The organism is Sphaerisporangium sp. NPDC051017 (assembly GCF_040683095.1).
Lineage (GTDB): Bacteria > Actinomycetota > Actinomycetes > Streptosporangiales > Streptosporangiaceae > Sphaerisporangium.
The window spans coordinates 1-57016 of the sequence record NZ_JBFBCI010000049.1; the positions used below are offsets into that span (position 1 = coordinate 1).

At 70.4% G+C, this 57016-nt stretch carries 53 protein-coding genes and 2 pseudogenes (1 of these 55 cut by a window edge); 35 read left to right on the plus strand and 20 right to left on the minus strand.

Annotated features, from left to right (window positions below; genetic code table 11):
* Positions 1 to 616: 616 nt before the first annotated feature.
* Together AB0M95_RS30120 and AB0M95_RS30125 are read left to right on the plus strand one after the other, a co-directional pair.
* Positions 617 to 1018 carry a hypothetical protein gene (locus AB0M95_RS30120; RefSeq protein WP_363771679.1) on the plus strand — a complete coding sequence of 134 codons (402 nt, stop codon included), beginning with the start codon at positions 617 to 619 and terminating at the stop codon, positions 1016 to 1018.
* Between the two features lie 277 nt (positions 1019 to 1295).
* A pseudogene (locus AB0M95_RS30125) lies at positions 1296 to 1436 on the plus strand (prolyl oligopeptidase family serine peptidase); the annotation flags it as partial.
* A 392-nt stretch (positions 1437 to 1828) separates the two neighbouring features.
* Here the strand turns inward: AB0M95_RS30125 and AB0M95_RS30130 are convergent.
* Complete coding sequence (locus AB0M95_RS30130; protein ID WP_363771682.1) at positions 1829 to 2251, minus strand: ATP-binding protein; 423 nt, start codon at positions 2249 to 2251, stop codon at positions 1829 to 1831.
* Positions 2251 to 2433, minus strand: a complete 183-nt coding sequence (locus AB0M95_RS30135) for a hypothetical protein (protein WP_363771846.1) — start codon at positions 2431 to 2433, stop codon at positions 2251 to 2253. The genes AB0M95_RS30130 and AB0M95_RS30135 overlap by 1 nt, the downstream gene beginning before the upstream one ends.
* Before the next feature lie 53 nt (positions 2434 to 2486).
* On the opposite strand from AB0M95_RS30135, the gene AB0M95_RS30140 reads away from it, so the two are divergent.
* The 5 genes from AB0M95_RS30140 to AB0M95_RS30160 all read left to right on the plus strand — a co-directional run bounded on the left by AB0M95_RS30140 (position 2487) and on the right by AB0M95_RS30160 (position 4601).
* Positions 2487 to 3266: a DUF5753 domain-containing protein gene (locus tag AB0M95_RS30140; RefSeq protein ID WP_363771837.1), complete on the plus strand. Its 780-nt coding sequence runs from the start codon at positions 2487 to 2489 to the stop codon at positions 3264 to 3266.
* A 22-nt stretch (positions 3267 to 3288) separates the two neighbouring features.
* Positions 3289 to 3507, plus strand: a complete 219-nt coding sequence (locus tag AB0M95_RS30145) for a DUF397 domain-containing protein (protein WP_363771685.1) — start codon at positions 3289 to 3291, stop codon at positions 3505 to 3507.
* A 48-nt stretch (positions 3508 to 3555) separates the two neighbouring features.
* The gene (locus AB0M95_RS30150; protein WP_363771840.1) at positions 3556 to 3756 is read left to right on the plus strand and encodes a DUF397 domain-containing protein; all 201 of its coding nucleotides are present in this window, start codon (positions 3556 to 3558) and stop codon (positions 3754 to 3756) included.
* A gap of 297 nt (positions 3757 to 4053) precedes the next feature.
* Positions 4054 to 4359 (plus strand): DUF6247 family protein, encoded by a 306-nt coding sequence (locus AB0M95_RS30155; RefSeq protein ID WP_363771688.1) that lies wholly within the window; start codon positions 4054 to 4056, stop codon positions 4357 to 4359.
* Positions 4356 to 4601 carry a hypothetical protein gene (locus tag AB0M95_RS30160; RefSeq protein ID WP_363771691.1) on the plus strand — a complete coding sequence of 82 codons (246 nt, stop codon included), beginning with the start codon at positions 4356 to 4358 and terminating at the stop codon, positions 4599 to 4601. The genes AB0M95_RS30155 and AB0M95_RS30160 overlap by 4 nt, the downstream gene beginning before the upstream one ends.
* Positions 4602 to 4704: 103 nt before the next feature.
* Here the strand turns inward: AB0M95_RS30160 and AB0M95_RS30165 are convergent, their stop codons facing one another.
* Both AB0M95_RS30165 and AB0M95_RS30170 read right to left on the minus strand, forming a co-directional pair.
* The gene (locus tag AB0M95_RS30165) at positions 4705 to 5970 is read right to left on the minus strand and encodes an amidohydrolase family protein (protein WP_363771694.1); all 1266 of its coding nucleotides are present in this window, start codon (positions 5968 to 5970) and stop codon (positions 4705 to 4707) included.
* A 449-nt stretch (positions 5971 to 6419) separates the two neighbouring features.
* Complete coding sequence (locus tag AB0M95_RS30170; RefSeq protein ID WP_363771697.1) at positions 6420 to 7154, minus strand: hypothetical protein; 735 nt, start codon at positions 7152 to 7154, stop codon at positions 6420 to 6422.
* Between the two features lie 325 nt (positions 7155 to 7479).
* Here AB0M95_RS30170 and AB0M95_RS30175 point away from each other — a divergent pair, with 325 nt between their 5' ends.
* Positions 7480 to 8043 (plus strand): Pycsar system effector family protein, encoded by a 564-nt coding sequence (locus tag AB0M95_RS30175; protein WP_363771700.1) that lies wholly within the window; start codon positions 7480 to 7482, stop codon positions 8041 to 8043.
* A 782-nt stretch (positions 8044 to 8825) separates the two neighbouring features.
* Positions 8826 to 9212, plus strand: coding sequence for a hypothetical protein (locus tag AB0M95_RS30180; protein ID WP_363771703.1), 387 nt, complete (start codon positions 8826 to 8828; stop codon positions 9210 to 9212).
* 22 nt (positions 9213 to 9234) lie between these two features.
* Here AB0M95_RS30180 and AB0M95_RS30185 read toward each other — a convergent pair whose 3' ends face one another.
* Positions 9235 to 10338 (minus strand): glycosyltransferase family 4 protein, encoded by a 1104-nt coding sequence (locus tag AB0M95_RS30185; RefSeq protein WP_363771706.1) that lies wholly within the window; start codon positions 10336 to 10338, stop codon positions 9235 to 9237.
* Positions 10339 to 10572: 234 nt separating this feature from the next.
* On the opposite strand from AB0M95_RS30185, the gene AB0M95_RS30190 reads away from it, so the two are divergent.
* The 3 genes from AB0M95_RS30190 (at position 10573) to AB0M95_RS30200 (ending at position 16211) form a co-directional block, all read left to right on the plus strand.
* Entirely contained in the window at positions 10573 to 11409 is an 837-nt protein-coding gene (locus AB0M95_RS30190) for a PIG-L family deacetylase (protein WP_358512823.1), read from the plus strand.
* A 181-nt stretch (positions 11410 to 11590) separates the two neighbouring features.
* Complete coding sequence (locus AB0M95_RS30195; RefSeq protein WP_363771709.1) at positions 11591 to 12658, plus strand: lysylphosphatidylglycerol synthase transmembrane domain-containing protein; 1068 nt, start codon at positions 11591 to 11593, stop codon at positions 12656 to 12658.
* 187 nt (positions 12659 to 12845) lie between these two features.
* Positions 12846 to 16211, plus strand: a complete 3366-nt coding sequence (locus AB0M95_RS30200) for a BTAD domain-containing putative transcriptional regulator (RefSeq protein WP_363771712.1) — start codon at positions 12846 to 12848, stop codon at positions 16209 to 16211.
* A 20-nt stretch (positions 16212 to 16231) separates the two neighbouring features.
* On the opposite strand, the gene AB0M95_RS30205 is transcribed toward AB0M95_RS30200, so the two are convergent.
* Positions 16232 to 16795: a hypothetical protein gene (locus AB0M95_RS30205; RefSeq protein WP_363771714.1), complete on the minus strand. Its 564-nt coding sequence runs from the start codon at positions 16793 to 16795 to the stop codon at positions 16232 to 16234.
* A 108-nt stretch (positions 16796 to 16903) separates the two neighbouring features.
* Between AB0M95_RS30205 and AB0M95_RS30210 the strand changes: the two genes are divergently transcribed.
* Together AB0M95_RS30210 and AB0M95_RS30215 are read left to right on the plus strand one after the other, a co-directional pair.
* Positions 16904 to 17788 (plus strand): serine hydrolase, encoded by an 885-nt coding sequence (locus tag AB0M95_RS30210; RefSeq protein WP_363771717.1) that lies wholly within the window; start codon positions 16904 to 16906, stop codon positions 17786 to 17788.
* 57 nt (positions 17789 to 17845) lie between these two features.
* Positions 17846 to 18091: pseudogene (locus tag AB0M95_RS30215) on the plus strand (FCD domain-containing protein); the annotation flags it as partial.
* 63 nt (positions 18092 to 18154) lie between these two features.
* Here the strand turns inward: AB0M95_RS30215 and AB0M95_RS30220 are convergent.
* From AB0M95_RS30220 to AB0M95_RS30230, 3 genes are all read right to left on the minus strand, one after another.
* Positions 18155 to 19108, minus strand: a complete 954-nt coding sequence (locus AB0M95_RS30220; RefSeq protein ID WP_363771720.1) for a hypothetical protein — start codon at positions 19106 to 19108, stop codon at positions 18155 to 18157.
* A gap of 395 nt (positions 19109 to 19503) precedes the next feature.
* Positions 19504 to 20442: an RNA methyltransferase gene (locus AB0M95_RS30225; protein ID WP_363771723.1), complete on the minus strand. Its 939-nt coding sequence runs from the start codon at positions 20440 to 20442 to the stop codon at positions 19504 to 19506.
* 97 nt (positions 20443 to 20539) lie between these two features.
* The gene (locus tag AB0M95_RS30230) at positions 20540 to 20959 is read right to left on the minus strand and encodes an ATP-binding protein (protein WP_363771726.1); all 420 of its coding nucleotides are present in this window, start codon (positions 20957 to 20959) and stop codon (positions 20540 to 20542) included.
* A gap of 245 nt (positions 20960 to 21204) precedes the next feature.
* Between AB0M95_RS30230 and AB0M95_RS30235 the strand changes: the two genes are divergently transcribed.
* Together AB0M95_RS30235 and AB0M95_RS30240 are read left to right on the plus strand one after the other, a co-directional pair.
* Positions 21205 to 22008: a helix-turn-helix transcriptional regulator gene (locus AB0M95_RS30235; protein WP_363771728.1), complete on the plus strand. Its 804-nt coding sequence runs from the start codon at positions 21205 to 21207 to the stop codon at positions 22006 to 22008.
* The gene (locus AB0M95_RS30240) at positions 21992 to 22219 is read left to right on the plus strand and encodes a DUF397 domain-containing protein (RefSeq protein WP_363771731.1); all 228 of its coding nucleotides are present in this window, start codon (positions 21992 to 21994) and stop codon (positions 22217 to 22219) included. The genes AB0M95_RS30235 and AB0M95_RS30240 overlap by 17 nt, the downstream gene beginning before the upstream one ends.
* Positions 22220 to 22357: 138 nt before the next feature.
* On the opposite strand, the gene AB0M95_RS30245 is transcribed toward AB0M95_RS30240, so the two are convergent.
* The 9 genes from AB0M95_RS30245 to AB0M95_RS30285 all read right to left on the minus strand — a co-directional run bounded on the left by AB0M95_RS30245 (position 22358) and on the right by AB0M95_RS30285 (position 30454).
* Positions 22358 to 23446 carry a hypothetical protein gene (locus AB0M95_RS30245; RefSeq protein WP_363771734.1) on the minus strand — a complete coding sequence of 363 codons (1089 nt, stop codon included), beginning with the start codon at positions 23444 to 23446 and terminating at the stop codon, positions 22358 to 22360.
* Positions 23447 to 23699: 253 nt separating this feature from the next.
* A complete protein-coding gene (locus tag AB0M95_RS30250) occupies positions 23700 to 23855 on the minus strand; it encodes a hypothetical protein (RefSeq protein ID WP_363771849.1) in 156 nt (51 codons plus the stop codon).
* A gap of 693 nt (positions 23856 to 24548) precedes the next feature.
* Complete coding sequence (tgmC, locus tag AB0M95_RS30255) at positions 24549 to 25676, minus strand: ATP-grasp peptide maturase system methyltransferase (RefSeq protein ID WP_363771737.1); 1128 nt, start codon at positions 25674 to 25676, stop codon at positions 24549 to 24551.
* Positions 25673 to 26653, minus strand: a complete 981-nt coding sequence (tgmB, locus tag AB0M95_RS30260) for an ATP-grasp ribosomal peptide maturase (RefSeq protein ID WP_363771740.1) — start codon at positions 26651 to 26653, stop codon at positions 25673 to 25675. The genes tgmC and tgmB overlap by 4 nt, the downstream gene beginning before the upstream one ends.
* A 4-nt stretch (positions 26654 to 26657) precedes the next feature.
* Positions 26658 to 26927, minus strand: coding sequence for a putative ATP-grasp-modified RiPP (gene tgmA, locus AB0M95_RS30265; RefSeq protein ID WP_363771743.1), 270 nt, complete (start codon positions 26925 to 26927; stop codon positions 26658 to 26660).
* A gap of 132 nt (positions 26928 to 27059) precedes the next feature.
* Entirely contained in the window at positions 27060 to 27908 is an 849-nt protein-coding gene (locus AB0M95_RS30270; RefSeq protein ID WP_363771746.1) for a helix-turn-helix transcriptional regulator, read from the minus strand.
* Positions 27909 to 27922: 14 nt separating this feature from the next.
* On the minus strand, positions 27923 to 28429 hold the full coding sequence (locus tag AB0M95_RS30275) for a DUF6879 family protein (protein ID WP_363771749.1): 507 nt from the start codon (positions 28427 to 28429) through the stop codon (positions 27923 to 27925).
* Positions 28422 to 28898, minus strand: a complete 477-nt coding sequence (locus AB0M95_RS30280) for a hypothetical protein (RefSeq protein WP_363771752.1) — start codon at positions 28896 to 28898, stop codon at positions 28422 to 28424. The genes AB0M95_RS30275 and AB0M95_RS30280 overlap by 8 nt, the downstream gene beginning before the upstream one ends.
* Before the next feature lie 605 nt (positions 28899 to 29503).
* Positions 29504 to 30454, minus strand: coding sequence for a DUF4184 family protein (locus tag AB0M95_RS30285; RefSeq protein WP_363771755.1), 951 nt, complete (start codon positions 30452 to 30454; stop codon positions 29504 to 29506).
* A gap of 189 nt (positions 30455 to 30643) precedes the next feature.
* Between AB0M95_RS30285 and AB0M95_RS30290 the strand changes: the two genes are divergently transcribed.
* The 11 genes from AB0M95_RS30290 to AB0M95_RS30340 all read left to right on the plus strand — a co-directional run bounded on the left by AB0M95_RS30290 (position 30644) and on the right by AB0M95_RS30340 (position 44863).
* The gene (locus AB0M95_RS30290; RefSeq protein WP_363771758.1) at positions 30644 to 31231 is read left to right on the plus strand and encodes a cation transporter; all 588 of its coding nucleotides are present in this window, start codon (positions 30644 to 30646) and stop codon (positions 31229 to 31231) included.
* Positions 31232 to 31291: 60 nt separating this feature from the next.
* The gene (locus tag AB0M95_RS30295) at positions 31292 to 31549 is read left to right on the plus strand and encodes a hypothetical protein (RefSeq protein ID WP_363771761.1); all 258 of its coding nucleotides are present in this window, start codon (positions 31292 to 31294) and stop codon (positions 31547 to 31549) included.
* 335 nt (positions 31550 to 31884) lie between these two features.
* Positions 31885 to 33714 (plus strand): substrate-binding and VWA domain-containing protein, encoded by a 1830-nt coding sequence (locus AB0M95_RS30300; RefSeq protein ID WP_363771764.1) that lies wholly within the window; start codon positions 31885 to 31887, stop codon positions 33712 to 33714.
* Between the two features lie 432 nt (positions 33715 to 34146).
* Positions 34147 to 35988, plus strand: coding sequence for a hypothetical protein (locus AB0M95_RS30305; protein WP_363771767.1), 1842 nt, complete (start codon positions 34147 to 34149; stop codon positions 35986 to 35988).
* A 273-nt stretch (positions 35989 to 36261) separates the two neighbouring features.
* On the plus strand, positions 36262 to 36633 hold the full coding sequence (locus AB0M95_RS30310; protein ID WP_363771770.1) for a hypothetical protein: 372 nt from the start codon (positions 36262 to 36264) through the stop codon (positions 36631 to 36633).
* A gap of 2 nt (positions 36634 to 36635) precedes the next feature.
* Positions 36636 to 37748: a GNAT family N-acetyltransferase gene (locus tag AB0M95_RS30315; RefSeq protein WP_363771773.1), complete on the plus strand. Its 1113-nt coding sequence runs from the start codon at positions 36636 to 36638 to the stop codon at positions 37746 to 37748.
* Positions 37749 to 37879: 131 nt separating this feature from the next.
* The gene (locus tag AB0M95_RS30320; protein WP_358512777.1) at positions 37880 to 38713 is read left to right on the plus strand and encodes a glycosyltransferase family 2 protein; all 834 of its coding nucleotides are present in this window, start codon (positions 37880 to 37882) and stop codon (positions 38711 to 38713) included.
* A gap of 5 nt (positions 38714 to 38718) precedes the next feature.
* Positions 38719 to 39693, plus strand: coding sequence for a glycosyltransferase family 2 protein (locus AB0M95_RS30325; RefSeq protein ID WP_363771776.1), 975 nt, complete (start codon positions 38719 to 38721; stop codon positions 39691 to 39693).
* 7 nt (positions 39694 to 39700) lie between these two features.
* Positions 39701 to 40501, plus strand: a complete 801-nt coding sequence (locus tag AB0M95_RS30330) for a polysaccharide deacetylase family protein (RefSeq protein ID WP_358512773.1) — start codon at positions 39701 to 39703, stop codon at positions 40499 to 40501.
* The gene (locus AB0M95_RS30335) at positions 40494 to 41939 is read left to right on the plus strand and encodes a hypothetical protein (RefSeq protein WP_363771779.1); all 1446 of its coding nucleotides are present in this window, start codon (positions 40494 to 40496) and stop codon (positions 41937 to 41939) included. The genes AB0M95_RS30330 and AB0M95_RS30335 overlap by 8 nt, the downstream gene beginning before the upstream one ends.
* Entirely contained in the window at positions 41936 to 44863 is a 2928-nt protein-coding gene (locus AB0M95_RS30340; RefSeq protein WP_363771782.1) for a hypothetical protein, read from the plus strand. Before AB0M95_RS30335 ends, AB0M95_RS30340 begins: the two co-directional genes overlap by 4 nt.
* 73 nt (positions 44864 to 44936) lie before the next feature.
* Here the strand turns inward: AB0M95_RS30340 and AB0M95_RS30345 are convergent, their stop codons facing one another.
* On the minus strand, positions 44937 to 46325 hold the full coding sequence (locus tag AB0M95_RS30345; RefSeq protein WP_363771785.1) for a xylan 1,4-beta-xylosidase: 1389 nt from the start codon (positions 46323 to 46325) through the stop codon (positions 44937 to 44939).
* A gap of 234 nt (positions 46326 to 46559) precedes the next feature.
* On the opposite strand from AB0M95_RS30345, the gene AB0M95_RS30350 reads away from it, so the two are divergent.
* The 3 genes from AB0M95_RS30350 to AB0M95_RS30360 all read left to right on the plus strand — a co-directional run bounded on the left by AB0M95_RS30350 (position 46560) and on the right by AB0M95_RS30360 (position 49681).
* Positions 46560 to 47192 carry a hypothetical protein gene (locus AB0M95_RS30350; RefSeq protein ID WP_363771788.1) on the plus strand — a complete coding sequence of 211 codons (633 nt, stop codon included), beginning with the start codon at positions 46560 to 46562 and terminating at the stop codon, positions 47190 to 47192.
* Between the two features lie 121 nt (positions 47193 to 47313).
* Complete coding sequence (locus tag AB0M95_RS30355) at positions 47314 to 48396, plus strand: GNAT family N-acetyltransferase (RefSeq protein ID WP_363771791.1); 1083 nt, start codon at positions 47314 to 47316, stop codon at positions 48394 to 48396.
* A gap of 103 nt (positions 48397 to 48499) precedes the next feature.
* The gene (locus AB0M95_RS30360) at positions 48500 to 49681 is read left to right on the plus strand and encodes a DegT/DnrJ/EryC1/StrS family aminotransferase (protein ID WP_363771794.1); all 1182 of its coding nucleotides are present in this window, start codon (positions 48500 to 48502) and stop codon (positions 49679 to 49681) included.
* 9 nt (positions 49682 to 49690) lie between these two features.
* Here AB0M95_RS30360 and AB0M95_RS30365 read toward each other — a convergent pair whose 3' ends face one another.
* Positions 49691 to 51190: a PLP-dependent aminotransferase family protein gene (locus AB0M95_RS30365; RefSeq protein WP_363771843.1), complete on the minus strand. Its 1500-nt coding sequence runs from the start codon at positions 51188 to 51190 to the stop codon at positions 49691 to 49693.
* A 79-nt stretch (positions 51191 to 51269) separates the two neighbouring features.
* Between AB0M95_RS30365 and AB0M95_RS30370 the strand changes: the two genes are divergently transcribed.
* The 5 genes from AB0M95_RS30370 to orn all read left to right on the plus strand — a co-directional run.
* Positions 51270 to 51920, plus strand: coding sequence for a pyridoxamine 5'-phosphate oxidase family protein (locus AB0M95_RS30370; RefSeq protein ID WP_363771797.1), 651 nt, complete (start codon positions 51270 to 51272; stop codon positions 51918 to 51920).
* Positions 51921 to 52097: 177 nt separating this feature from the next.
* Entirely contained in the window at positions 52098 to 53801 is a 1704-nt protein-coding gene (locus tag AB0M95_RS30375) for a serine/threonine-protein kinase (RefSeq protein ID WP_363771800.1), read from the plus strand.
* Positions 53802 to 55301 (plus strand): hypothetical protein, encoded by a 1500-nt coding sequence (locus tag AB0M95_RS30380; RefSeq protein WP_363771803.1) that lies wholly within the window; start codon positions 53802 to 53804, stop codon positions 55299 to 55301. It abuts the gene before it with no gap.
* Positions 55302 to 55389: 88 nt separating this feature from the next.
* A complete protein-coding gene (locus tag AB0M95_RS30385) occupies positions 55390 to 56982 on the plus strand; it encodes a DUF2510 domain-containing protein (RefSeq protein ID WP_363771806.1) in 1593 nt (530 codons plus the stop codon).
* Between the two features lie 21 nt (positions 56983 to 57003).
* On the plus strand, positions 57004 to 57016 hold the beginning of the coding sequence (gene orn, locus AB0M95_RS30390; protein ID WP_363771809.1) for an oligoribonuclease. Its footprint extends 584 nt past the window's final position; the window shows 13 of its 597 coding nt (coding positions 1–13); it begins with the start codon at positions 57004 to 57006; its stop codon lies off the right edge, out of view.

The window sequence follows — 57016 nt, forward strand, 5'->3', positions numbered from 1 at the left end:
CAATCGATCAGAGCATCACGGTGATCTTGAAGCAATATGACAAGAATCACTCGCTAGAGCATGATCTTTCCTGGAACGCGGCGAGTCGGCCGTAGGGGCGGCGGCCGCGGTGGGGTCCGTTTGTCCTGCGAAATGAAACGCTGTTATGTCGTGCCGTGGCCGTCGCAGCCGGGGTAGAAATCGCTTAGCGCGCTACGGCAATCACCGACTGTGACGCGAGGGCCGTAGCTCGTGGCCATGTATGTGTTATGGCGCTTTCAGAAACCAGCACCGCTGTGGCGTCGGGTTCGACCGGGTTTGTGCCTTGTCACGGTTATTAGGTTTGGGGTGTCGGCGTTTGCCGTCGGCGGTGATGGGGTGGCGTGGCACGTCCTGCATGGAGGCCGCCGAAGAACTGTACAGCCTCTGCCCCGAGCGGATGCTGGATACGGCGGGTTCGGGTTTGGGCGGTGGCCAGCTCCGGCCTGGCGGGGAGGAGGGGGATTAGCCTCCGCTATTCAGCGTGAAGGCCGGGCAAGATCATCGAAATGATGAAGGTGCACATGATCTGCAAGGATGCAAGTGTCTAGATCACATTTTGCAGAAGGTTCAGGTGCACCTAACGGGCCCCTCATGTATGCGATGGGACTACTGGCTGTCTGTCGCCGGGGACGCCAAGGGACTCCTTGGCCATGCCGGAGCCGTCTTACTGCGCAAGTGCGCTGATCAGAGTGGCCTGACCGCCGAACTCGGGACGGTCTTCGCCCGGCTGGGAGCCTGTCCCCTGTGGGACAAGGGTGTGGTGCTGGTCCAGCTCGCGGTGGCGATCGTGCTGGGGGCCACGAGCATGCGGCAGATCAGCGTGCCGGCCCATCAGGCCGAGGTGTTCGGGGCACCGCCCTCGGACTCGACGGTGCGCCGCACGCTGGAACCGATCGAGGCCGATGCGGTGCCAGCCAGGCGGATCGCCCGGGCGCGGGCAAAGGCCCGCAAACACGTCTGGGCGTTGATCGACGCCACCGAGGCAGGCTTCCCGTGACGGTCGTGGCGGGGAAGGTGCTGAGTGGACGGGTGGTCATCGACATCGATGCCACGCTCATCACCGCGTACTCAGCCAATGAGGGCGCGGCGGCGACGTTCAAGAAGACCTGGGGCTTCCATCCGCTGGCTGGGGGCCTGGTGCGCCAATACCGAGGAATCGCTGGCGATGCTGCTGCGGCCGGGTCGAACACGGTAGCCGATCACCTTCAAATGCCGACTGCGGCGATCGAGCAGATCCCCGCCCGGTGGGGGGCCAAGCTGCTGATCCGCATCGACGGCCGCTCATGCTCATCCACGGCCTCGCCGACGACAACGTCATCGCCGCCCACACCCTGCGCTTCTCATCCGCCCTCACCGCCGCCGGCCGCCCCCACACCGTCCTCCCCTTGACCGGCGTCACCCACATGACCCCCAGGAATCCGTCGCTCGCCCTGCGCGAACTCACCTCTGCCGTAGGCGCGGTCGTAGGGATCGTAAAGGTCGCTGTCGACATGCCGCTCCATGTCCTCGCGGTACTTCCGGTCGTCCAGGCTTGGCATGCCGCGGGACACGGCGGCGAACTCGGCCCGGGAGACGGCCCGGCGCGCATGACGGATGGGGACCAGGTCGCCGATGTGACGGCCGTTGCGGGTCACCGCGTACCGCTCCCCGCGTTCCAGACCGTCCATGATCTCTGCTGACCGGTCGCGTAGATCGCGCTGAGAGATCTGGTGGGAAGGATCGAAGTCAGGAGTGCTCACCTTTTAGCCTTCCTCGATGACACCGTCGAACGACCGGGCCTGCGAAGCGTGGGGCGCCATCCGCAGGGTCACGCCGCCGACTCAGAGGGGCCTTTCCACGTCTCGCCGAGTTCGAACCACGTCGTGCCGCCCTCCACCGGGTCACGGACAAACCCCCAGCGCGACGCCATGACGTCGACCAGCTTCATGCCGCGTCCCGATTCGACCAATTCTCCCCGGGCGCAGAGGCACGGAACAGTCGGACCACCACCGTCGGCCACCTCCACCCGAAGCGCGCCCTCGACGTAGAGCACCGCGACGGTGACCAGACCCCCGCGTCCGCTCGCGCTGTGGCGGATGCTGTTCCCCATCAGCTCGCTGAGCAGCAGCTTGACCGTCTCGGCATCTCGGTGGTCTCCGCCGAGCAGCTTCATGAGAAACCGCCGGGCCTCCGCCACATTCTCGGCGGCGCCCGGGACCGTCAGGGTCCCGAGAAGAAGCGGAGAGTCCATCACGCCGCCGCCTGAGCGATCGTGCGGATCAGGCCCGGTGACCAGTCGGCCCGGATCCCCGTGTTCGGCCCCCAGACGAAGAGCCACGTTCCTCCCTGCTGGACGGCGAGAATGGCGACCTTCCTCCCATCAGCGCGTACGAGGTAGAGAACTGGTTCGCCGCGTCCTCGAACGACGAGCATGGCCGTGCGGTCGAGCCCACGCAGGCCCCACGCGAGCCAGGCGAGGAGGGTGTATCGCTGCTGGGACGTGTCCGGGAGCGCGGGGCGCCTTCAACGCCTCGACGGTCGGCCGTTACGAGACGGGAGATCGCATCCCACGACAGGGCGACCTGCGCGTACTTCTCGACATCTACGGCGTGACGGGCGATGAACGGACCGCCCTTCTCACTCTGGCACGAGAGGCACGCCAGCGTGGCTGGTGGTGGCCCAACCGGCAGGCACTCAAGGCGGGTTTCGACCTCTACCTCGGATTGGAGGCCGAGGCTTCGGCCCTGCGCATTTATCACGATCAGCTCATACCTGGCCTGCTCCAGACGGAAGCCTACGCTCGGGGCGTCATAAAAGCCATGAACATGACCGCCACCGAGGACGAGGTCGAGCAACTGGTCCACCTCCGCATGACACGTCAGGCGCGACTTTCGGGGGACGATCCACTCCGCCTCTGGGCCGTCCTGGACGAAGCACTGCTCAACCGTCCGGTGGGCGGGCCAGGCGTCATGCGTGCCCAGCTACGCCACCTGGAGGAACTGAGCCACAGGCCCAATGTGACCCTGCAGGTCCTCCAGTCCCAGATAGGCGCTCACCCTGCGATGGAGGGCCACTTCTACCTGCTGGAGTTCCCTGAAACGAGTGATCCTCATATGGTGTACCTCGAACTCGCGACCAGTGGGCTGGCCTTGGAAAATGCTGCGGACGTAAGTCGTTATACACTCATATTCGGCCAATTGACGGCCTTGGCGCTTCCACCCGGAGCATCCGTCAGACAGATCGCCGCCAAGGCCACGGACCGCTGATCCGCACGGGAGTACATACGCGATGTCCACGGGACCAAGAGCCCACGCCAGCTGGGTCAAGAGCTCTTACAGCGGCGAGGCGGGCGGTTGTGTCGAGATGAGGGCGGCTCTTCTGGGTGTGGCGGTACGGGATAGCAAGCGCCCCGATGGCCCTGTACTGAGCTGTCCCAACGCGGAGTGGACCGCATTCATTGACGCTGTCAAACAAGGCAGCTACCGGCGCGGTAGTGAAAGCGTTTGATCGCACGTATGACCCAAGATCTTGGGTAATGGTGGACCGGAGGTGGACATGTCCGAGCCGTGTCTTACCCACATCGCATGGCGCAAAAGCAGCCGAAGTACCGGCAACGGCAGTGACTGCGTCGAAGTAGCACTGGGTGACACCAGCATCGCGATCAGAGACTCGAAGAACCCTCAGCAAGCCTTCCACCTGTTCGGCCGCACCGAGTGGAAAGCGTTCCTTGAACATATGAGAAGCGGCGACCTCTAGCTGCTCCGACCAGCTCCTCGACGAGCGACCACCACCTTCGCCAGCGGGCTGTTCGCGGGCGACTGGTCGCCGTATCGGCAGCAGAGAGCTACCAAGCCCGCTCCGCCGGGCTTTCCACCAAGCGGAGCGGGGTTCGTCGCACTTCCTCACGTGGTCGGCCTCTGGGCCTCTACGGCGACTTCTGGACCCATGGCGCTGGGCGCGGGCGTCGTCGAGGCCGGGTGCCACCTGCCCGCGACGGCTTCGAAGTCGTGGTACGCATGTCGCGCGAGGCCCTCGCGCCGTAGGCTGGACACCATGAGTGCCCAGCTGATCCATGAGACGGTGCACGACCCGCAGGCCATCATGGAGGCCCTGCCGGACAAGTGGCGCCCGCAGTTCCTGGCCGAGTACAAGTCGGCGGTAGAGGTGGCACGGCGGCCTGAGCGGTTCCACCAGTTGCAGGAGCTGTTGCACAGGTGGTGGCTGAAGTCGATCGCCTTGTCCGACCCTGGGTTCGAGACGCGGCAGCAGGAGGTTCTCGCCGGCACTGTGGAGACCGTGCCGATCGGGGAAGCCATCCCGGACTGGGACGAACGTCTCGCCCGGGCGCGGCGCCGGTGAGCTACCGGCCCACGCTGGCCGGCTCGGCGCTGGCGAAGATGAAGGGCCTGCCCGAGGAGGCGCTGGACGCGCTGGTCTCCCGGGTGGCGGATCTGGCCGAGAGACCGTGGGATGCCGGGCCGACCGTGCCAGGGCGCACGGATCTGCGCGAGACGACGTTCGGAGCGTTCGGCTTCGTGTTCTTCGTGGTGGACGACGCCGCAGAGGTGATCACCATCTACGACCTGGTCTGGGCGGGCTGAGTCGCCCGAGCATTCTTGCCACGTCGTACCGAAGCTCTGCTGTCCAGGCCAGCCCGCATTTATATGTTTTCTTAAAGAATATTTCGTACCCGATGTGAAGGCCTCAGCGGACGGTCAGCCCGTAGACGCGGGCGGCGTTGGTGCGGCCGATCATCGTGGCCACTCGGACCGCGTCCTCGGCCGTCCACTCGCCCTCCCCCACCCAGGACGACAGGGCGCGCGTCATGCCCCGGCGCCACAGCAGCGCGCCCAGGTAGTGCAGTTCGGGCGGCCCCCACGCGTCCGAGGAGTAAAGGATCTTGGCGAACGGCGCGAGCTCCAGCGTCTCGGCGACGACCGCGTCCGATCGCGCGCCCGTGTAGTTGATCGCCAGGCCCGCGTCGAAGAACACGTGCGGGAAGACCTGCGCGAGGTAGCCCGCGTTGCGCTGGAACGGGTAGCAGTGCAGCAGGAGGATGGTCGAGCCCGTGTGCTCGACCGCCTTCAGCCAGCGGGTCAGCAGGAGCGGGTCACACCGGTGAAGTTCGATGTCGGGGTCGCCGTAGCCGGTGTGCAGTTGCACCGGCAGGCCGGTCTCCACCCCTGTCCACAGCACCATGCGCAGCAGCACCGGGTCGGTGACGCGCGGTGACGCCCCCTGCGCGATCTCGCGGAGCCAGTTCCAGGCCGCGTTCGTCACCTCGGCCTCGCTTGGCGGGGCCGGATCGAAGTCGAACCCGTGACGATAAGCCACGACGCTCTTCAACCCCACCACCCGGATATTCACCTCAGAAGACTCAGAAGCCACAGGAGAACTTGGAGCGCCTCCCCGACCGGCTCTCGCCGCGTCTCCCTGACCGTCCGCCGTCACCCACCCCGGCGCCGTCTCAGGCGGCGTCGGCGCGCAACGGTCGCGCAGCGCCGTGCGGAAGGCGTCCCACAGATCCACCGCCGAAGGGCCGACGGAGGCGACCTCTTCCAGCAGCGACTCCAGCCGGACGACCTCCCCCGCCTCGCCGCCTCCGGCCGCCGCCATACCGTCCGGGCCGAGGAGCCGTTCCCCCTTGTACCCCGTCTCCACGAGCCAGACGTCCGTCCCGCTCGCGCGCAGGAAGACGCGGGCCAGTTCCTCCGGTTCCAGCGCCGCCCTGGCGGCCCAGTAGTCGTCCGCGCTCGCCGACGCCTCCAGCCCGAGCAGCGGCGCGCAGTGACGGCGGATCGCGAAGCCGATCTGGGAGTCCATCTGCGTCATCCAGGCGGGCACCGGCCGATCCGACTCGGTGATCATGCCCTCGAACTCGCACCGTCCCACCCGCTCGCGCAACGCCCCGTGCACGTGATGATCGACCAGCCCGATCCGCCCGATCTCGCCTTCGAGGTCATTCGACATGCGCTCTCCTGACACCTCCGCGCGTCCGCCGCGACGCCGACCGCCACGGCCGCGGGTCCGTACCGGCCTGATACGGACCCCGGAGTACAGGTGATACCAGGAGCGGGCCCGTCACGGCCTCGTCCGCGAGCGACGGCGCGGCAGGGGTCGGCTCTGGCCCTCGGCGAGAGGCGCGGCGGTCGGCTCAAGACCCGGCACACAGACGCCGGTACACAGACCCGGTACACACCCGGTACACAAACCCGGTGCAGCCCGCACGGAACGGTGAAACCCGCTCCGCACGGTTTCCCACCGAAGCGAAGCGGATCTCACCGCGTGCCTTACGCAGCCGGTTCACCGCGTGCCTTCACGCAGCGGGTCTCACCGCGTTCCTCCACGCAGCCGGTTCCGCCGCGTTCCCTTACGTGGGCCACGGAGTCCGCGCGTCGGCGGCTCCGGACGGCGGCGGGTCAGTCGCGCTCCCCGCCCCGGCCACGCTCCGCGCGCCCCTCGTAGCCGACTTCTTCGTAGCGATTCCGGCTGCTCCCGTAGTACCGCTCGCTTTCGTAGCGACTCATGGCGCTCTCGTAGGTCCGCTCTCGTTCGTAGCGACCCCTGCCGCTCTCGTAGGGCCGCTCCCGTTCGTAGCGACCCCTGCCGCTCTCGTAGGGCCGCTCTCGTTCGTACCGATTCCGGCTGCTCTCGTAGGCCCGCTCCCTTTCGTACCGGTCCCTGTCGCGCCCCTCGTACCGGCTTTCGCCCCGGCCCACCTTGGGGGCGCCTTTCTCTCGCGGCGCTATCTCGCGGGACGCGCACGTGTACCCGGTCCAGTAGTAACCGAGAGCGCAGGTGGGAACCTGCGGTATCACCCGGCCGGGGGGCACCACCCGGATCTTCTCCGTCCGGCCCTTCTCCACCCGGCGCATCTCCACCCGGCGCTTCTCTGACCGGCCCTTCTCCAGCGGCGGGATCTGCGTGGGCGGCGGCACGACTCTCGACGCGCACTCGAACCCGGTCCAGTAGTAGCCCACGGCGCACTGGGCGGGCAGAGCCATGCCCGCCGTCGAGGCCGGGACGTCGCGGCCCTGTGCCGTCGCGCGCCCGGTTTCCGCACCGGCGGGGCTCGCCGCCATCTGAACCATCGCGGCCAGGCAACAGGTGCCCAGCACACCGGTCAGCGTCCGGCGGACGTGTTTGTTCGTCATCGCTGTCTCCTGCGTGTGTTGTCCTGCCTGCCTTTACTCGTCACCACCTCCACAGAGCGGTCGGCCTGGCAGCATCATCGAAAATTGGGTGTCACGGCAGCGTGACGTTGATGTGATCCGGTCCGGGTCTTCCCCGCCCTCATCGGGCACAGAGACAACAGCGCAGAAGCGCGTCGCACCCCACACGTGAAGATCCCTGGGGTGAGTGCGTAAAAGTTCCTGTACGGCCGTCGCGGGCGCATGACATGCTCGCCCGCGACAGGAGTGGTTCGCCAGGTGCCCCCGCCGGTCGGCGCGGGCTGTCCTGAGGGAGTGCAACCTGAACGTGCTACGTCGCCTGGCGAAGGCGCCCGCCCCGTCCGCGTCGGCCGTGCGGAAAGAGGCGGAGACGACCGCGTACGCGTACGCGGCCAAACTGCTCGTGGACATCCGCGAGGAGATCAACAGGGCCGACGCGAAGGCGCAGGTCCTGCTGGGGGTCTCCGGCGTCGGGCTCGGCGCCGTCGCCGGAGGGCTGTTCGCAGGTGACTGGGCGCCCGCGAGGCTGTCGAACGCCGTCGAGTGGCTGTGGTGGGCCGGCGTGACGGCCGCGCTGGCGTCGCTGGCGTGCCTGGCGGGGGCGGTGTACCCGAGGACCGGCGCGCCGACGGCCCGGGACTCGAAGGTGATCGCGTACTACGGGGACATCGTCCGGTTCGAGTCGGTCCCGGCGCTGGCGTCGGCCTTGATCGGGGCCGCGAAGCCGGACCTGCGGCAGATCTCCGACCAGGTGCACAGGTTGAGCCGCATCGCCTACCGCAAGTATCTGCTCATCCGGTGGGGCTTCTGGCTCCTGGCCGCCGCCGTCGTCTCCACGATCGCGTCGGTGGTCATCGACCACTTCCTGTGATGCTCCGCCGGTGAGCGAATCCTGAACGCCCGGTATCACCGCGTGAACCCGTCAGAATGTGACGGAAGGATTCCGCTCTGCTCCTGACCGCCGCCTCCACCCCTGGTTAGCCACGCTTTCGAGAAAAAGAATTACCGGACAGGTTTCAGGCGGACAATTTCGGGGAAAGGAGCGGCTCGCGCCTGCCGGATTCGTGGTGGATTCCCCCGGCGAGACGCCTCCCCGGCCCCGCGGGCATGCGCCCGCAACAATCCAGAACCCATTTGGAAACATCGCGTTTTTACGCTGGTGACGCCCAGGAAGCCGAGGTCACACTGCGACCGTACGTAGCACGCCCGCAGGGGCGCGGTAGGGGTTCCACGCCAAATGGTGATCGGAGAAACTATGCTCGAAAGCGTCTGCGTCGGCCCCGCAAAGGGTAAACAGGAGGTGGGGTCGGGTCCACGAACCACCCAGGCCGTGGAATTCCCCCGTGAGGAAAAGGACCTGTCAGCAGGCGACTGACGAGGGAAGTGTGGAGCCGTACCGAAGGAGAAGGACATGAAGCGGATTCTCATCACATCCCGCCCCAAGCCGCCGAGCCGTCCCAGCCCGCTGGATCTTCGCACCCCCTCGGGCCGGACGCTCCCCTTTTAACGGCCCCCTGTCACTCCGCCGCCCTCACATGTCCGCCGCCCACTCCCGGGCCAGGGGGTCCCGTCCGCCGTGCAGGCGGGTTGTAAGCGGATTGCAAGTGCCACTGCTAGCTTGTTCCCCGCGAGCAAGATCACTAGGAAAGGCACATGATGTCCATCTCCCTCCCCCGCCACGTCCTCGCCGTCTCCGCCACGGCGATCCTCGTCTCGCTCACCGCGGGATGTGGCGGCGGCGACACCAAGGCCGTCTGCCAGGACGCCATCAAGGCGATGCAGGACTACAGCACGCAGGCCACCGCGGGCGGAGCCAACCTGGAGGGCTTCAACAAGGCGAACTCCGACCTGGCCGCCAAGCTCAAGGAGCTGTCCGACAAGGCCGACGGCGACCTGAAGACCACCCTCGCTGACCTGTCCACGTCGTGGGGCGGCATGAAGATCGACATGTCCGACCCGGCCAAGGCGGCGACCGAGCTGCCGAAGATGGCCACCAAGGCCGCCGAGGCCACCCAGAAGCTGACGACGACCTGCTCCTGAGCGCCGAGCGCCCCGGCGAAGGTCAGGCGCGCGCCTTCGCCAGCTCGTAACAGCGCTCGAACTCCTCCAGCACGGAGGGCCAGGCACAGCGCGTCAGCTCGGTCTCCCTGTTGTGCAGGGCGATCGACTCGCGCAGCTCGCGGTCGCGGGCGAGCCGCGCCACCGAGCCCACCAGCTCGTCGAAGCTGCGGCCGAGCAGGCCCTCCTTGCCGGGACGGACGAAGTCGGCCACGCCGCTCTGCGCGCGCGCCACCACCGGGACGCCCGCGGCCCGCGCCTCCAGGGCGGCGATGCCGAACGACTCGCGGGGCGCGGGCGCCACGAACACGTCCGCCGAGGCGAGTAGCCTGCGGATCTGGTCGCGCGAGTAGCGCCCCGGCAGCGACACCCAGCCGCCCATGCCGTGGGCGCGCAGGAACCGCTCCATCGACCCGCGCGCCGGCCCGTCGCCGACCAGGGTGGCCCGCATCTGGACGTGCCTGGGCACCCGGCGCCGGGCCTCCAGAAGGATCTTCAGCAGCCGCACGGGCTGCTTGCGCGGGGCGAGGCGCCCCACGGCGACGATGTGCACGCTCTCGTCCTCGCGCGGCGGCGGATCACCCGCCGGACGCCAGGCGCCGACGTCCAGGCCGTTGGAGACGACGTTCACCGGCACCCGCCCGCCCACGACAGAGCGGATCGGCCGGGCGGCGGCGTTGCTGACGGTCGTGGACACCAGGCGCCAGCGGCTCCACCCCCAGACCGTGTCCAGGCCGCGGTAGACCCCGCGCGTCACCGGGTCCCACATGCTGTGCACCGTCACCACGACCGGCAGCCGGGCGCGCACGGCGGCCCGCACGCCCATCCAGGCGAAGGGCGAGACCGCGCCGGTGTGGACGTGCACGACATCGGGCCGGCGGGCGATCATGAGGCGCAGCAGGTGCCGGACCCCGCGGGGATGGACGGGCAGGCTGAACGGCATGGGGAAGACGACGCGGTGGACGCCGGGAAGGCGCTCGCCCGGGGTCGCCGTGGCCACCTCGACCTCGTGGCCGGCCTCGGCCTGTGCCCGTACCAGGTCGGCCACCTGCACCTCGATGCCCCCGAGCCTGGGCAGGTAACAGTCGCTGACGTGAAGGATCCGCACCCCGCCAGACTGGCAGAGCCCGGGATCCGCTTCAAACGCGCCCATCCCGCCCGTACCTCCACCATCGCGCCCGACCCGCGCCCGCACCGGCCCGTTCCACGCCTGTCCGTCCCCCGGATCGGCCCGTCACACGCGACTCGCCGCCCGTTCTTGAAGGGTTCGGGGAGGCTTCTGGAACGGGTCGCGGGGAGGCGGCTCGCACTCGGGCGGCGGCTCCGTGGAATCATGGCGGTCGTGGCACGTACCGCGGTCTTCTTCCACGCCCATCCCGATGACGAGGCTCTGCTGACCGCCGGCACGATGGCGATGCTGGCGGCCGAGGGCCATCGGGTCGTCCTCGTCGTGGCGACCGCCGGGGAGCGCGGCCTGGCCGAGATGCCCCACGGTGAGGAGCTCGCCGCCGCGCGCACCGGTGAGCTGTACGCGTCCGCCGCCGTGCTGGGGGTCGCCCGCGTGGTGCTGCTGGGCTATGGCGACTCGGGCCTGGACACGGCGGGCATGGCCGAGAACGGCGGCATCGGCGACGACCGCCCCGAGAACGCCTTCATCGACGCCGACATCGAGGAGGCCGCCCAGCGCCTGGCGGCGGTGCTCAAGGAGGAGAGCGCCGACCTGCTGACGATCTACGACCCGGCCGGCGGGTACGGGCACCCCGACCACGTGCAGGTCTACCGGGTCGGGCAGCGCGCGGCGGGCATCGCGGGCACGCCGATCCTGCTGGAGGCCACGGTCAACCGCGACCCGCTGCTCAAGGCGCTCCGGCTGGCCCAGCGCTTTTACCGCTTCCCCCCGGAGTTCGATGTACGCTCGTTCGAGCGCGCCTACTCACCGGGCGAGGTGATCACCCACCGCGTGAACGTCCGCAGGTTCGCGAAGGTCAAGCGGGCGAGCATGGCGGCCCACACGAGCCAGGCGTCGGGCGGGGACGGCGACCGCACGCTGGGGGTCATGCTGAAGATCCCCGGCCCGCTGTACCGCCTGGTGTTCGGCACCGAGTGGTACGTGCGGCGCGAGCTGCCGCCGGGCAGCAGGCGCACCCACCCGTTCGACGATCTTCCTCAGGAGACGTGACGAGGGCGAAATCCTTCTCGAGGATGAGATCTCCGCGGGCGGTCCGCAACAGACTGGAGGTCGCGTCGCCGTCCGGAGCGGTGGGCGTCCCGCCTGAGGGGGACGGGAGGCCGCTGGGGGACCACCGGACGGGGACGCCGGGGGACGTGATAGGTCCATACGGACGGAAGGGAGCACCCGGATGAGGAGCAAGTGGGTCAAAGCGGGCCTTTCGCTGGCCTCGCTGGCCCTCGCCGTGCTGCTCGTGGTGTTCCTGCCGCAGATCGTCCACTCACTGACCGGCGCGAACGTGAGCTGGCACGAGATCGGCTCCCAGTTCGCCGCGATGAGCTGGCCGATGATCCTGCTGATGGCCGTCCTGTGGCTGGCCAGCCTGTACGCCTACACGTTCGTGATGACCTCGGGGCTGCCGGGCCTCACCCACCTCCAGGCCCTGACGCTGAACGCCGCCGGCAGCGCGGTCAGCAACCTGCTGCCCTTCGGCGGCGCGGCGGGCCTGGCCCTGACGTTCGGGATGACCAAGGGCTGGGGGTTCGCCACCCGTCCCGTCGTCGTGTACGCGGTGGTCACCGGCGTGTGGAACACACTGTTCCGGTTCATCCTGCCGGCCGTCGGCATCATCGCCCTGCTCATCGCGGGCCGCATCCCCGACCAGCGGGTCGTCAGCGCCGCCTGGGGCGGGGCGACGTCGATCCTGATCCTCGTGGCCGTGGTGGCCTCCGCCCTGTACTGGGAGCGTGCCGCCCTCGTCCTCGGCCGGCTGCTCGACGGCCTGCTGCAGCTGCTCCCGCGCCGCGTCCGCCCCTCCGAGCACGCGGCCTCGGGCGCGATCCAGCGCCTGCGCGCCGACACCGCCGAGATCGTCCGCCGGGGGTCCCTCGGCCTGTCGCTCGGCATGATCGCGTTCCTGGGGTTCCAGTGCCTGATCATGGCGGCCTGCCTGGTCGCCACCGGCGCCTACCCCGGCCCCGCCGAGACCGTCGCGGTGTTCGCGGTGAGCCGGGTGCTCACCAGCGCGCTGATCACCCCGAGCGGCGCGGGCATCATGGAGGGCGGCACGGCCTCGCTGCTCATCGCCTTCGGCGAGCCGGCGAGCTCGGCGACCGCCGCCGCCATCCTGTTCGGCTTCTGGACGTACACGATCGAGATCCCCTGGGGCGGGCTGGCGCTCGGGGCGTGGTCCCTGCTGCGGCGGCGCGACGCCGCGTCCGGCACCCGCCGGTCACCCCAGCCGGCCTCCCGGAGCTGAGATCCTGGGCGGGCGCCCGCGTCGCGCCCGGGAGTCCCTGGAAGCGATAGCCTCAGCAGCGGCGTGATCGCGAAGCCCACAGCGGGCGGGCATGAGGAAGCCCATAGCGAGCGGGCATGAGAAGGAAGGCGTGCCTTGGCGAATAGCTTGTGCGTGCTGGACGGGCACGCATAGCGTGGCGGCTGACATGGTGACGTTCCGCGTGCTTGGACCCGTCGAGGCGTACGACGACGATGGCGAGCTCGACCTTGGCGGGCTACGCCAGCGAGCCGTGCTCGCCCGATTACTCGTCGCCCGCGGGCAGGTCGTCCCGGTCGACACGCTGCTGTTCGACCTGTGGACGGACGAAGGCGCCAAAGGCGCCCAGTCGGGCCTGCAGGTCTACATCTCCCGCCTGCGCCGCGTCCTGGAGCCGGGGCGTCCGCGCGGCGGCCCCAACCGGCTGCTGGTCACCGTCGCCTCCGGGTACGCGCTGCGCAGCACCCCCGACCAGGTCGACGCGCTGCGCTTCGAGGCGATGGTCCGCTCGGCGGGCAAGTACCTCGACAACGACGACCCCCAGGCGGCGCGCTCCAGCCTGGAGACGGCGCTCGGCCTGTGGCGCGGCACGCCGTACTCCGACTTCGCCGAGCAGCAGTGGGCCGAGGCCGAGGTCAGCAGGCTGGCCGAGCTGCGGCTGGTCGCCCGCGAGCGGCACTCGGACGCGGGGCTGCGCCTCGGCCTGCACGCCGAGACCGTGCCGGACCTGGAGGCGCTGACCGGCGAGCACCCGCTGCGCGAGGAGGGCTGGCGGCTGCTGGCCCTCGGCCTCTACCGCTGCGGCAGGCAGGGGGACGCGCTGGCCGCGCTGCGCCGTGCCCGCACGACGCTGGCCGACGAACTGGGCATCGACCCCGGCCCCGCGCTGCGCAAGATGGAGTCGGACATCCTCTCGCAGGACCCGTCCCTGGACCTGACGGTCCCCCAGCGCCCGCGCTTCGAGCCGGTCGGCACCTGGCCGCCGCGCCCGGAGAGCCCGACCGGCGACATGCCGCCCCTGACGCCCGAGCCGTTCGTCGGCCGCGACGCCGAGCTGGCCCGGCTGACGGGCGCGGCGCCGCACGCGCTGGCCGGGCGGTTCACCGCCGCCGTCGTGGGCGGCGACCCGGGCGCGGGCAAGACCACGCTGGTCGTGCAGCTCGGCCTGGAGCTGGGCAAGCAGGGCTGGACCACCGCCTCGGGCGGCTGCCCGGACAGCAGCGCCACCCCGCCCGGCTGGGCCTGGGTCGAGGTGCTGCGCACCCTGGCCGCCGCGCGCGGCACCGGCGAGTACGGCCCGCTGCTGGCGCCCCTGCTGGACGATGCCGCGCCCGCCGCCGACGACGACCAGGCGTCCGGCGGCTTCCGGCTGCACCGCGCGGTCGGCGGCTACATCGCCGGCATCGCCCGCGAGGCCCCGGTGCTGATCGTCCTGGAGGACCTGCACTGGGCCGACGACCAGACGCTGGCGCTGCTGCGCGCCCTGCCCAGCCTGCTCGCGGCCAGCCGGGTGCTGCTGGTGGTCACCTGCCGCGACGGCGAGCTGAACGACCAGCAGTCCGACGTCCTGGCGGCGCTCGCCCGCCTCGGCCCGGTCCGCGTGGGCCTGGAGGGGCTGGACGAGCACGCCGTGGCCGAGCTCGTCCGGGCGACCTGCGTCCGCGAGGTGGACGAGGACGCCGTCAGCACGATCATCGAGCGCACCGGCGGCAACCCGTTCTTCGTCCGCGAGACCGTGCGCCTGCTCGACTCCGAGGCCACCGGCGACCGCGCCACCGCCGCCGAGGTGATCTCCGAGGTGCCCTCGGGCGTGCGCGACGTCCTGCGCCGGCGGATCACCCGCCTGCCGGTGACGGCCCAGCAGATCCTCCTGCAGGCGGCGGTGATCGGCAGGGACGTCGACATCGACGTGCTGGTGGACGTCTCCGGCGACGAAGAGGCCGTGGTGGACGCGGTCGAGGCCGCCCTGCTGGCCGGGCTGGTCACCGAGCCGGGCCCGGGCATGCTGCGCTTCGACCACGATCTGGTGCGCGACACCCTGTACTCCGACGCCTCGCGGCTGCGCAGGTCGCGCCTGCACGCGGCGGTCGCCTCGGTGATCGAGAGCCGGTCGCCGTCGGACGTCTCGGCGCTCGCCCACCACTACGACGCCGCCGGCACCGCCGAGACCGCCGCCAAGGCCGTCCGGTACGCGGGGCTGGCCGCCGAGCAGGCCGAGCGGCGCTTCGCCCACCGCGAGGCGGCGACGCTGTGGGAGCGGGCCATCGCCGCGTTCGACCGCGCCCACCCGGGCGGGCCGGCGTCCAAGGAGCGGATCCTCCTGCAGCTCCGCCTGATCAAAGCGCTGGCGCTGTGCGGGGACATGACGGCCGCGCGGGCCCACCGCCGCGAGGCCATGGACGCCGCGCTGCCGCTGCGCGACCTGGAGCTGACCGCGCGCGTCGCCGCGTCGGTGGCCGTGCCGCACAAGGGCATCGCCCGTGACTTCACCCGCACGGCCTGGGAGATCGTCGACGTCACCGAGCGCGCGCTGATCGAGCTGCCGCCCGGCGAGCAGTCCCTGCGCGCCAGCCTGCTGGCCACCCTCGCCCTGGAACTGGAGGGGTCGGCGACCGGCCGTGGGTACGAGGCGTCCCTGGAGGCCGAGGAGCTCGCCCGGCAGAGCGGCGACCCGGCGCTGCTCGCCGTCGCGCTGAGCGGGCGGCTGCGCCAGTCGTACGTGATCACGGTAGTGGACGAGCGCGAGGCGATCGGGCGCGAGCTGCTGGAGGTCGGCGCCGCGTCCGGGCAGATCGCGGTGCAGGCGCTGGCCCACCTGGTGCTGATGGAGTGCGCGGCGGCGCGCGGCGACTTCGCCGAGGCCGACGCGCGGATCGGCGCGGCCGAGCGGCTGGCCAAGCAGTACGACCTGCCCGCGCCGTCGGCGGTCGGCGCCTGGTACGCGGGCATGCGCATGATGATCAGCGGCGACTACGCGCGGGCAGAGGGGGCCTACCGCAACGCGGCCCGGCTCACCGCGCGGGCGGGCATGCTGGAGGGCCGCCAGGACCTGCCGCTGATCGCCGCGTTCTGCCTCCACCTGGTGGACGGCAAGGCCGCGGACATGGTGGAGCCGCTGGAGGAGGCCCACCGGCGCGGCGCCAAGTGGACGCTTGACGCCTACGCGGTCGCGCTCGCCTCGGCGGGCCATATCAAGGACGCCCGCGCGGTCGCCGTCACGCGGACGCCCGTCCGTCCCGACTTCCTGTACGAGCTGGCCATGACGTGGCGGGCGCTGGCGGGCATGCTGCTCGGCGACCGCGACCGCATGCAGGACGCCTACTCGACGCTCGGCCCGTTCTCCGACCGGATCGCGGGGGCGGGCACCGGGGTGGTCGCCCTGTGGCCGGTGGCCCAGACGCTCGGCGACCTCGCGATGCACCTCGGCCAGCCCGCCGAGGCGCGCGGGCACTACCAGAAGGCGCTGGCGGTGGCCGAGCGGGTCGGCGTCCCCCGGTGGGTCACGGCGGCGCGTAAGGCGCTCGGCTCCCAGTGAACGCCGGGTGAGCCGGGGTCTCAGCAGGCGATCCTGAACCTCTCACCGACCACCTTGGAGAGCGGGGCGCCGTCCTCGACGCCGTCGCGCACGGCCAGCTCGACGCGGTACCAGCCGGGGTTGCCGACGACGTGGGGGTACCACTCGACCGTGCGCCGCGCGCCCATGAAACCGGCGGTCCCGGAGAAGAGGTAGGTCTTCCAGGTGCGAGTGGAGGGGCTCCAGCGCGCCAGACGCCAGTCGTAGACGACGGGGTCGCCGGCCGAGCCCGGGTCGATCACGCTCTGCACGTGGTAGACGCGGCGGCAGCCCTCGCCCGTCTCGGACAGGCCCACGCTGACGATGGCCGGCTTGGGGACGTGCGCGTCCTGGACGGGCATCGCCCGCGAGGACAGCACGACGGTCCTGACCGGGGCCTCACCGGCGGCCACGCCCGGCCGCCCGTCGCCCTGGGCCGCGACGGCCCCGAAGTAGGCGCCGGTCAGGGCGAGGCTGGCGACGATCAGTTTGAACACGGTGGCCGCACCACTCGCCATCGCCGGAACCAGGCCGCCCGCGCGCGTCAGGCCCCTCCGCGTCCTCATGATCCTCCCCTTTCGCTCACTCACATGTGTACGCCAGGGCGGTTGCTCCCTACTTGCCGTCTACTTGCAGTCGGCCGCAGGTACGGGAGGGCGTGCCATCATATGCGAATGCGCAGCAAGGTGACCCTGTTCCTCCTGGTCGCGTTCCTCGCCGTGACGGGCCTGGCCGTCCCGGCCCACGCCGCCGCCCCCGCGACCGCGCCTTCGAAGTTGACGGCGCCGCCGAAAGCGACGGCGCCGCTGAAGGTGACGGCCAAGGAGGTCTACCTGGTCGACGCGACGACGGGGACCGTGCAGTTCGCGCGCCGCGAAACCCGGCGCGTCCCCGTGGCCAGCCTCACCAAGATCATGACGGCGTACGTCGTGCGGCAGGCCGCGCCCCTGGACGCGGTCGTGACGATCACCAAGGCCGACGTGCGGCACGCCTCCGCCAACGGCGCCACCCACGCCGGGCTGAAGGCGGGCGAGCGGCTCACCGTCCGCGACCTGCTGTACGCGCTGCTCCTGCCCTCGGGCGCGGACGCCGCCAACGCGCTGGCCCGCAGGTACGGGCCTGGGGTCAAGGGTTTCGTGAAGAAGATGAACGCCGCCGCCCGCGACCTCGGCATGCGCGACACCTTCTACACCAACGCCGACGGCCTCCCGCAGTCCGGCGGCGACCGCTCCACGGCCGTCGACCAGGTCACGCTGGCCCGTGCCGTCATGTCCGACTCGGTGATCACCCAGATCGCCGCCACCGAGCTGCACGCGGTCGAGAAGACGTCCGCCCACCGCAGGCACGTCTGGCGCAACACCAACCGCCTGCTGCCCGACGACGCCCAGGGCCTGAAGACGGGCTACACCCGCGCCGCCGGGTACTGCCTGATGTTCGCGGCCGAGCGCGACGGGCACACCTACATCGGCGCGATCCTCGGCGACACCGGCGACGCCGCCCGCTACCGCACGGCCCGCGCGCTGCTCGACGCGAGCGCCGCCGCCGCGGCCGCGGTCTGACGTCCGCGCCGGTGAACCTTGGCCGGCGCGCGGCGTGCCTGTGATGCCTGAGAAAGTTTGTCCAACGGCGCGTGGCCTGGTCGTATCGTCCCCGGCTGCGCGGGTCGTCCCGATCTGACGGCGATGGCCGACGCGCTGGACGGCATGGCGTCGGCGACCGAGAGGGGCGACCCGCTGGCCGAGAACGATTGCCACCGGCGATTCCACGTCGCGCCCGTGGCCCTGGCCGGGCACCGGCAGCTCCTGCTGGTGTACGAGCCGGTGGTGCTGAAGTTCCAGCTCTACATGGCGGCGAACCTGCGCGGGGAGGCCGAACAGCGCCTACATCGGCTGACCGGCGCTCGGCCCGGGCAGGCGCGTGACGCCCTACTCGGCGAGGCTGCCGCAGGTGAAGCCCTTCTCCCGGTCGGGGGAGAACATCTGGACCTCGCTCAAGATCGTGCTCTCGGAGAACTTGCGGAACGTCTGCGCCTTGTCGCAGTCGTAGATCGCGTACCCGCCCTCGTGCTCGCCGAGCACCATCATCCAGCGGCTGTCGTACAGGGGCTTGCCGTCGTTGTCCTGGAGTTTGGCCCACTGCGTCTGGAAGCCGACCGCGTCCAGGACCACGGTGGATTCGCCCTTCTGCAGCACCTCGATCGAACCGTAGATCATCTGGATCATGAGGACGTAGCCGAGACCGATCCCGGTGAGCGCCCCGACGAGCACCTTCAGCCCCGCCCGGCCGATCGGCTTGCGGCGCAGCAGCCGGAAGGGCACGACGTACGCCAGCACGCCGACCCCGGCCGCGATGATCACGTCTCCTGCCTTGACCGGCACCTTCGCGGTGGGGTCGGCGGCGTCCAGGGCGATCCTGAAGTACATCCACCCCAGATAGGACGCGCCCGCCCACGCCGCGGCGATGACGGCGACGATCCACGGCTGCCGCCTGATCCGCTGCACCGCCCGGCGCACGAGACCACGGGTGATCAGGTTGAACAGCCAGCCCAGGCTGATGATGACCCCGATGACGATCGCCGCGAGGATGAGCAGGGGCAGGATCGTCCCCAGGAGCCGGCCGAGCAGCACGGACTGGTCGATGCCCGCCTGCTCGGGGGTGATGCCGAAAACCGCGTACATGCCCTGGTAGCCCATGTAGAGCAGCGCGTACAGCGTCACGCCGAGCGGGACTACGACGGAGCCGACCTTTTCGAGCAGGTAGAGCACACCAGTGTCGCCCTGCTCCTGCGACTCCTCTTCCGAGGGCCGCGCAGCCGCGGGCTGCGGCGCCTCGGGGATCTCCTGACTCGGAGATTCTACTGAATAGGACTGAAAAGCCATGATCGCGAGGATAACGGGATCGTCTGCGCGTGGTGACGCGAACCAGGAAAGGCCGCAGAGCCCATCCACCGGCCGCCGACCTCGGCGTCCGCGAGCGGCGCACGCCGTTCGACGGGCCGTGCGGACAGGGGCGCCGACACAACCGTTAGAGGGAACGATCGCCGACACGATTCCGTCGACAGTCGACGAAAGGAGGATTGAAGCCCGTGCCGAGGAGCGGAGCCGTTCACCACGCCCACTTCCCACCCGCCGCGACACTTCCCACCCGCCGCGACACTCCCCTCTCGGCTGCCGGGTCGCCACTCCATCGGCGCCGCGTCGGCGGGACGATGTACGGCGAACCCCACACGGCGACCGACCCAGCGCACGCTCACGATCACACCGCCAGGAGGGAACTAGGCGGGGAGGTCGCGCATCAGGCCGTGGCAGGCTATGGCCGCCGCCGCGACCACGTTGAGGGAATCGACGCCGAGGCCCATGGCCTGCGGGCTCATGGGGATGCAGACGGGTTCGTCCGCCTCGCGCAGCCACCGCGACGACAGCCCGTCGCCCTCCGAGCCGAGCAGCAGGGCCACCCGCGCCCCCGTGACGGCTTCGCCGATCGGCGTCGCGGTCTGGTCCGGCGTCAGGGCGAGCGTGCGGAATCCCAGCTCGCGCAGCTCGGCCAGTCCGGCATGCCAGTTCGTCATGCGCGCGTACGGGACGGCGAACACCGCGCCCATGGACACCTTCACCGACCTGCGGTACAACGGGTCGGCGCACCGCGGCGACAAGATCACCGCCTCGACCCCGAGCGCGGCGGCACACCGGAAGATCGCGCCGACGTTACCGTGATCGACCAAATCCTCCAGCACCAGAACCCGACGAGGTGTCCCGTCTGAGTCCGTACGGCCGGAACCCACCGCCACGGGCGCCGTACGATCGGAACCCGCCACGGACTCCGCAGGGCCTGAACCCGCCACCAGGTCCCGTCCGCCGCCCGCGCGCTCCCCTGTGAGCAGGGCCTTCACCGTAGGAAGCTCCACCCGGGCCATGGACGCGAGGGCCCCGCGGTGAACGGCGAAACCCGCGATGCCCGCCATCACGTCGTCGGGAACCAGGTAGACACGCGCGCCGCCGAGGACGTCCGCGAGCCCGGGAAGCCAGCGGCAGGTGGTGAGCACCGACCTGACCGGATACCCGGTCGCGACGGCCCGCCTGATGACCTTCTCCCCCTCGGCGATGAACAGCCCCCGCTCGACCTCCAGGCTCTTGCGCAACTCGACGTCCCGCAGTCGCACGTAGTCACCCAGCCGAGGATCCCCGGCATCCTCCACCTCGATCAGCTCAGCCACGTGACTAGCGTACGACCCACCCGAATCACCAAACGGCACGTACGGGCCCCGGACGAAAGGAGGCGCACTGAGCCGGTAAGCCGACTACCCGCTCCGATCACTCCTGTAGTGGGATGTGGGACCACACGATGCAGCCGGCGGGATCTCGGAGGATCTCGATTCCCCAGCAGTCCGAGACGGATTCCACGATGAAAAGCCCCCTTCCCCCTTCTTTGGCCGGGTTCTCGACGTCGCTCTGAGGGACGCCGAGCAACGGAATCGCGCACCGGATCCCCGAGTCCTCCACCTCCACCCGGATGTGGCGGCCGAAGTCGTAGAGGCGGAGCCGGACCGCGCTGGAGCCGTCCGCATAGAGAACCGAGTTCGTGACCAGCTCGGAGACGACGAGGCGAGCGTTGTAACCGGCGGGGTGGTCCTCTCCGAGCCACGCACCCACGGCCGCTCTCGCGGCCCTCGGGGAACGGCGGTCGCGAGGCAACTCCATCTCGCCGATAAGGGACACCTGATAGGGGGTCACGCGCATACGCCTTTCCCATCTGACTGTTTTGCGCCGTCGGTCCAATATGCACTCGGTTGGAACTCCAACGGCGCGTCACTTGTATTTGCTGCCCGTTCGGGCCACAAGCGTGCACGCCGGGGTTTAAGTTGGACCACAGAAAAGCGGCTACATCAGGCTGACACTTTGGTTGCTACAGATTTGATAGATGCGACTACAGGTGTAGCGAAGAGAGGAGCCCCCCGATACCTCGCAAGAAAAGGGATATGACGGACACGCCGGAAGCGCGTCTCGGCGAAGAGATCCGGCGACTGAGAGAAGCCCTCGGGTGGTCACAGAACGATCTGGCCAAAAGAATCCAGTTCTCGGCGGCCCTGGTCGGCTTCGTGGAACGCGCCGAGCGCGCCCCCAAGGAGGATCTGGTCCTCCGCTGCGAAGCCGCCCTCAACGCCAACGGAAAGCTCCAGCCTCTGTTCGCCGAATGCGCGAAGACCACGCCCCGCTGGTTCCGCCCCTGGACCAAGATCGAGGCAGAGGCTCGCTCCCTACGACTGTGGGAACCCCTCCTCATCCCAGGACTTCTTCAGACCCCTGACTACGCCCGCGCGGTGTTCCAGACTCAACCGGGCATTTCAGATAAGGAAGTCGATGATCTGCTCGCGGCTCGCACCCAGCGACAGCAGATCCTGAATCGATCGGTCCCGCCCATGCTCGCCGTCGTGATCGACGAGGGCGTGCTCCATCGGCCCGTGGGTGGCCGGGAAGTGATGAACCATCAGTTGGAGCACCTGCTTGAGCTGATGACCCGTCCACGCATCTCGGTTCAGGTCGTACCCATTAGCATCGGAGCGACGATCGGCCTGCTAGGAGGCTTCGCTCTTGCACAGGTAGCCGGCGAACGAGACGCCGCATGCCTGGACACCCCCCTCAACGGCCAGGTGACCGATCGCGCCGATGAGGTGCATTCGATTATGCTCCAGTACGACGCAATTCGTGCATGGGCACATCCACTACACGTATCCGAGCAAGTGATACGAGAGATGAAAGTGACGTATGACCCTCAAGGATGAGCTGAGCGACGAGTTGGCCACCGCTGCGTGGCGAACCGCCACCAAGACCGGTGCCAACGGCGGCAACTGCGTTGAGGTCGCGCCCCTGTCCGGCGGACATGTAGCCCTCCGCGACACCAAGGACCACGGCAAGGGCCCCGTCCACATCTTCACCCCCGGCGAATGGGACGCCTTCATCGACGGCGCCAAAAAAGGCGAGTTCGACTTCTAGCTCCCCGCCCCAAAACCCCCGGCCCTCAACCGCCGGGGGTTTCTTCCTTCACGCAGGCCACATCCACACCCCGAACCAGACAGAACCCACAGGATTAAACGTCCACTTAGGAAGCCACGCCACCTCCAGCGGGTGTGGTCAGCAGGTGAAGGTGATCGGGTTGGCCTGGAAGCCGGAGTTGACGTAGTAGGTCTTTCCGGGTTGAGGGGTGTCGTTGATCCAGAGGACGAGGCGGTGGGTTCCGGGGGTGAGGCCGGGGACGGTGAGGGCGGCGGTGCCACTGCCGTTGGTGTCTGTGGTCAGGTTCACGCCGGTCCAGACAAAGTCCGAGCCGTCCAGCTTGTAGACCAGATGGAAGGTTTTGCCGGGTTGGTTGGTCTGGCGGAGGACGACCTGGAGGGTGAGGGTGCCGCCGGTGCAGGACGCGGTGGCGTAGCTGTTCTGGCTGTTGATGGTCTGGCCGAACGCGTTCTCCGCCAAGGGAGTGAGCTGCTGGCCGGTGTAGGAGGGCGCCCCGGCAGGGGCGGCGGTGGGGCTGTCGAGCACCGTCAGCACGACGCAGCCGTGCTGACCGGCTGTGCTGGCCACGACGTCGGCGCCGGCGCCCTGGACGGGACCGCCGCCGGAGCCGCCGGTGGGGGGAGGGGACGGCAGCGGGCCGCTGGCGATATAGCTGCTCGCCCCCGCTCCTCCCTTGGGAGTGCCGATGGAGCCGTTGGCTCCGCTCGCTCCGGTGCCACCGTTGCGGGTCAGCCCGCTGTCGGCCGGGAACACGCCGCCGCCGCCGGCGCCACCCAGGCCGTTGGCGCCCGACACTCCTCCGGTGGCTCCACCGGCCCCGGCCTTTCCGCCACCTCCGCCGCGCGCGGCCACAACGATCGCGCCGCCAGTGCTGACGGTGCTGTCCCCGCCGTTGGTGCCGGGTTGCCCGGCCTGCCCGGCGGCATTCGCGAGGTTGGCCGGAGCTGAGGCACCACCTGCGCCGGCTGCCCCGACGGTGATCGTGAGGATGCCGTCGGCGGGCGAGGCGATCACGATGGCGCGCACATACCCGCCCGAACCGCCGCCGCCGCCCGCGCCGCCCCAGGCCACCGGGGCATTGAAGACGTTCCCGGCACCGCCTCCGCCGCCGCCCCCACCGCCGCCCCAGGCCTCCACGAGCGCACTCGACCCCGGCGGCACAGTGACCGTGTACGTGCCCGGGGTATTGAAATCCTGCAGCTTCATCGCGGCGTCCCGTTCTTAACTATCCCGCACTGTCTCGGCAGGCGCCTGCCCTCCCGAAGCCTAAGATCATCCCGCTGCGCTGTCCCTCTCTCACCAGACACCACTTCCGTCCCCACCGGCCCGCACTTCTGTACCTTTCGCCACTTGTGGGGTCCCGGTAGTAACTGAGGTTGAAGGGCTGGCGTTACGGCGGTTCGAGGATGAAGCCGGTCTGAGTGGACGTTTAATCCTGTGGGTTCTGTCTGGTTCGGGTTTAGGTGTCTCGCCAGATTGGGGTGGATTCGCCGGTGAGGCGGTGGCTCATGAGGTCGATCATCTCCACCTGGATCATGGCTGCGGTCAGCACGGGTTCAATGAGTTCCCAGCGGGCGTCGGACAGGTCGCTGGGGTAGGGGCGCTGTTCGGCCATGTTGGAGGTATCGCGTGATGGGCCGGCCGCTCAGCCCCTGGAGGGTGTTCCTCACCGGAGGGTAAGGACAAAGCACGCCGCCTCATCGCCGACGTGATCGCCGAACTCCAGAACCGACGATCAACACGGCCCCCGTCCTCTCCGCCGGGGTTCTCAGTTTCCGGAGACCGAGCCATTCCTTGCCGCCTCATGCCAACCGTAGGCAGTGCCTCGTGCGCGCATCTGACGGCCACGGAGGACGGCACAGCAAGCGCACACTTCGTCAGCGACGACGTGTACTTTGTGATCGCCCGGCCGCACACGCCACCGCCACGGGTCGTCATGACCATGGGGACCGGTGACGTGAGCGCGAGCAGGATCCACCCGGCGCTCTTGAACGACGACACGGCCTTGTTCGTCGCCCAGCTCACCAGATGGGGGAGTCCGAGGGGGACACCCCCTCGGGGCCGGAGGCCCCTGGAAAACACAGCCCGAGCCCTGGCGAGGCCCAGTTTCCAAGGGCTGCGGCCGCGGCTCGTCATGGTGGGCTCAGATACAGCGCAAGCATGAGGGCCGCGTGATCTTCCTTGATGAGCTTAGGCACGCTACGCGCCCGACCTGCCAAAGCACGGCGAACAGGGCTGGTACGGCGCACAAGCCGACCATCAGGCCGACGCCTGTCATGGTGACGCCTGCCGGAAAGCTCGTGGTGAGTCAGGCGGGCAGGTTCCAGGCCGGGCCGTCCGGTTCGCCGAGCCAGACATACTGGCGATCTCTTGAGACGGTGAGGCCGAACAGGGACTGGTGGGGACGTCCAGCGCCATCCCAGGTCAGGATGGCCTCCTCTACGTCGTCCCACAGCCGGACCGGCCCGTGCTGGTGCACCGTCCACCCGCCATTGGGATCCGGCCTCACGTCAGCCCGTGACCCTGTGCCGACGTCCAGCAGGATCGTCAGGTCCTCACCTTTCGCCCACTGTGCGGCCGGGGCGGCGAGCTGGGCGACGAACACGGCCGTCTCCTCGTCGAGGACCGCTGGGTCGATCCTGCTCTCTCTGGCGTCTCCGATCCCGGTCACGATGGGCGGTCGCAGCGGCGGCAGATGCGATCGGGCGGTCATGAAGTAGAGGTCGTCCTCCAGGAAGCGCCCGCTGGCGGTGCCGTCGTCGGCCATCGCGAGGTGGGCGAAGGCGACCCCGCCCATCCAGCCCCACATCGGCGCGGTGATGGTCCCGCTGGCGCGTACCTGCCACATCCACGCCGGAGGGATGGTCCTCACCGAACAGGTCGCGATGATCCGGTCGTATTCGGCGTTCTCGTCGTAACCGTGCAGGCCATCACCCACCACGAGAGTCGGCGTGTATCCGGCCTCGGCGATCGCCTTCCCCGCGCGAGCGGCGACCTCCTGGTCGTACTCGATCGAGGTGACGGCCTCCTGGCCGAGCCGATGGCACATCAACGATGTCGAGTACCCGGTGCCGGTACCGATTTCCAGCACCTTGTCACCCTCGGCGATCTGGGCGGCCTCCAACATCAGCACCACCAGACTGGGCAAGGTGGAGGAAGAGGTGGGCGATCCTCTCACGACACCGCTCGCCTGCTCGGCCATGACTCCCCCGACCTGGGTCACCACGGTCGCGTCGGCGTAGACCAGGGCCAGCCACTCGTCCTCACCGACCTCGGCGCGGCGGACAGGTGTCCAGAGATCACCACGACTCTGGTCGGCCCGGTAAACGGCGTCGCCCAGGAACAGCTCACGCGGCGTCGCCTCCAACGCCTGACGCCAGCCGGGAGAACCGATGCTGTCCGCCAGCGCGCCGCGGAGTCCGGCCGTATCGGTCACGGCCACCATCCTTTCAGTAGGACCTCGGCGAAGGCGTACGCCATCGCGTCGGAGTCGGGCAGCCAGCCCCATTGCCCGTTGGGGTTGCACTCGATAAAGGTCCAGCCTTCTCGCTCGCCGCCTTTGACGGCTTCGAGCGCGAAGTCGAAACAGCCGAACGCCAGCCCGAAGTGGTCGAGATACGCGAAGAGACCGTTCTTGATCTGCTCGGGCACGTCAACAGGGTCGTACGCCAGCTCATCCCAGTCACCCATACGCCAGTCGAGCGCGCCGTCAGGTGTAGTGATCCTGCTGGCGAACACACGCCTGCCGATCACGGTCACCCTGGCGTCGGCGACCTTGTCCACCTCCTGCTGAAACAGGTGGGCGGTCACCGACACCGAGTCGTCCAGATCCTGCTCCGCGATCCGCTGCGTCCAAATCGCTGCGACATGCCCCTCGGGCGTGGGCGGCGCGCCTCTGAACGATTTGTAGACGACAGGCCCGCGTTCAACGACGAACTTTTTGATCGCGTCCAGATCGTTCGAGATCAACGTAGCGGGCACCGTGAACCCCACCTGTGCGGCCACCTGCAACTGTGCGGGTTTGAAGTCGCTGGTGGTGATGTTGGCGGGATGATTGACGTAGCGGCAGTTCGGCAGGTTGGCGAGCAGCCCGCTCAGGCCGTGGCGAGCTTCGGCCAGAGCAAAGTCACACGCCTGTGGCTCCAGCTCCGTGAACCGCCATGGGGACGGGCGGCGGAAGTACACCCCGCGCACCCGCTCCAGAGCGATGTCACGGCTCCTCGTGCGCAACCGTCCAGACCACTGCGTCTTCACCGTGCCTATCTGGGCGCTGAACAACAAATCGGGCCCGATATCAGCGGGATCGACACGGGCGACCAGCACGCGACGCTCGTTCAGAGCTTCGATGACCAGATTGGCGGTGACGTCCTCCTTCGATGTGATCACCAGCACGCAGTCCTGCGCGGGCCGCATCGCTCTAGTCCGACGCGGAGTCGTTGTTGGAGTCGTCCGCCACCTGAGAAGCTCCGCTCGACCCGTCCTGGCCGCCGCCTTTCGACACCGTGGCGGTGACGAACGACCTGCTGGTGCCGTCTTTGCCCATGTCCACGATCGCGCCCTGCGCGTCGTAGAAGAGCGTGAGCTGACTGGTGGGATCGAACGATGTCGTCGCGTATGGGAGCGGGGCGGGCGGAAGACGTTCGGTCATCCGGCTCAGACCCCAGGGCCGGATCGTCGGACTCTCCATCACGTTCCTTTCTCGGAGTTTCGTCTAATGGAGGAGGCGTCACACCACTTGCAGTGGGTGACCGCCATGTCACCGACAGTGGAGGTAGGCGTTCGCGGTGCTCAACGAATGTGTGTGAGTTTGCACGCCTATTCAGCCCAGCGCCTTGATCGCGGTCTCGATCAGCGCTCTCGCCTTGGGACCATAGAGCGCGTCGGTGCGCAGTTCGTCGAAGCACTTGACGTAAAGCGCGATATCACGCGGCTGAGTGAGGTTCACCATGGCCGAGACCAGCTCTATCACGACCGTGGTATCTCCGTAGATCAGGAAGCTCTCGGTGAGCTTCTGTTTCCGCGATGCCCCATTAGGGATAATTCCTAGCGATATGTTCGCCTGGCGCATGCCGACCAGCAAATAGTTCAACTGCTCGCGCATCACGCCATCAGGAAACGGACGGTCCCGCAGCACCGCCTCCTCGATCACCATGACGCAACGACGGGTGCCGTCTTCCAGGTAGCGCCGGCGCGCGACACGCGCCTTCACCGCCTCCTCGATGTCAGGGGCCCGCGCCTCATGGAACTCCGAGAAGCGCGTCATGATGGCCCGCATGTAGGCGGGCACCTGTAAGGGCCAGGGCACGAGGTTGGAGGAGTAGATGCGGTACAGGCGGCTGTTCTCGAACAGCGACAGCCCCAAGTTCTGCATACGCTGCTGACTCCGCTGGACGCGGCGCCATTCAACGTAGGCGTTCTCGGCGTTGCGAGAGGCCGCGATCAGGTTCGGGATCTCCTCGGGATGCCCCGTGATCTGGCACCACGTGCGGATGTCGCTGTCGCTGGGCGAGGTACGCCCATTGATAAGCCGAGAGCACTTGGACTCCTCCCACCCGGCCTGCCGAGCCACGGCCCGGGAGGTCAGACCGGAGTCGCGAAGCAGTTCACGCAGCCGATCGGCAATGGCCTGACGGGCTTGCTGGGCGGAAGAAGACGGTGACGTGGACACGTAGGGCGGGCATGTCAGGCGGGCAGTGCGAACTTCTCATGGTCGATCGCACGATCCCACACGGCCTCGAACGCGGCGGAGCACAGCTTGACCTCGCGAGGGTCGTCCGACAACTCGTGGCCGGCTTTCTCCCCATCACCGGTCTGGTATACCCAGCACACCAGGTGATCGTCGAACTGCCAGAAGTCGCAGGGCGAGACGGCGATGTCCCTCGCCCGCGACCGGTCCAGCCATCGGACCAGCTCGCCGCCTACCAGGTTGGAGTACGGCGTGATGGCGTGCTCGAAGCGGATGTAGTCACTCGGCGGCGTCGAGATGATCCTCGCTCGACGGAAGATCACGCCCCGGTCCACATGGGACCTGACGAGATCGTTCCATGGGTCCAGGCGTCCTCGCCGCACTATCTCCTGAACGGGGACGCCTGCCGCCCAGTCCTGAAAGTCCGGGTGTGAGGTGCCGTAGGTGTCCCGAAGCTCAAGGTGCGTGACCAAGCGCTGAGTCTTCGCGAACAACTCACCCAAAACTTGGATCATAGCCACCACATGCCTCCCAGAGGATCTTCTTCAGCTCCTTCGGTACCCGGATGGCCACCTCGTGAGGGTCGATGTGGCTGACTTCCTGGATCTTCGCGAGTACTTGGGGGTCCGTGACATGGGAGCCTACGATCACGAGGCTGCCATCCGCATCATCGCTGTGCACCGATGGGCAACTGTCGTTGTGACTGCCGCCTTTTCCGTAGAACCGTAGCGCCATAGTCGTCTCCTGACTCGGAGGGGTACGAACGCGCAGCCCAGCTTGGAGCCCGACCGGTGGACGATGGCCCGTCAAGCACGTCCAACCATTTCGCGAATCTACAAAGGCCAGCAGGCCACCGCTGCTGCGATTCATCCGCTTTGCACATTTCCTGCTCAGGTAATGCACTTGATAGAGCACACGGCCAAAAGTCAACTCCTGAACCGAATCCAGGGGATTGTCCATGCCTGCGCTCATCTCGCAAGTATCCTCCCGGTTTCCAGGCGTCTGGTCCTGTTGCTCGTGCACGCCTCGGCAATGCACCTGATGTTCCAGGTCGCGAATGCGAGATGGGGGAGCCCGAGGGGACACCCCTCGGGGCCGGGCCCCCCGGAAAACACAGCCGAGCTCCGCGAGGCCCATCTCCAAGGACTGCGGGCGCGACTCTTCCTGGTTGGCTCAGGTACGGCGCAGGCGTGTGGTTCGCGTGATCTGCCGCAGCATGGCGTACAGCGGAGCACGCCACCCCGACTCTGTGACTTTGAGTTAGTTGACGGACACGGACCGGGAGCGGTTTACTTGCCTCAGTTGCCCCATCCATTTCGATGGGTGGGCGTGGGCCTCGTCCATCGGACGGGGCCCTGGTTCTTTTCGGATGTTTCACCAGCCCAGCGGTCGAGCAAGGCTACCGGCGCCAGGCGCAGGCGTTCGGCGGGCGCGATTCCCTCCCTGTGACGACGCTCACGAGTAAGGGGATGGGGAGTCCGAGGGGGTACCCCTCGGGGCCGGAGGCTCCTGGAAAACACAGCCCGAGCACTGGCGAGGCCCATCTCCAAGGACTGCGGGCCCGGCTTGTGGTGGGCTCAGGCGCGGGGCGCGCGGAGGGCGCGGGTGAGGTGCCAGAGGGTGGCGTACGCGGTGAGGACGGCGCAGAAGCCGATCACCAGGCCGACGCCGATCCTGGTGACGACGTGTGCCCAGCCGAAGGCCGGGTTCGGCGGGTCGACGAGGGGCCAGCCGGCGGCCGCGCAGCACGCGCCGATGCCGGTGCAGGCGAGAACTCCCCAGCGTAGTTTCTCCGGCATCGCGAGGCGCGGCGGCAGGGTGGCCGTCCCGGGGGATCGCAGCGGCGCGGCGACCGACCGGGGCGATCCAGGCGATACGGTGACCACGTCAGATGATCCCGACGGCACGGCGACCCTGTCAGATGATCCCGGCGGCGCCAGGAGCGGTTCAGGGGAGCGCGGCGGCACCGGGATCGTTCCAGAAGAGCGCGGTATCGAAGGCGTTCCTTGTGAGCGCAGGCTTCGTGCGGCCCACCAGGCGATCACGGCCAGGCCGAGGACCGAGCATATGTACTGCGCCAGCCGGTAGCCGGGGACCCAGCCGAACACGGGGGCGGTCATCCAGTGCCAGCCCCAGAACGCGGCGCCCCATTCGTGGGTGAAGGAGTCCCAGGCCACGTGGGTGGCCGCGCCGGCCGCGGCGCCGAGGGCGATGGCGGGGAACCGGCGCCAGGACGGGCCCGGCAGGGCGGCGACCCGCGCGGCCATCGGGCGCGGCAGCAGGGCGGTGAGCGGGTCGCGGAACACCAGCGAGAAGAGGGCGAGCAGCACGAACGTCGCCGCGACGTCGTCGGTGACGATGCCGATCGGCGAGTGCCAGCGGGTGTAGGCGTCGAGGTAAGGCAGGAACATCGGCAGGTCGGGGACCATCGACCCCACGGCGAGCGCCCACGGGTCCAGCACCCGGCGCACCCGTGTGGAGGAGATCAGGGGGATCACCGCGGCGACGTGGCTCGGGGTGAACGGCACGGGACTCTCCTCGCTCGTGGGCGCCTGTGGATAAGCGGCGGTTGTCCACAGCTTTCACGCGGGGCCGGTTCGGCACATCCGGTAACCGATAGGCTACGGAGCGCGTTTGCAACGGCTTCTCAACGATCGGGGGCCATGGTGCCAGATCTTGGTACAGACGCGCGTCCCGCCGCCCTTCCGGAGTCATGGGTGCGCGACGCGCGCCGGGCGAGGGCGCTCTCGCTGGTGACGCTGGCATGGCTCGGCGTCGAGAGCACGCTCGGGCTCGCGGCGGGCCTGTCGGCCCATTCGGTCGCGCTGATCGGCTGGGGCTGGTCGTCCCTGGGCGAGGCGCTGGCGGGGCTCATCGTGGTCTGGCGTTTCACCGGGTCGCGGCTCGGCTCCCCCGAGGCCGAGCATCACGCGCGCAAGGCCGTGGCGGTCAGCTTCTGGATCCTCGCGCCCTACCTGGTGCTGCACGTGGTCTACGACGTGGTGGCGGGTGAGCGGGCGGCGCCCACGGCGCTCGGCGCCGTCGTGACCACGATCAGCCTGGTGAGCATGCCGGTGCTCGGGCTGGCCAAACGCCGGCTCGGCGCCCGGCTGGGCTCGGCGGCCACCACGGGCGAGGGCAGCCAGAACCTGTTGTGCGCCCTGATGGCGGGCGGCGTCTTAGCGGGCCAGGCGGCGACGTCGCTGGGCTGGTGGTGGGTCGATCCGGCCGTCGCGCTGGCGCTGGCGGTGGTCGCCGTGCGCGAGGGTGGCAACACCTGGCGCGGCCACTGCTGTCCCCACTGAAGCACCACCACGGCGAGCGGCAGGCCCTCGGCCCGTAGCGCGTCGGCCACGCGGGGCGCGGTGCCGGGGTCGGCCAGGGCCCGGCAGTCGCTCCCGGAGACCACGACCTCCCGCACGCACGCGCAGCTCCTGAGCGCCCGCCGCACCTCGTCGGGGCATCGGGCGCTCGCCAGCCGCATCATCAGAAGGTCAGGACGCGCCTCACCGCACACGTTGTCCTGCGGACCGTCGCGGAACGCCGCCTGGGGGTGGTGGGGGCGGGCGGTGTCGGTGGTCGTGGTCTGGGCGGGCGCGCTGGAGGGGGCCGGGGCGGTGTGAGGGGGGCAGGGGTGGGCGGCGAGGGGCTGGGCCTCGCTGGGTTCGATCATCGTTGACATGAGCCCTACCCCCGGCCTGTCGCGCCGGCCCCGTCCGGCGCACGTGTGATCCCGGGAGACACGTTACATCGCGTTTCCGCCAAGTCAAGATGTATCGCATTTATGTCTTCATAGTCGCCGGTTACGGATACGTACCGTAATCACTGCTGCAAGTGATCGGTTTTGCCCAATTAGTCCCGAACGCTATGGTTCCGTGAGCATTACCCCGGCTCTCGCTATATGGTCGCTGCTAGCGCGCCGAGACCGGGAAAAGATCGAACACCCTAAGAGGACAACGTGGGCGGACGCCACCGCACAGACGAGCTTGAGGGCGGCTACAACCCTTATCACGAGCCGTCGGGCCGCCGCCGGGCGAGCCGGGGCAAGGTACTGGTGCCGCTAGCGGGCGCCGTCGCGCTGGCGGTGCTGCTGGGCGTCGCCGCGTACGTCATCATGAGCCGGGACAAGACCTGCGCCGACGGCCAGGCCGCCGCGGGCAAGACGACCTCCCTGCGGGTGGTGGCCTCCCCCGACATCGAGCCCGCCATCGCCAAGATCGCGGCGAGCTTCAACAAGTCGCCCAAGACGCCCGCCGACTGCGGCGGCGGCGTCGCGGTCACGGTGTCGGACGCCGACCCCGCCGACGTCGCCAACTCCATCGCGAACTCCGGCGCGAGGAGCGGCAAGCTCGACGCCGACGTGTGGATCCCCGACTCCAGCCTCTGGGTGTCCAAGTTGCGCGCCTCGTCCAAGGGCGAGGGCGTCCCCGCGCCGGCCGGCTCGGTGGCCCGCTCCCCCGTGGTGCTCGCGGCGCCCAAGCCCGTCGTCGAGAAGCTGAAGAACGCGTTCGGCGAGCCGAGCTGGAGCGGCCTGATGTCGGCCGCCAACGCGGCCACCCCGGACGGCATCGGCCGTAACGTCCGCATCCTGCCCCTGGACCCGACGCTCAACGCGGCCGGCCTCGGCGCGATCCTGGCCGGCGCGGGCGTGCTGAAGGCGGCGGGCTCCGGCGAAGATCAGCTCGTGGGCGTGCTGCGGCAGCTCTCCGAGAGCGCGGTGAGCAGCCCGGCGAACATGTTCGCCACCATGGCCAAGCACTCGGCCCGCGCGCCGATCGGCATCGCGTCCGAGCAGGGCGTGTGGTCGTTCAACACCAAGAACAAGCCGTCGTCGGTCGTCGCGCTGTACCCGGCCGAGGGCACGATCAGCCTGGACTACCCGGTCGTCGTGACCGCCAAGGAGCAGGCCGCCCGCGACGCCGCCGAGAAGTTCGCGGCCGCGCTGGAGAGCGCGAGCGCCAAGAAGACGATCCGCGAGTACGGCTTCCGCACGCCGGACGGCAAGGGCGGCGGCGAGATCAGCCAGGCCAACGGGCTGAACCCCGCGACGCCGCGCAACATCAAGATCCCGGACGCGGCCTCGGTGGCCAAGCTGTCGCAGGCGTGGTCCCGGCTCAAACTCGGCGGCCGTCTGCTCGCCCTGATGGACATCTCGGGCACGATGGCGCTGCCGGCGGTCGGCGCACCCGTCACGCGCATGCAGCTCATCGGGCAGACCGCGATCGAGGGGCTGAAGCTGTTCCCGGACAAGACCGAGGCCGGCACCTGGATCTTCTCCACGAACCTGAACGGCAAGGGCGTCGACTACCGCGAGGCGGTGCCCGTCGGCCCGCTGAGCGCCAAGATCAATGGTGTCACGCGCCGGGACGTCCTGATCCAGTCGTTCGCGCGGATGAAGGCCAAGGCGACCGGTGACACCGGGCTCAACGACACGCTCGCCGCCGCCTACGACAAGATGAGGGCCGAGTACGAGGCCGACAAGATCAACACGATCCTGGTGTTCACCGACGGCGTCGGCAACGACGACCCCGACGGCGGCATCTCCAACAGCGAGATCCTGAAGAAGCTGCGCGCCGAGTTCGACGAGACGCAGCCGATCAGCATCATCATCGTCGCGCTCGGCGCGAACGACGCGGCGGGCCGCAAGCAGATGCAGGCGATCGCCCAGGCGACGCAGGGGCAGGCGTTCTTCCCGCGCAACGCCCTGGAGATCCGCAAGGTGTTCCTGGAGGGCATCTCCCGCCGCCTGTGCGCCCCCAACTGCAACGGCGGCGGCCAGCAGCAGTAGGGGGATTACGGACGGCAGTTAATTTACGGACCGCCCGGTTCCGGCATTCAGGTGCACAGGAGCCGGGCATTTCCTTTTTTTGTGTGTTCTATTAGTTCTCGATGTGCTCGACTTCCTCTGTGTTTCCTGAAACCTCCAGGTGCTCAGGGTCCTCCCGCTCCTCTGGGCGCTCGGTGAGCGCGCCTCGCCACCGGACGCCGCGCCGCGCGTCGCCGGTCGCCGCCTCACCCGCACACCCACGTACCACCAGTTACAGCAATCCCTTGAGACCCTGTTTTCCCAGGTCATACCCGCTGATTATCAAGCAATTCCGGGTGAACCCCTCAGGGAGAATGGGCGTCCTACGCGTGTGGGGACTGGCGCGGGCAGGAGAGATTCTCGCGTGCATGTGCGACCAAGAGCCAGGTTCCCGTCCTGCGGGGAGGAATATTCGTGCCCGGATGGCCGAGCGTCGGCCGGACCGACGACCAACGGCTGGCGGAGGCCCTTCGCCGTGCGGAAAGCCGCGCGGTGGACGGCCTTTATGACAGCTACGCCGACCGACTCAACGACTATGCCAGTTCACTGCTCGACGACCCCGACGCCGCCGCGAGCGCGGTGCACGACGCGTTCGTCACGGCCCACGGCCGCGCCGGCGCGCTGCGCGAGCCCGTCCGGTTGCGCGCCTGGCTGTACGCGCTGACGCGCTACCAGTGCACGGCACGCCAGGGGCGCACCCCGCCCCACGGGACGGCGCTCGACGGCCTCGCCGGGGACGAGGACGATCCGGAGCTCGCGGCCATCGTGCGCGAATCCCTGGGCGAACTGGGGCAGAAAGAGCGTGAGGTGCTGTTCCTCGCCGTCCGGCACGGGCTGAGCACCTCCGAGGTCTGCGCCGTCACGGGACTGACCTCGCGCCAGATCGCCGCGAAGCTCGCCCGGGCCACCGACCATCTGGAGAACGCCGCCGCCGCGGTGATCCTCGCGCGGACCGGCCGGGCCCACTGCCCGGACCTGTCGGCCATGCTCGACTCCATCGACGGCCCCCTGCCGCAGCCGCTGCGGCGGCGGCTCGTCCGGCACATCACCGGCTGCAAGGAGTGCACCGAGGGCCGCCACCGCCGGGTGTCGGCCGAGCGCCTGCTCGACACCATCCCGGTCGCCTTCCCGCCGCTGTCCCTGCGCCGCCGGGTCGCCGAGACCTGCGCGCGGACGGAGCGGGACGCGGTCCGCGCGGCGATCACGCCGGCGGCGGGCGTCCTCGACAAGAACGGCTTCCCGCCGGTCGGGAGCGACCGCCGCGCCAAGGCGCCGAGGGCCGGCCGGCGTACCGCGGACTCAGCGAACCATGTGAAGCATGTCGACCAGCCGGGCACGCCCGCGCACGGGTTCGCGGCGCACGACGAGACGCCCCGGCACGGCACGCGCGCCCCGCGCATCGTTCCCCCGCCGCCCCTTCACGCCGACGCCCCCAGACACGGGTCGCGGGCGGGCGAGAGCCCCAGGGACACCGCCCGGTACGCCCTCGCCGGGGCGCGGGAGGAGGCGCCGAGCCGCGGGAATGGGCGCGCGCGGCGGCGCGGGGGCGGGACGGCGCGCAGGAACTCGCGCAGGACCCCCGTCTTCGCCACGATCGCCTGCGCACTGCTCGCGACCGGCGCGATGGTCGTCGTGACCGGCCAGGACGCGAGCCACCGGCAGGGGGTGCCCCAGACCCTGCGTTTCCCGAGCCGTACCCCGCAGGAGCTCCAGATCAGCTACGCCCCCGAGCCGACGGACGCCGCCCCGTCCGCGGAGCCCTCGCGCGCGGCGAGCCCGAAGCCGGAGGCCGTGCGCTCGTCGTCCAGCGCGGCGCAGGCCCCGGCGGCGTCGTCGACCGCGCCGAGGACCCCCGCCTCGCGCTCTCCGACGCGCCGTCCGCCGGGGTCCCCGGCCAAGCTCGTCGTCTCCTGCCCGAAGGGGCTCGACGCGGGCGCGGGTGTGATCCTCGTCTCGGCCCGCGGTGGCGCCGTCTCCTGGCGGGCGTCCGCGGGCGGGGGGCTCGCGGTGTCGCCCGCGAACGGTGTGCTGGCGTCCGGTGTCAAGGCCCGGCTGTCGGTCTCGGCCACCGACCCCGCCCAGGCCGGGCAGGGGACGGTGACGCTGAGCTCGGCCGCGGGCGGGGCGTCGTGCACCGTCTCCTGGGAGGGACAGGACATGCCTCCGGCGTCCGATCCGCCGCCGGACCAGACGCCGACCGCCGAGCCGTCCCCGACCGGCGCGCCGCCCGAGGAGTCGTCCGGGAGGCCGGACTGATCCCACCCTGATCCCACCCTGAATCCACCTTTGGGGCGTACCAACGGTACGGTTGTAAAAGCACCCCAGCCCCCAACATCCCGATAGCCTCAAGGGCATCAGGAGAGCAGTGGAGGTGGCGTGGTCGATCACACAACGCTTCTTGCCTTCGGCGCTGTAAACCAGTGACCAGGTTAGGGCGTCGGCATTGACGGTCGCGTAGCGTCGTTGGTCCTATGAGAGCAGCGATCAACCGCGTCTTTCAGTCGGCCTTGACCAGCGGAGCCAGGAGACATGCGTACGAACAGGGCGGTGCTCAGATGGGTGCTGGTGCTCGCGTGCGCCGCGGGGGCGGTGATCGCGCTCGCCGACATCCAGACCCCAGCACGCCCGGTTCTCACTGCTTTGTTCCTTTTGGTGGTGCCGGGTGCGTCGGTCGTGGGACTGTTGCGTGATCGTGACCCTCTCGCGGCTCTAACGGTGGGCGCCGCGGCAAGTCTCGTTATAAACGTTCTCTTAGCCGAAGCCATGCTGATGTTCGACGCGTGGTCTCCTCGCGCGGGAGTGGCCACCGTCGCCGTCCTCGGTGGGTTCATGTGGGTGCTTCGGTCGCTGTACCGGGGGAACGGCAGTGCGCACACAGAACAGGGGGCCGGGTCAAGGTGAACGTGACGGTCATCCGGCCCGGAGAGCTCGGACGGTCGGAGCTCGCCCGGTGGCGCGATCTGCAGAGCGCGTCCCCCTCCCTGGACAACCCGTTCCTCTCGGTCGAGTTCACCCTGGCCCTCGGCCGGCTCCGTCCCTACGTCCGCGTCGCGGTGATCGAGGACCAGGGCAAGGTGGTGGGGTACCTCCCGTTCGAGCGGCACGCCTTCGGCATCGGCAAGCCCCTCGGGAGCTGGCTGACCACCTGCCACGGGCTGATCGCCGAACCCGACCTGGACGTGCCCGCCCGTCATCTGCTGCGGGCCTGCGGCCTGTCGGTCTTCAATTTCGACCACATGGTGGCCGGCCAGCGCACGTGGGCGCCGCATGAGTCGGCGGTGAGGCCCGTGCCGTTGATGGACCTCACCAAGGGCTACGACGCGTACATCGAGTACGTCCGCGCCAACTCCCCGAAGAACTACAAGACGGTCCGCTACAAGGAACGCAAGCTCGCCCGCGAGCACGGCGTGGTCCACCTGGAGTGGGGCGCCACCGACCCGGCCGCCATGCGCGTCCTGACCGGATGGAAGTCCGACCAGTACCGCAGGACGGGCCGGGTCGACCGTTTCGCCCAGCCGTGGATCGTCGAGCTGCTCGAAGAGATGCACGCCTGCGACTCCCCGGCGTTCGCGGGCGTCCTCACCATGCTCTACGCCGGCGACACCCCCGTCGCCGGGCACTTCGGGCTGCGCACCCCCACCACGCTGGTCGGATGGTTCCCCGCCTACGACCCCGAATTCGCCCGGTACTCCCCCGGGATAATGCACCACTTGCACATGGCGGAGCAGGCCGCCTCTCACGGCCTGGGCCAGGTCGACATGGGCAAGGGTGGCAGAGAGTACAAAGGCTGGCTGAAGAACGGCACGATCCACGTCACCGAAGGCAGGGTCGCCCGGCCCTCGGCGACCGCGGCCGTTCACTGGATGGGCCGGACGCCGGTGAACAAGGCACGCAGCATCGTCGTCGATCGCCCGTCGCTCTACCGGCTGGCCGATCGCCTGCTGAAGGGGTTCGGACGGGTCCGCACATCCCTCCACCCCGCAGCAGTCGAAAAGGAACCCTCGGGGGCGCGCTGACAGGCGTTCCCCCCTCGCCAGAGCTGATCCCTATCTATGACCGGGGCGGAGAGCACCCTCTCCGTCCAGTCGCGCCGGTCCTATTGGCAGTCGCCGCCGATGTCAGACCGCCCGGAAGGACATCCCTCAAAATGAGTCCCGAGATCACCAAGCACAACGGGAAACCTCAGGTGCACCCCCTGAGGCCCTTGCCGGCAGTGGAGCGTTTCACGCCGGTGACCCCGCACCTGGCCATATCTCCCACGGTCAGCGTGGTCGTCCCGGCCATGAACGAGGCGGAGAACCTTCCGCACGTCTTCGCCACGCTGCCGCACTGGGTCCACGAGATCGTCCTCGTGGACGGCAACTCCACCGACGACACCGTCGCGGTGGCCCGCCGCCTGCGCCCGAACCTGCGCGTCGTCCAGCAGCGCGGCAAGGGCAAGGGGGACGCCCTGCGCACGGGCTTCGCCGAGTGCACCGGGGACATCATTGTGATGATCGACGCCGACGGCTCGACCGACGGCCGCGAGATCATCCAGTTCGTCGGCGCGCTGGTCACCGGCGCCGACTTCGTGAAGGGCTCCCGGTACGCGAGCGGCGGGGGCAGCGACGACCTGACCTTCAGCCGGCGCCTCGGCAACAGCGTCCTGCGCTCGCTGGTGAACTGGATCTACGGAACCCGGTACACCGACCTGTGCTACGGCTACAACGCGTTCTGGGCGCGCCACCTCGAGGTCCTCGACCTCGACTGCGAGGGGTTCGAGGTCGAGACCGTCCTGAACATCCGGGCGGCCAAGGCGGGTCTGCGCGTGCACGAGGTGCCGAGCCACGAGCGGTGCCGCATCCACGGCGAGAGCAACCTGCGCGTGGTCCGCGACGGGTGGCGGGTGCTCAAGACGATCATGCGCGAGTGGCGGCGTCCCGCGCTGCAGCCCGCGCCGGCCCCGTCGGCCCAGCCGGCCGCCGACCAGGGCGCGGCATAACGGCGATGAACATCTCCGTCGTCATCTGTGTCTACACGGAAGACCGGTGGGACGACATCAGGGCCGCCGTCGAGTCGGTGCGCGGCCAGACCCGCCCGCCGCACGAACTGATCCTCGTCGTCGACTACAACCCCGACCTGCACCTCAGGCTCAAGCGGGAGTACGCCGACGCGATCGTCGTGGAGAACAACCACGCCAAGGGACTGTCCGGCGGCAAGAACACCGGGGCGGCGACCGCCTCCGGCGACGTCGTGGCGTTCCTCGACGACGACGCGGTGGCCGATCCCGGCTGGCTCGCGGCGTTCGAGGAGGCGATGTCGCAGGATCCGGCCGTCGTGGGAGTCGGCGGCCTGACCCGGCCGCTGTGGGATACCGGCCGCAGGCCGCGATGGTTCCCCGAGGAGTTCGACTGGACCATCGGCTGCACGTATCGCGGCCTGCCCGCCGAGCGCAAGGCCATCCGCAACGTGATGGGGGGCAACGCGGCCTTCCGCAAGCACGTCGTGGGCGACGTCGGCGGGTTCCACACCGGCATCGGCCGCAGCGTCCAGGGCCGTAAGAGCCGTCCGCTGGGCTGTGAGGAGACCGAGTTCTGCATCAGGCTCTCCCAGCGCAGGCCGGGGTCGGTCATGATGTTCGAGCCCGGGGCCGTGATCGGCCACCGGGTGCCCGCCGCCCGGGCCACGTTCCGCTACTTCCGCTCCCGCTGCTACGCCGAGGGGCTGTCCAAGGCGCTGGTGGCGCACAGCGTGGGCGCGGGCGACGGGCTGTCCAGCGAGCGCGCCCACGCGATGAAGGTGCTGCCGCTCGGGGCGCTGCGCGGCGTGCGGGACGCGCTGCGGGGCGACCCGTCGGGCCTCGGCAGGGCGGGGGCGATCGTCACAGGCCTGGCCTGGACCTCGTGGGGGTACGCGGTCGGGACGGCCCGGCTGCGCCTGCGCGGCGCCCGGGCCGGGCGATCCACGGAACACGAACGGTGATCGTTTGATGCGCGTGCCGATCCTGATGTACCACTCCATCACCGACCGCCCCAACAGCGCCACCCGGCCGCTGGCGGTGCGCACGTCGGTGTTCGAAGCCCAGATGACCTACCTGAAGGACCGCGGGTTCACCCCCCTCACGCTCGCCGACCTGGTCGCCTCGCAGTACGGCACCGGCGGGGCCCCGGCCCCCGAGCGGCCCGTGGTCGTCACGTTCGACGACGGGTACGCCGACTTCCACGAACACGCGCTGCCCGTCCTCGAACGGCTGGGCTTACCCGCGACGGTGTTCCTCACCAGCGGGTGGGTGGACGACGCGGGCCCGGACGCCGCCGGCAAGCCGCTCGACCGCATGCTGAGCTGGAGCCAGGCCCGCGAGGCCGCGTCCTGCGGCATCGAGATCGCCGGGCACAGCCACAGCCATCCTCAGCTAGACCAGCTCCCCGACGCCGTGCTGCGCCAGGAGCTGCGCCGCAACAAGGCCCTGCTGGAGGACAAGGTGGGGCGCCCGGTCGCCACCATGGCCTACCCGTACGGTTACTCCAGCGCCCGAGTGCGCAGGGAGGTGCGCAAGGCGGGCTACTGGGCGGCGTGCGCGGTCGCCAACTCGCTGGCGGGCGACACCGACGACGTCATGGCGCTTTCCCGGCTCACCGTCGGCCGGTCCACGACCATGGACCGCTTCCGGCGCGCGGTCGAGGGGCGGGGCGTCCCGATCATCTACATGAAGGAACACGCGCTGACCAAGGGGTACGCGGTGGTGCGCCGGACGCGGTACGGCCTCCGCCACGTGGTCGGGCGTGAGTGACGCGACCGCGGGGGCGACGCCTGGCGTCGACGAGGGGGGTGAGACGGCCGTGACCACCACCATGGCCGGCGGACGGCGGGACCGGAAGGACGGCGGGGAGGAGGGACGGCTGGCGAGCCTGCGACGGCGGCTCATGCGCGACCTGCGCAACCCGCTCTTCCTCAACGGCTACGCCCTGATGGCCAACACCGGGGTCACCGCCGTCCTCGGCATGGGCTACTGGCTGCTCGCCGCCCGCCTGTACTCCCCGGAGGACTTCGGGCGCAGCCAGGCCCTGATCACCGCGATGCGGCTGTTCGCGGGGCTCACGGCCCTCGGGCTGACCGGCGCGCTGGCGCGGTTCATCCCCGTGGCGGGCAGACGCACCGGCGCGCTCATCGGCCGGGGCTACCTGATCGCCACCCTGACGGCGGTGGTCGCCGCCGGAGGGTTCCTGCTCACGCTGCCGTTCTGGGGCGAGAACTACGCCAAGCTGGCCGGCGCCGGGCCCGGGTTGTTCTTCCTGGCGTCGGTGGCGATCTGGTCGGTCTTCACGTTGCAGGACGTCGCGCTGGCCGGGCTGCGCAAGGCGGTCTGGGTGCCGGTGAACAGCGTGTGCTTCGGCCTGGTCAAGATGGGGCTGCTGGTCGCGCTGGCCGGGGCCCTGCCCGACGACGGCGTGTACGTCTCCTGGATCGTGCCCACCGCGCTCGCGCTGGTGCCGGTCAACTTCTTCATCTTCGGCGTGCTGGTCCCCCGGCACGCCCGCCGCGCGCCCGAGGACAGCCGCCCGCCCGGGCTGCGGGAGATCGGCCGCTTCCTGGCCGGCGACTACCCCGGGGCGTTCTCGGTGCTGGCCATCGTGTACTTCCTGCCGGTGTACGTCGCCTCGCGGGTGAGCGGGGAGCTGTTCGGCTACTTCGCCATGGCCCAGACGCTGGGGGCGATGATCGAGTTGCTGGCCATCAACATGGCCACGTCGCTGACCGTCGAGGGGTCCACCGAGCGGTCGCGGCTGGCCGCGAACTGCCGCCAGGCGTTACGCCGCGCGTACCTCATCATCGGGCCGGTCGCGGTCGTGACCTTCATCGCGGCGCCGCTGATCCTCTCGGTGTTCGGTCCCGGGTTCTCCGAGCACGGCACGCCGCTGCTCAGGCTCATGGCGCTCGCCGTGCTGCCGCGCGTGCTCATCGAGATCTACCTGAGCGCGCAGCGCGCCCAGAGCAAGGCCCGGACGCTGGCATTGGTGCAGATCGGGCTCGCCGTGCTCGTGCTGTCCTCGTCGGTCCTCCTGCTGCCGGTGGCGGGCATCGCGTCCGTCGGGTGGGGGCTGCTCTTCAGCGAGGTTCTGGTGGCTCTGCTGATTTTCGGCGGGCTCCGGAAAATTCTTAATCACGTGGAACCGCCGCAATCGTCTGGCGCGCGCGACACGCCAGAGGCCGCATCATGGTCAACGTGAGGCAACGGACGGGTGACGCGGCGCAGCGGGACGAGGCGGCCAAGGGGGCCGGGCAGGAGGCGGAGGTAGACGCCACGGCCACCACGACCACGGCGTCCGCCGCGTCCGCCGCGCAGGGCTCGCCGGACGACGTCCAGGACGACGACACCCAGGTGATCTCCGTGTCGGTGGTGTCGGAGCTCCTGGCGAACTCCGGACCGGCGCCCGCGCCGGACGCCGAGCCCGGCTCCAAGCCCCAGCCCGAGTCCGATTCCAAGCCGGTGTCCGAGCCGCTGTCCGAGCCCGAGAAGTCCGAGCCCGGGAAGTCCGAGCCCGAGGAGCCTGCGCCGGCGCCCGAGGTGGGCGGCTCCGGTGCGGAGTCCGGCACGGGTTCCAGGACCGCCCCCGAGCCGGAACCCCGGGCTCAGCGCGCCTCCGACCTCGATTCCATGTCGGACCTGGAGTGGTACGAGGCCACGGCGCCCCGCAGGTACGTCCGGCAGGTGCTCGCCACGCGCGAGCCCATCGAACCGGACACCGCGCCGCGCCCCGAGTCCGGCATGCGACCCGCCAGGGGAAACCCCGCCACGAGCGGCTCGCCCATAGGCGCGCCGGGCAAGGGTAAGTCCGCCAAGAGCAGGCCCGGCAAGGGAGGCGCGGGCAGGAGCGGACCGGCCAAGGGTGGGGCGGGCAAGGGTGGGGCGGGCAAGGGACGCGCGGGCAGCGTCGTCCCCGCCACGGCGAGCGGCGCCAAGGCGAGCGCCAACGGCGGCGCGGCGCGGCAGGCGCCCGCGGCGGCGACGTCCCCGGTGGCGCGGCTGGTGGCGAGCGCGCCCACGTGGCTGCCGCCGTTGCTGACCGTCGAGGGCCTGGTCATGTACGTGCTGGCGATGCGCGTGCCGTACGGCCCCATGCGCGGCGTCGACCTCGACAAGATCGACGGCCTCGGCCTGATCTCGGTGCTCCCGGTGACCGCCTTCGCCGCGATCGCACTGATCATCGTCTCGTTCTTCGTCACGCTGACGCAGAACACCGACCGCAAGGGCCTGCTGCTCCTCCAGCTCGGCGCGATCACCTTCACCCTGCACGGCGCGGCGGCGCTGATCGAGCCCGAGCCCCGCTTTCATACCGCCTGGGTGCACGCGGGCTTCGCCGAGTACATCGGCCGCGTCGGCGAGGCCCTGCCCGGCCTGGACGCGCGGTTCGCCTGGCCGGGTTTCTTCGCGCTGTTCGGCTTCGTGCTGCGCGCGGCGGGCATCGACGACCCGTCGCTCGTCCTGAAGTGGACGCCGTTCCTGTCGAACCTGCTGTACCTGCTGCCGTTCGTGCTGATCCTGCGCCGGCTCGTCGCGACGACGCGGGCGCGCTGGTTCGCCGCGCTGCTGTTCGTCCTCGTCCAGTGGATCGGCCAGGACTACTTCTCGCCCCAGGGCTTCACCTACGCGCTGTACCTGGTCTTCATCGCGATCCTGATGCGCTGGTTCGGCCGCGCGGAGCCGAGGACGGCGCCGCTGCCCGCCAAGGGCTTCCTGCGGCGGACGCTGGCCCGCCTGGACGGGCTCGCGCCCGGCGAGCTGCCGGCGAGGCCGACGACGGTGACCGACCGCGTCGTGCTGCTGACCCTCGTGGTCGGCATCTTCGTGGCGACGACGGCCACCCACCAGATCACGCCGTTCATGATGCTGGGCGCGCTGACGGGGCTGATCCTGCTGCGGCGCAGCACGCTGTCTCTGGCGCTGCCGGTGTTCTTCGGCCTGATCGTCATCGCCTGGATCAACTACCAGGCGACGCCGTTCTGGAGCGGCCGCATCGACGAGCTGTTCGGCGGCATCGGCAAGATCTTCGCGAACCTCCAGGAGAACACCGGCGACCGGCTGGCGGGCACCGACCCCCAGCACGCCATCGTGCTCCAGGTGCGGCTGGCGATCTGCGGCGTGATCCTCGCGTTCGCCGCGACGGGCCTGCTGCGGCGGCTGCGGCGCGGGGTGGGCGACCGCAGCGCGCTGGTGTTGCTGTGCGTGCCCGTGCTGGCCCTCGGCCTGCAGAGCTACGGCGGCGAGATCGGCCTGCGCGTGTACATGTTCGCGCTGCCCGCGGCCTGCATCCTCGGCGCGTACGCGTTCTTCCCGAACCTGCCCGCGCACACGGCGGACGCGCGCGAGGGCGAGACGGTGCCCATCGGCCGCCGCTCGCTGCGGCCGTCCCCGGGCACGACGCGGAAGATCTCGGCGGTGCTGGCGGCGGGGACGGCGCTGGTGCTGGCGGTGGCGTTCCTGGTGGCGCGGTACGGCAACGAGAAGTTCGAGCGGGTCACCACGGGCGAGGCCGCGGCCATGGACTACGTCTACGCCCACGACCGGCCGAGCGCCCGCCTGCTGTACCTGGTGCCGGTCATCGGCGAGGAGGTCACGCCGACGATCCCGTGGCGCGAGCGGGACATCGACCGGGTGGAGTACGACCAGGCGCTGGTCACCAAGAACCCGGAGGACCTCAGCGGGCTGCTGACGGCGTTGCGCTCGAAGGCGGCCAACACCTTCGTGATCACCAGCCGGGGGCAGGCGGCGTACCTGGAGCTGAACCACGGCTTCTCCTCCGACTGGGGGAGGCGCTTCCGCGCGGCGCTGGAGGCCTCCACGAGCCTGAAGCGGGTGTACTCCAACGCCGACGCGGCGATCTATACGCTGCGCTCGTACCCGAGGGGGGCCGAGATCCCGCCGCCGACGGCGATGACGCTGGTCGGCGACCGGTCGACGCCGTGGACGCCGCTCGGCCTGGTCGCGCTGGCCCTGGCCGTGGCGACGTTGTTCGCCGCCGAGCTGGCACGGCTGCGCGCCCCGGATCGGGCGTCCAGCGGGCGGCGCAGGCTGATGGTGGTCGGCCTGCTGATGACGGCGGCCGCGCTGGCGGTCGTGGTGGAGCGGTTCCTGACCCTGACGTCGTTCTGACCCGGGACGGGCGCACCCCGCCGTCCCGGGCGGCCCGTCCTTCGCGGGCGGGCCGCCGGTCCCGGGAGGGGTCTCACCGACCCCGGTCGCTCCACTGGACGGCGTACGGCCCGAGCTGGAAGGGGCGGCCGTCGACCTGGACGGCGAGCTGCGCGTTCGTGGTGTTCACCATGATCATCTGCTTCTCCACGGCGAGCACCTGGACGCGTGGGTCGGAGACCGGGACGTCGACCAGTCGCGCGCCCGCCGGGAACCAGCGCGTGAACCCGCTCAGCAGGCCCGCCATGGGCATCTCCTGGCCATCGGCGGGCGACCACAGGCAGCCCGGGCAGTCGTCCCCACCCTTGCGCTGGGGGTTCCAGTAGAGGGCCGTCGCGGCCCCGCTCCTGGCGAACTCCATCATGGCCACGGTCTGCACGGCCGTGCGGTGCTGCTCGTCCCAGTCGATGTTGTCCGGCGAGATGTACCACTCGGCCCACCAGACCGGCAGGTCGCCGCTCTGCTGCCGCAGCCAGGTGGTGACCGCGGAGAACTTCTTGAGCGCGGTGAACTCGTCGGGCACCAGCCCCCGGTCGTTGGTGGCCGAGGATGCGTCGACGACGATGAAGTCGGCGCCCTTCTTGTGATCCAGCCAGTACTGGATGCTCTCCAGCGGCCGGCTGTCGACGGCGCCCCACGGCCCCTTGAGGGTGGAGGAGTTGGCGCTGGAGATGTGGCTGTCGACGGGGATGTACGGCCCACCGACCTGGATCTTGGGGTTCACGGCCTTGAGCGCGTCGTAGACGCGGTTGTAAAGGTCGGTGTAGGCCTCGACATCCCAGTTGTTGTGCGCCTCGTCCCAGAAGCCTTTGAACTCGTTCCACACCATGTAGTGGGTGACGGTGGGATACCGCTTGGCGACGGTGGCGGCGAGTTCGGCGTAGTCGGCGAAGTGCTCGCGCCGGGGGGCGACCTCGATCTTGCCCCAGCTCGTGCGGCCCTCGGCGCCGCCCTTCATCCAGTCGGGGGCGCAGCAGAGGGTGAGGACCGGCTGGGCCTTGGTGGACGCCATCAGCTTGACCCGGCGGTCCAGGTCGCGGAAGTCGTACTTGCCGGGCGCGGGCTCGGGGTTGCCCGCCCCCCAGCCCATGATGTGCTGGTTCTGCACCATGGGAACCCTGCTGAACAGGTCTTTCACCCGGTCGCGAACCTCGGCGGCCTCGTTGTCTGCGCTGTACTGGGTGTGGGTGACGCCCCAGCGCGGCCAGCTGTCCACCACGGGGGGCGCTTCGAGGCTGGGCGGCGGCTGCGGCGTGGCGAGGATCGTCGCGGCCACGCCCTCGCCGCGGTCGGCACCCCGCTGCGCGGCGACCACCAGGAGGCCGACCACCATGGCCAGGGCGACGAGCCCCGCGCCCGCGGCCACCGGACCTCGGGGGATGTAGCGACGCCGGGCATGCCGGCCACCACCGTTGTCCAACACTTCGCCACCGTATCCGCTCGCGCTTGCAGAACCCTTGCATGCTCCCACTCCTGGCGACGCCACGGATGCGGGCCGTCATCACAAGGAGGGATCGCGGCCACCACCAGACCGCTCATTAAGCGCACTAACCACTCAAGTTCGCTTATGCGTATCTAAGTAATTATCAAAGATCCAAGGTGTCAACTTGGCATGAAAGCGGTATGAATCCGGCGACCGAGGATTTGAGGGGGCACAGTGGCCCAGGCATGGCTGCCCGTCGCCAGTCGAATTCCCGCTCTTGAGGACTCCGGACCCATGGCCGGGGGCGCTCCCCGGGTGGTCTGGTTCATCTGGCCTACCGATCCCCAGCGGGTCACGGCCAGATCCGTCGCCCAGCGGCTCGTACAGATCAAACGTCCCGCCCATCTCGTCTGGAATCCCCTCTCGGGGCAGATCATCCAGTCTCTGCCCCCCACACGGGCGGCGAATGGCCTGCCGGGAGATCTCAACCGGCAGGGCAGGGTCTGCGTGCAGATCCGCGTGCTCGGATCGGTGGAGGAGCCCTTCACCGAGAGCAAACTCGACGGGCTGGACGACATCCTGGCGTGGCTGGACTCCTGGGAGGTGCCGCGGCTGTGGCCCGCCGGGCCCCCGCTCCCCTACCCTCACTCGGTGGCGGTCCAGGGCAGCCGCCGACTGTGGGCGAGAGGCGGGCACTTCGGCAACTCGCAGGTCCCCGGCACGTCCGAGGGGGACCCGGGGCCGATCGACGTCGACCGCATCGTCGGCGGGCACGCCGCGAACCTGAACGCGCCCCGGCCCCACGATGGGATGGAGTCGCGCGAGAATGGACGCCCGGTGGACCCCGTGAACGCGGTGGAACGATAATCGATCGGAATCGCGAACAGCACCGTGATCTGATCTTTATCGTACTATTACATCGTAGGCACCAAGCTGGGTGGAAGGCGCGAGCCTGGCCCGCGTCGCTAGGTACCCCCAGTAGGAGCCCATGCGCATATCCGTGGTTCACCCTCGCGAGCTCGGCCCGTCCGAGACGGCCCGGTGGCGTGCTCTGCAGAGCGCCGACCCGGCCCTGGACAACCCGTTCCTGTCGCCGGAGTTCACGATCGAGACCGGCCGCGTGCGCGAGCAGGCGCGCGTCGCCGTGCTGACCGACGGCGGTGACATCGTGGGGTACTTCCCCTTCGAGCGTCACCAGCTCGGCATCGGCAGGCCGGTCGCGGCGGGGCTGACCGACGCCCAGGGCATGATCCACGTCAAGGACATCGAGTTCTCGGCCCACGAGCTGATGAAGGCGTGCGGGCTCGCGGTCTTCGAGTTCGACCACCTGCTCGCGGGCCAGCCGCTGGTGCCGGCCAAGCACTCGCGGCACCCGTCCCCGGTGATCGACCTGTCCGACGGCTACGCGGCGTACGTCGAGACGCTCAAGCAGGTCTCCGGCAAGACGTACAAGAGCACGGCGTACAAGAGCCGGAAGCTCGGGCGTGACTTCGGCGAGCTGCGCCACGACTACGGGATCCAGGACCAGGCCGTCCTGCGCGTCCTCACCGACTGGAAGACCGACCAGTACCGCAGGACCGGCCGCGCCGACCGGTTCTCGCGGCCGTGGATCACGAAGCTGGTCGAGAACCTGCTGCGGATCGACACCGAGCACTTCGGCGGCTCGCTCGACATGGTGTACGTCGGCGACCGCCCGGTGGCGGGCCATTTCGGGCTGCGCACCAAGACCACCCTCGCCGGATGGTTCCCCGCCTACGACACGGCCTTCGCCAAGTACTCGCCCGGCCTGATCCACCACCTGGCGATGGCCGAGCGCGCCGCCGAGGCCGGAATCCGGCTCATCGACATGGGGCGGGGCGAGAAGGAGTACAAGGAGAAGCTGAAGACCGGCGAGCTGTGGGTGACCGAGGGCAGGATCGCCCGCGCCACCCCGGGGGCCGGAGTTCACTGGCTCGTGCGCGTTCCCGTCCGGAAGGCCCGTGGAACGGTCCTCGCCAACTCGATGCTGCGCGAGACCGCCGACCTGGCCCTCAAGACCTACGGCCGCATCCGCACCTCCCTCGCCTCCTGACGCCGTGCGCGCGAGCGCCGGTCGTCTCCGCTCCGCGCACGGACGCCCGCATTGCGCTACGTTGCTGGTTCGTGGCGGGACCGGGCGGTGAAAAGAGGCAGCGGTGAGCCCCGAAAAGATCATTGCGGCGCGCACGGGCCGCGAAAGCGTGTACCTCCCCTCCAACCGGCTGGGGCTGTACCTCGCGCTGCGCCATTGGTGCACTCCGGGGCAGCGGCTGCTCATGTCGCCCATCTCGGCTGACGAGATCCTCTTCCTCGTCCTCGCCGCCGGGCTGATCCCGGTGATCGCGCCGATCTCGATCCTCGACGGCAACATCGACGCCGCGCGGGCCCTGCTCGGCACGGTGGACGCCGTGCTGACCACCAACCTGTACGGCCTGCCGGACGATGTGATGGCCATGACGGGCCTGGTGGTGATCGAGGACGTCGCCCACGCCGCCGAGACGTCCGTCGACGGCCGCCCGCTCGGCACCTTCGGCGTCGCCGGGGTGTTCAGCCTGTCCAAGCACGCGGGCGCGGGGTCGGGGGGCGTCCTCGTGGTGGACGGCGCCGCCGACCGTCGCGCGCTGGAGCACGAGCGCGACCTGCTGCTCCAGCCGGGCGCCCTGCGCAGGGACCTGCTGGGCGTCGCCACGTCGGCCGCCCGCCACCTGGCGCTCCGGCTCGACCTGGCGCGGCCCGCGATGCTGCTCGCCCGCGCGCTCGGCATGCAGGAGGCGCGCGAGGGCTACCGCATCGCGCTGCGGCCGGACGAGTTACGCAAGGCGATGGGCATAGGGATGGACGCCTCGCCCGGGCCTGCCGCGCCGGGCCTGCCGCCGCTGGACTCCTGGGTGCGCGCCGACCTGCACGACTACCGGCACGCGCGCGGCGCGGTCTCCCGCTGGTACCAGGGCCGGTGCCTGGCCCGCCTGCCGCGCGAGCGCGACCGCCGCCTCGCCGGGGTGGCCCGGCTGGCCGAGCTGCCCACGGCCGCCGGGGCCGTGCGCGCGCACACCGGCCAGCCGCTGTTCCGGGTGCCGCTGCTCGTGGCCGACCGCGACCGGGCCATCGCCACGCTGGAGCGGCGCGGCGTCCCCACCGGCTACCTGTACGACCCGCCGTACGACACCTACGCCGAGGCGTTCGTCGAGCCCTCGCCCGACCCGGAGCTCGCCCGCTGGTGGGCGCGGCACGTCCTGCCCGTCGACCCGCTCTACGCCGGGCGCGCCCTCCCCGTCGTCGAGACCCTCCAGCCGGCCCCGCCCCCGCCGGGCGACCGCTCGCTGCCCAACGCCGCCTGAGCGCGCGGGTCAGGCGTCCGGCAGCAGGGCGCGGATGACCGCGCAGGCCTTCCTGACCTCGGCGAGCGACGCCGAGCCGTAGCCGATCACCAGGCCGTGGGCCGTGACCGGGCCGTGGTGGTGGCGGGCGGTCGTGTCGAGCAGCACGCCGTGCCGGGCCGCGGCCTCCACCAGGGGCTCCACGGCCCCGGCCGGCAGGCCGAGGAAGACGTGCAGCCCGGCGGACACGCCGAGGACGCGCGCTCCGAGGGCCTCGACGATGGCGGCGCGGCGGCGGGCGTACTCCAGCCGCATGCGCCGCAGGTGCCGGTCCAGGTCGCCGCTCTCCAGCAGTACCGACACCGCCTCCTGCACCGGCCCGGACGTGCGGTCGGCCAGCGACTTCCGGACACGGGCGACGCGCGCGAGCAGCTCGGGCGTGGCCACCAGCCAGCCGATGCCGACGTCGGGGGCGAGCGACTTCGACAGCGTGCCGAGCAGCACCACCCGCCCGGGGTCGAGGCCGTACAGGGCGGGCAGCGGCGCCACGTCGTAGCGGAACTCGGCGTCGTAGTCGTCCTCCACGACGGTCGCGCCCGTGCGCCCGGCCCAGGCGAGCAGCCGCTCCCTGCGGGCGATCGGCAGGCGTCCGCCGAGGGGGTACTGGTGGGCGGGGGTGGTGTAGAGCACCCGCAGGTCGTCCGGCAGGCCCGCGACGACCACGCCCTGCTCGTCCACCGGGCACGTGACGACGCGCCCGCCCCGCGCGGCCAGCACGTGGCGCGCGGTGCGGTACCCGGGCTCCTCGACCCCGGCGCCGTCCCCCGGCCGCAGCAGGGTGGCGGCGACCAGGTCGAGCCCGTTGCCGGTGCCCCGGGTGACCATCACGTTCTCCGGCCCGGCGGGGACGGCCCTGGCCCTGCGCAGGTGGGCGGCCAGCAGCTCCCGCAGGCGGGGGTGCCCGTAGGGGTCGACGTACGCCTGCGGCGGCAGGTCGGCGGCGCGGCGCCAGGCCCGTTTCCAGGCGCGCTCGTCGTACCCGCGCACCCACGGGCGTCCGGGCCGCAGGTCGATCACCCCCGGGGGCGGCGGCCGGGTCTCGACCCACGATTCCGGGGCCGGTTCCGGGCGGCCCGTGCCCTCCCCCGCCGGCCCCGCGCCCGGCGTGCGCGCCCGGCCGTTCGCGGACACCCGGCCGTTCCACGGAGGGTCGCGCCTCGGCGGGCCCGGCTTGAACAGGTCCGACTTCGGCAGGCCCGGCTTCGGCAGGCCCGTCAGGCTCGCGACGTAGGTGCCCGACCCGTGCCGTCCCTCCAGCCATCCCTCGGCGTAGAGCTGCTGGAACGCCTCGGTCACGACCGTGCGGCTCACGTCCAGCAGGCGCGCTAGGCTCCGGCTGGAGGGCAGGCGCTCCCCCGACCTGAGCATGCCCGCGCGCACGCCGTCCCGGAGCTGGTCGCCGAGCTGCACGGCGAGCGGGACCGGCGCATTCCGGTCGAGCGTCAGCGGAAGGTCGACGTGCCCGCGCAACGTGGGCCCCAAAGTGGTCTCCCGGAAGTGGTCGCCAGTGGACGTCCACAACCGTCCACTTCTTCCTTACGGTAGCCGCATGCTCTCCACGACCGCACGCACCACCCTGAACCGTTCGAAGGAACGGGGCCGCACCGACCGCTCCGAGCTGTACGCCGTCCTCGACGCGGGGCTGCTCTGCCACCTCGGCGTCGTCGTCGACGGCGCCCCGCGCGTGATCCCGACAGGCTACGGCCGGATCGGCGACACGCTCTACCTGCACGGGTCCACCGGCGCCACCTCGCTGCGCGCGGCCGGCGAGGTCTGCGTGACCGTGACCCACGTGGACGGCATCGTGCTCGCGCGCTCGGTGTTCCACCACTCGATGAACTACCGCTCCGCGATGATCTACGGCACCCCGCGGGCCGTGGTGGACGAGGAGGAGCGGCTGGAGGGCCTGCGGGCGATCACCGAGCAGCTCGCGCCCGGCCAGTGGGACACCACGCGCCTGCCCAACCGCAAGGAGCTGGCCGCGACGGCGGTGGTGGCGCTGTCGCTCGCCGAGGCGTCGGTCAAGGTGCGCCAGGGGCCGCCGAACGACGACGAGGAGGACTACGCGCTGCCGGTGTGGGCGGGCGTGCTGCCGCTGCGGGCGAGCTGGGACCGCCCGGAACCGGACCCGGCCCTGCCGCACGATGTCCCGGTCCCGGCGCACATCTCGGGCCGTCCCGCGCCCGGCCGGGCGGGCTGACCCCCCGGGCCCTCTGGGCGTCTCACATGGTCTCGCGGGCCCTCGTGCAGGACCGAAATTACTGACAATCGCCGCCACAACATGCCAAATATCCGTTTAAGCACCTCAGAGCGGCCACGCCGTCGTTAAGCTTCGTTCTCGCGTCACGGGTGGGGGCCCGGCACATAAGGAGACCGAATGGACGGCCACATGGGGGCCATGGGGGCATGGCGAGTGCCCGGATACACCGAGATACGAGATCTCGGCGCGGGCGGCTCGGGGCGTGTCGTGATGGCACGCTACGAGGCCGACGGAACGATGGTCGCGATCAAATACCTGTCCGACGACCTCGTCTCCGATCCAGGCTTCCTGATCAGATTCCGGCACGAGGCCCGGCTGCTCGAACTGCTCGACAGCCCGCACACCGCCCGGTTCTACGAGTACGTCGAGAACAACGGCCGCGCGGCCATCGTCATGGAGGTCGTCAACGGCGTCTCGCTGCGCACGCTGCTGCGCTCGGAGGGCCCGACCGGGGCCGAGGCGGCGCTCGTCCTGCTGAAGGGCTCGCTGCTGGGCCTCGGCGCGGCGCACTCCAACGGGCTCGTGCACCGGGACTTCAAGCCCGACAACATCCTCATCGACGGCGCCGGCCACAGCAAGCTGGTGGACTTCGGCATCGCCGTGCGCGTCGGCGACGGCGTCAGCGGGGCGGGCACGCCGCCGTACATGGCGCCTGAGCAGTGGGCGGGCGCACCCGCCGGGCCGAGCACCGACGTCTACGCGGCGACGATCGTCTTCTTCGAGTGCCTCACCGGGACGCGGCCCTTCCAGTCGCACAACGCCGCGGTGCTCGCCCGGCAGCACCAGTCGATGCCGCCGCCCGTCGAGCAGGTGCCCCCGCCGCTGCGCGGGCTGATCGAGCGGGGCCTGGCCAAGCACCCGGCCGACCGTCCCGCCTCGGCCGAGGAGTTCCTGGCCGAGCTCGAAGCCGTCGCCGTCGAGACCTACGGCAACGACTGGGAGGAACGCGGACGGCGCCGCCTCGCCGCCCTCGCCGGCCTGCTCGTGCTGCTGTTCCCCCTCGGGGAGGACGCGCCCGAGGCGGGCGCCTCGCTCGCCGAGTCCGACCTCGGCCACCGGCGGGGCTTCCAGAGGCTCAGCGTCAAGATCGCGATCGGCGCGGTCGGCCTGGCGGCCGTCTCGGCGATCACCGCCGTGCTGGTCGGGTCCCTCGGGGACACCTCCCTGCAGGCCCAGACCACGGTGATCACACCCACCCCGACCGTGGTGGAGACGGTGACGACCGGCGGCAGCCCGGAGCCGGCCATCGACGACACCCCGGTCGAGGACCCGACGGAGACGCCGTCCAAGGAGCCGTCCGAGACGACCTCCCCCGAGCCGTCCACGCCGCAGAACACCGCCGGAGCGCCGACGACCGCCGCTCCCGCGCCCACCGCCACCACGAAGACGCCCACGCCGAAACCTTCTCCCACCAAGAAGCCGACCAAGAAGCCGACCGCCTCCCCCAAGCCCACGGCGACCGACGAGGAGTCGGACCCGAACGTGAAGAATCCGGTGCCGTCGGGCAAGCCCAAGCCGTCGCCCACCCCGACCCCCACACGCACGACTCCGTCCCCGACCCCGACCCCGACGGAGGAGCCGACCCCCACCCCGACCGAGTCCTCGTCGCCCCCGAGCGAGACGCCGAGCAGCAGCGGCTCCGGGGAGACCCCGCGCGGCGACACGAGCGAGGCGCCCGCGACCCCCGCGCCCTCCGATCCGCCGAGCCGCGGCGGCGACCTGCCCACGCTTCTCACCATCGGGCTGGTGACGACGGGCACGGTTCCCGCCACACTGGTCGTGAAGAAGCACATGGCGGGACGGCACCGGAGGCAGGGGTAGATGCCCGACGGCGGCGATATCACGGGGTACCGGCTCGCGCCACGCTCGCGCACCGGCGAGGTGGGCACCTGGTACGACGCCGTGGCGCCGGACGGCGGCCGGGCCGCGGCGCTGAGGTTCGATCCCCGGGCGCTCTCGGCCCCTGGCGCGCGCGAGCGGGTGGTAGCGGCGGTCGTCGAGGATCGCCGCCTGGCCCAGACCGGCCTGACAGGGCTGCTGCCCGTCGCCGACCTGGTGGCCGCGGGCGGGGAGGTCTGGCTGCTGACGTCCCGCCCCGCCATCCCGTCCCTGGTCGACCTGGTGAACGGCCCGGCCGGAGGCCCCGACGCGGGCAGCGCGGCCACCGTCCTGGTGGAGACCGCGCAGACCCTGCTCGCCGTGCACGCGGCCGGGCTGTCGCACGGCGCCCTCGGCCCCGGCACGATCGTGATCGGCGAGGACGGCACCGCGCTGCTGGCGGAACGCGGCCTGGCCGCGGCCCTGTGGGGCGGCGAGGCCTCGCCCGGTCAGGACGTCGCGGCGTGGGCGTCCCTGGCCAGGGGGCTGGCTGCGGGCTGGGCGGCGGGGTCACCCGAGGCGGCGCGCCTGTTCGAGCGGGCGGCGGCCACGGCGGCCGCGAACGGCCTGAGCGCCGCGCGCGACACGCTCCTGGCCGGGCGCGACCTGCTGCCGGCCGGGTTCACCACCCGCGACCGGCTCGTGCGCACGATCCAGCAGTGGGCGGCGGCCGACGTCCCGACGGGACGGCCCGCGCCGCACGACCCGTACGGCGCGCCCGGGGTCGACCAGGGCGAGGTCGTGACGCTGCTCTACAACACCGGCCCGGGCGGGACGCAGCCCCCGGCCGGCGCGGCCGGGCCGGGCCTCGCGGGCGCGATCGGCGCGGCGGGCGCGGCCGGGGCCGTCGCCGAGCCGCCCCTGGACGGCTGGGCCGGCACCGCCAACGCGGGGACCACCCCGACGGCGGCGAGCGGCGAGATGCGCTTCGGGCCCGGGGTCCCCGCGGACACGACGGCCGCGCAGATCTGGCGGGCGGGGCAGCAGCAACAGAACACCGTCGCCGCCAAGGACCGGCTGAGAGGCCGTCCGCCCCGGCGCCGCCGTCGCGGGGGCGTGCTGTGGACGGGCGTGCTGTTCGTGCTGATCCTCGCCGTCGGGCTGTACCTGTGGACGCAGCGCGCCGCGCCACTGTCGGTCCTGGCGGTGGACGTGAAGGCGCCCAAGCCCAAGGGGTGTGACGTCACGGTCGACGTCGTGGGCTTGCTCACCACCAACGGGTCCTCGGGCCAGGTCAGCTATCAGTGGTGGCGCAGCGACCGCGAGGATCCGATCGAGCAGACCGACACGATCCCGTCCGGCTCGACGACCTACGAGCTGCACTTCCCGTGGAAGGTGAAGGGCGAGGGCACCCAGAAGTACACGGCCAAGCTGCGTGTCCTGTCGCCCACCGGGCCGGGGACTCCGCTGGAGGACAAGGCCTCGTTCACCTATAAATGCTGACCGGGCACATCACAGTCCGACGTAGCCGACCGCGCCCGCCTTGTGCCTGCAAATGCGCGATAACGGCAATGTCACTATTGTGACGGGCATGACGCAGACCCCCGCCGGCTGGTACCCAGACCCGTACGGAACCCCCCAATTGCGTTGGTGGGATGGCACGCAGTGGACCGATGCCACCCACCCGTTGGAGAATTCCCTGGGTCAGAGCGGGCCCGTGACCACCGGCCAGTGGGCGCCGCCCGGGCCGTCGGTGCCGGGAGGAAGCGCGCCCCAATCGGGCGACGCCGCCCAGTCCGGCCCGGCTCCCCAGTCAGGTCAGGTTCCTCAGCCCGGCCCGGTTTCTCAATCCGGGCCGGTTTCTCAGCCGGGCGCGGCGAACCAGTTCGGCCCGGCTGCTCAGCAGGGGTCGCAGGGGGACACGGGCCCGAACCCCGTCCCGGGCGCCGCGTCCCCGCACGGCACCGGCCCGGGCGCGCCGCCGCAGGGGCAGCCTGGCACCGGCCCGTACCCGGCCCCGCCCGCCTCTGCGCCGCAGTTCCTGCCGCAGGGGTCGCAGCAGGGTCCTCCGCCCGGACCGCAGGGCCCCCCGCCGGCAGGGCAGCAGGGCCCTCAGCCGACGGCCGTCTACCAGCAGCCGGGCGCTCCCCAGGGGACGGCCCAGTTCGCTCCCCCCGGAGGAACCCAGTACCCCTCCCCCGGGCCGTACGCGCCTCCGGGCGGCCCGCAGGGGGCGCCGACCGGCCCGTACGGCGCGCCCGCGCAGCAGCAGTGGGGCCAGCCGGGGAACGCGGGCAACTACGGAAACCCCGGAAACCCCGGAAACACCGCGCAGTTCTCGATGCCCGAGTTCGGGGGCACGCCGCCTCCGCCGAAGAAGAGCCCGATGCCGTGGGTGCTCGGCGGCGGGGCCCTGGTGATCCTGCTGGTCGTGGCCCTGGTGATCGGCTTCACCATCGTGCGCAGGAACGACGGGACGCCCACGGCCATCGACAGCCCGGCCCCGGTGCCGAGCGAGACCATCGAGCCCAGCGACCCGCAGATCACTCCCCCGCTGGAGACGCCGCCCACCCCGGGCCCGAGCCCCTCGTCCTCGATCGACTTCCCGGCCGTCCTGCCGCAGCCCAAGGGTGGCAGGGTGACCGACCCTGTGACGGGCGTCTCCTTCACGTTCCCCGGCGCCCCGTGGGCGGTGCCGGAGTGGGCGGTGTTCAACGGGAACGGCCCCGAGGACCCGGGTTTCCCGATGTGGACGGCGGGCTACCAGGCCCTCTCGCAGAAGGACATCGACGGCCAGGGCCAGGGCCACGACTGGGTGAGCCAGGTGGCGTCCGCCCGCCTGCCGAAGGCGTTCGAGTACACGGGGGCGGGCGGCTTGCGCGGCGCGGTCAAGTCGGTGCTGCTCCAGTATGAGCCGATCTTCTACTCCCCGCCCCACAAGAGCAAGATCATCAAGGACGAGGCGATCGAGGTCAGCGGCAAGAAGGCGTGGCTGCTGCGGTTCGAGTTGGACTTCACCGCCCAGGCGAAGAAGAACGGGTGGAAGTTCCAGAAGGAAGAGGGGTTCTACCTGGTCATCGACCAGGGGCCGCAAGACCGGCCTACCCTCGTGTACGCCTCCGTGCCGGACAATCTGGACACGAAGGTGATAGATCGCGTACTGGACTCTCTCAAAGCCTCGTGACCGGGCACTACGCTGAGCATTATGAGTGACCTGC

Excerpts from the sequence above, each read along its gene's own strand:
- AB0M95_RS30120 (WP_363771679.1), top strand. The coding sequence starts at position 617 with ATGCGATGGGACTACTGGCTGTCTGTCGCCGGGGACGCCAAGGGACTC.
- AB0M95_RS30130 (WP_363771682.1), bottom strand. The coding sequence starts at position 2,251 with ATGGACTCTCCGCTTCTTCTCGGGACCCTGACGGTCCCGGGCGCCGCC.
- AB0M95_RS30135 (WP_363771846.1), bottom strand. The coding sequence starts at position 2,433 with ATGCTCGTCGTTCGAGGACGCGGCGAACCAGTTCTCTACCTCGTACGC.
- AB0M95_RS30145 (WP_363771685.1), top strand. The coding sequence starts at position 3,289 with ATGTCCACGGGACCAAGAGCCCACGCCAGCTGGGTCAAGAGCTCTTAC.
- AB0M95_RS30150 (WP_363771840.1), top strand. The coding sequence starts at position 3,556 with ATGTCCGAGCCGTGTCTTACCCACATCGCATGGCGCAAAAGCAGCCGA.
- AB0M95_RS30155 (WP_363771688.1), top strand. The coding sequence starts at position 4,054 with ATGAGTGCCCAGCTGATCCATGAGACGGTGCACGACCCGCAGGCCATC.
- AB0M95_RS30165 (WP_363771694.1), bottom strand. The coding sequence starts at position 5,970 with ATGTCGAATGACCTCGAAGGCGAGATCGGGCGGATCGGGCTGGTCGAT.
- AB0M95_RS30170 (WP_363771697.1), bottom strand. The coding sequence starts at position 7,154 with ATGACGAACAAACACGTCCGCCGGACGCTGACCGGTGTGCTGGGCACC.
- AB0M95_RS30180 (WP_363771703.1), top strand. The coding sequence starts at position 8,826 with ATGATGTCCATCTCCCTCCCCCGCCACGTCCTCGCCGTCTCCGCCACG.
- AB0M95_RS30195 (WP_363771709.1), top strand. The coding sequence starts at position 11,591 with ATGAGGAGCAAGTGGGTCAAAGCGGGCCTTTCGCTGGCCTCGCTGGCC.
- AB0M95_RS30200 (WP_363771712.1), top strand. The coding sequence starts at position 12,846 with ATGGTGACGTTCCGCGTGCTTGGACCCGTCGAGGCGTACGACGACGAT.
- AB0M95_RS30205 (WP_363771714.1), bottom strand. The coding sequence starts at position 16,795 with ATGAGGACGCGGAGGGGCCTGACGCGCGCGGGCGGCCTGGTTCCGGCG.
- AB0M95_RS30210 (WP_363771717.1), top strand. The coding sequence starts at position 16,904 with ATGCGCAGCAAGGTGACCCTGTTCCTCCTGGTCGCGTTCCTCGCCGTG.
- AB0M95_RS30220 (WP_363771720.1), bottom strand. The coding sequence starts at position 19,108 with ATGGCTTTTCAGTCCTATTCAGTAGAATCTCCGAGTCAGGAGATCCCC.
- AB0M95_RS30235 (WP_363771728.1), top strand. The coding sequence starts at position 21,205 with ATGACGGACACGCCGGAAGCGCGTCTCGGCGAAGAGATCCGGCGACTG.
- AB0M95_RS30240 (WP_363771731.1), top strand. The coding sequence starts at position 21,992 with ATGACCCTCAAGGATGAGCTGAGCGACGAGTTGGCCACCGCTGCGTGG.
- AB0M95_RS30245 (WP_363771734.1), bottom strand. The coding sequence starts at position 23,446 with ATGAAGCTGCAGGATTTCAATACCCCGGGCACGTACACGGTCACTGTG.
- AB0M95_RS30250 (WP_363771849.1), bottom strand. The coding sequence starts at position 23,855 with ATGGCCGAACAGCGCCCCTACCCCAGCGACCTGTCCGACGCCCGCTGG.
- tgmB (WP_363771740.1), bottom strand. The coding sequence starts at position 26,653 with ATGCGGCCCGCGCAGGACTGCGTGCTGGTGATCACATCGAAGGAGGAC.
- tgmA (WP_363771743.1), bottom strand. The coding sequence starts at position 26,927 with ATGGAGAGTCCGACGATCCGGCCCTGGGGTCTGAGCCGGATGACCGAA.
- AB0M95_RS30280 (WP_363771752.1), bottom strand. The coding sequence starts at position 28,898 with ATGAGCGCAGGCATGGACAATCCCCTGGATTCGGTTCAGGAGTTGACT.
- AB0M95_RS30310 (WP_363771770.1), top strand. The coding sequence starts at position 36,262 with ATGCGTACGAACAGGGCGGTGCTCAGATGGGTGCTGGTGCTCGCGTGC.
- AB0M95_RS30320 (WP_358512777.1), top strand. The coding sequence starts at position 37,880 with ATGAGTCCCGAGATCACCAAGCACAACGGGAAACCTCAGGTGCACCCC.
- AB0M95_RS30325 (WP_363771776.1), top strand. The coding sequence starts at position 38,719 with ATGAACATCTCCGTCGTCATCTGTGTCTACACGGAAGACCGGTGGGAC.
- AB0M95_RS30330 (WP_358512773.1), top strand. The coding sequence starts at position 39,701 with ATGCGCGTGCCGATCCTGATGTACCACTCCATCACCGACCGCCCCAAC.
- AB0M95_RS30355 (WP_363771791.1), top strand. The coding sequence starts at position 47,314 with ATGCGCATATCCGTGGTTCACCCTCGCGAGCTCGGCCCGTCCGAGACG.
- AB0M95_RS30370 (WP_363771797.1), top strand. The coding sequence starts at position 51,270 with ATGCTCTCCACGACCGCACGCACCACCCTGAACCGTTCGAAGGAACGG.
- AB0M95_RS30375 (WP_363771800.1), top strand. The coding sequence starts at position 52,098 with ATGGACGGCCACATGGGGGCCATGGGGGCATGGCGAGTGCCCGGATAC.
- AB0M95_RS30380 (WP_363771803.1), top strand. The coding sequence starts at position 53,802 with ATGCCCGACGGCGGCGATATCACGGGGTACCGGCTCGCGCCACGCTCG.
- AB0M95_RS30385 (WP_363771806.1), top strand. The coding sequence starts at position 55,390 with ATGACGCAGACCCCCGCCGGCTGGTACCCAGACCCGTACGGAACCCCC.